58 protein-coding genes and 2 tRNA genes (2 of these 60 running past the window's edge) are annotated in these 55350 nt (G+C 67.7%); 32 read left to right on the top strand and 28 right to left on the bottom strand.

Annotated features, from left to right (window positions below; translation table 11 throughout):
• Both WS61_RS16880 and WS61_RS16875 read left to right on the top strand, forming a co-directional pair.
• Positions 1-567, top strand: partial view of a CoA pyrophosphatase gene (locus WS61_RS16880; RefSeq protein ID WP_059501654.1) — the 3' portion only. It extends 120 nt beyond the left edge of the window; 567 of the gene's 687 nt are visible here — the last part of the coding sequence; its start codon lies beyond the left edge, outside the window; the stop codon is at positions 565-567.
• Between the two features lie 121 nt (positions 568-688).
• Positions 689-1627: a CobD/CbiB family protein gene (locus WS61_RS16875; RefSeq protein WP_059501652.1), complete on the top strand. Its 939-nt coding sequence runs from the start codon at positions 689-691 to the stop codon at positions 1625-1627.
• Between the two features lie 77 nt (positions 1628-1704).
• On the opposite strand, the gene WS61_RS16870 is transcribed toward WS61_RS16875, so the two are convergent.
• From WS61_RS16870 to WS61_RS16860, 3 genes are all read right to left on the bottom strand, one after another.
• Entirely contained in the window at positions 1705-2022 is a 318-nt protein-coding gene (locus WS61_RS16870; protein WP_011351362.1) for a putative signal transducing protein, read from the bottom strand.
• Between the two features lie 64 nt (positions 2023-2086).
• Complete coding sequence (gene rsgA, locus WS61_RS16865) at positions 2087-3028, bottom strand: ribosome small subunit-dependent GTPase A (protein ID WP_034206736.1); 942 nt, start codon at positions 3026-3028, stop codon at positions 2087-2089.
• Entirely contained in the window at positions 3025-4284 is a 1260-nt protein-coding gene (locus WS61_RS16860) for a M48 family metallopeptidase (RefSeq protein ID WP_059501650.1), read from the bottom strand. Before WS61_RS16860 ends, rsgA begins: the two co-directional genes overlap by 4 nt.
• A gap of 125 nt (positions 4285-4409) precedes the next feature.
• Here WS61_RS16860 and orn point away from each other — a divergent pair, with 125 nt between their 5' ends.
• Complete coding sequence (gene orn / locus WS61_RS16855; protein WP_059501648.1) at positions 4410-5030, top strand: oligoribonuclease; 621 nt, start codon at positions 4410-4412, stop codon at positions 5028-5030.
• A 34-nt stretch (positions 5031-5064) separates the two neighbouring features.
• Here orn and mog read toward each other — a convergent pair whose 3' ends face one another.
• Positions 5065-5673, bottom strand: a complete 609-nt coding sequence (gene mog / locus WS61_RS16850) for a molybdopterin adenylyltransferase (RefSeq protein WP_082720383.1) — start codon at positions 5671-5673, stop codon at positions 5065-5067.
• The gene (gene yjgA, locus WS61_RS16845; protein ID WP_306453343.1) at positions 5657-6259 is read right to left on the bottom strand and encodes a ribosome biogenesis factor YjgA; all 603 of its coding nucleotides are present in this window, start codon (positions 6257-6259) and stop codon (positions 5657-5659) included. Before yjgA ends, mog begins: the two co-directional genes overlap by 17 nt.
• A gap of 126 nt (positions 6260-6385) precedes the next feature.
• On the opposite strand from yjgA, the gene pmbA reads away from it, so the two are divergent.
• Positions 6386-7756, top strand: a complete 1371-nt coding sequence (gene pmbA / locus WS61_RS16840; RefSeq protein ID WP_059501644.1) for a metalloprotease PmbA — start codon at positions 6386-6388, stop codon at positions 7754-7756.
• Positions 7757-7841: 85 nt separating this feature from the next.
• On the opposite strand, the gene WS61_RS16835 is transcribed toward pmbA, so the two are convergent.
• A complete protein-coding gene (locus WS61_RS16835; RefSeq protein ID WP_059501642.1) occupies positions 7842-8342 on the bottom strand; it encodes a dihydrofolate reductase in 501 nt (166 codons plus the stop codon).
• 290 nt (positions 8343-8632) lie between these two features.
• On the bottom strand, positions 8633-8959 hold the full coding sequence (locus tag WS61_RS16830) for a hypothetical protein (RefSeq protein ID WP_059501640.1): 327 nt from the start codon (positions 8957-8959) through the stop codon (positions 8633-8635).
• 501 nt (positions 8960-9460) lie between these two features.
• On the opposite strand from WS61_RS16830, the gene WS61_RS16825 reads away from it, so the two are divergent.
• Positions 9461-10858, top strand: a complete 1398-nt coding sequence (locus WS61_RS16825) for a sigma-54 dependent transcriptional regulator (RefSeq protein WP_059501638.1) — start codon at positions 9461-9463, stop codon at positions 10856-10858.
• A gap of 42 nt (positions 10859-10900) precedes the next feature.
• Positions 10901-11872 carry a thymidylate synthase gene (locus tag WS61_RS16820; protein ID WP_059501636.1) on the top strand — a complete coding sequence of 324 codons (972 nt, stop codon included), beginning with the start codon at positions 10901-10903 and terminating at the stop codon, positions 11870-11872.
• A gap of 99 nt (positions 11873-11971) precedes the next feature.
• Here WS61_RS16820 and WS61_RS16815 read toward each other — a convergent pair whose 3' ends face one another.
• Both WS61_RS16815 and WS61_RS16810 read right to left on the bottom strand, forming a co-directional pair.
• Positions 11972-14536: a DUF6600 domain-containing protein gene (locus WS61_RS16815; protein WP_257127281.1), complete on the bottom strand. Its 2565-nt coding sequence runs from the start codon at positions 14534-14536 to the stop codon at positions 11972-11974.
• A gap of 150 nt (positions 14537-14686) precedes the next feature.
• Positions 14687-15394 carry a helix-turn-helix transcriptional regulator gene (locus WS61_RS16810; protein ID WP_059501635.1) on the bottom strand — a complete coding sequence of 236 codons (708 nt, stop codon included), beginning with the start codon at positions 15392-15394 and terminating at the stop codon, positions 14687-14689.
• 187 nt (positions 15395-15581) lie between these two features.
• On the opposite strand from WS61_RS16810, the gene WS61_RS35225 reads away from it, so the two are divergent.
• Both WS61_RS35225 and WS61_RS16805 read left to right on the top strand, forming a co-directional pair.
• Positions 15582-15722, top strand: a complete 141-nt coding sequence (locus WS61_RS35225; protein WP_179949338.1) for a hypothetical protein — start codon at positions 15582-15584, stop codon at positions 15720-15722.
• A gap of 129 nt (positions 15723-15851) precedes the next feature.
• On the top strand, positions 15852-16364 hold the full coding sequence (locus WS61_RS16805; protein WP_023475851.1) for an acyl-CoA thioesterase: 513 nt from the start codon (positions 15852-15854) through the stop codon (positions 16362-16364).
• 46 nt (positions 16365-16410) lie between these two features.
• Here WS61_RS16805 and fumC read toward each other — a convergent pair whose 3' ends face one another.
• The 3 genes from fumC to WS61_RS16790 form a co-directional block, all read right to left on the bottom strand.
• Positions 16411-17805 (bottom strand): class II fumarate hydratase, encoded by a 1395-nt coding sequence (fumC, locus tag WS61_RS16800; RefSeq protein WP_059501633.1) that lies wholly within the window; start codon positions 17803-17805, stop codon positions 16411-16413.
• Positions 17806-17961: 156 nt separating this feature from the next.
• Positions 17962-19350, bottom strand: a complete 1389-nt coding sequence (norM, locus tag WS61_RS16795; protein ID WP_059501630.1) for a multidrug efflux MATE transporter NorM — start codon at positions 19348-19350, stop codon at positions 17962-17964.
• A 138-nt stretch (positions 19351-19488) separates the two neighbouring features.
• The gene (locus WS61_RS16790; protein ID WP_027783904.1) at positions 19489-19707 is read right to left on the bottom strand and encodes an RNA-binding S4 domain-containing protein; all 219 of its coding nucleotides are present in this window, start codon (positions 19705-19707) and stop codon (positions 19489-19491) included.
• A gap of 267 nt (positions 19708-19974) precedes the next feature.
• Here WS61_RS16790 and WS61_RS16785 point away from each other — a divergent pair, with 267 nt between their 5' ends.
• Entirely contained in the window at positions 19975-20376 is a 402-nt protein-coding gene (locus WS61_RS16785) for a hypothetical protein (protein ID WP_059501628.1), read from the top strand.
• Positions 20377-20504: 128 nt separating this feature from the next.
• Here the strand turns inward: WS61_RS16785 and WS61_RS16780 are convergent, their stop codons facing one another.
• The 8 genes from WS61_RS16780 to fdxA all read right to left on the bottom strand — a co-directional run bounded on the left by WS61_RS16780 (position 20505) and on the right by fdxA (position 24911).
• On the bottom strand, positions 20505-21281 hold the full coding sequence (locus WS61_RS16780; protein WP_059501626.1) for a DUF4088 family protein: 777 nt from the start codon (positions 21279-21281) through the stop codon (positions 20505-20507).
• Between the two features lie 162 nt (positions 21282-21443).
• Complete coding sequence (locus WS61_RS16775; RefSeq protein ID WP_043181927.1) at positions 21444-21782, bottom strand: AzlD domain-containing protein; 339 nt, start codon at positions 21780-21782, stop codon at positions 21444-21446.
• A complete protein-coding gene (locus WS61_RS16770) occupies positions 21779-22546 on the bottom strand; it encodes an AzlC family ABC transporter permease (protein ID WP_059501623.1) in 768 nt (255 codons plus the stop codon). The genes WS61_RS16775 and WS61_RS16770 overlap by 4 nt, the downstream gene beginning before the upstream one ends.
• 123 nt (positions 22547-22669) lie before the next feature.
• Positions 22670-23584 (bottom strand): AraC family transcriptional regulator, encoded by a 915-nt coding sequence (locus tag WS61_RS16765; protein WP_059501621.1) that lies wholly within the window; start codon positions 23582-23584, stop codon positions 22670-22672.
• A 61-nt stretch (positions 23585-23645) separates the two neighbouring features.
• Positions 23646-24131, bottom strand: a complete 486-nt coding sequence (locus WS61_RS16760; RefSeq protein WP_059501619.1) for a CreA family protein — start codon at positions 24129-24131, stop codon at positions 23646-23648.
• Positions 24132-24259: 128 nt separating this feature from the next.
• A tRNA-Asn gene (locus WS61_RS16755) sits at positions 24260-24335 on the bottom strand.
• Between the two features lie 72 nt (positions 24336-24407).
• Positions 24408-24483: transfer RNA gene (locus WS61_RS16750), tRNA-Asn, on the bottom strand.
• A gap of 104 nt (positions 24484-24587) precedes the next feature.
• Positions 24588-24911, bottom strand: a complete 324-nt coding sequence (fdxA, locus tag WS61_RS16745; RefSeq protein WP_009688972.1) for a ferredoxin FdxA — start codon at positions 24909-24911, stop codon at positions 24588-24590.
• A gap of 288 nt (positions 24912-25199) precedes the next feature.
• Here fdxA and pncB point away from each other — a divergent pair, with 288 nt between their 5' ends.
• The 5 genes from pncB to rmuC all read left to right on the top strand — a co-directional run bounded on the left by pncB (position 25200) and on the right by rmuC (position 31166).
• Entirely contained in the window at positions 25200-26399 is a 1200-nt protein-coding gene (gene pncB, locus WS61_RS16740; protein WP_034206754.1) for a nicotinate phosphoribosyltransferase, read from the top strand.
• A gap of 86 nt (positions 26400-26485) precedes the next feature.
• A complete protein-coding gene (locus WS61_RS16735; RefSeq protein ID WP_059501618.1) occupies positions 26486-27148 on the top strand; it encodes a lactate utilization protein C in 663 nt (220 codons plus the stop codon).
• 43 nt (positions 27149-27191) lie between these two features.
• A complete protein-coding gene (locus tag WS61_RS16730) occupies positions 27192-28622 on the top strand; it encodes a sodium:proton antiporter (RefSeq protein ID WP_059501616.1) in 1431 nt (476 codons plus the stop codon).
• A 79-nt stretch (positions 28623-28701) separates the two neighbouring features.
• On the top strand, positions 28702-29691 hold the full coding sequence (locus tag WS61_RS16725) for a D-glycerate dehydrogenase (RefSeq protein ID WP_059501719.1): 990 nt from the start codon (positions 28702-28704) through the stop codon (positions 29689-29691).
• On the top strand, positions 29688-31166 hold the full coding sequence (gene rmuC / locus WS61_RS16720; protein ID WP_059501614.1) for a DNA recombination protein RmuC: 1479 nt from the start codon (positions 29688-29690) through the stop codon (positions 31164-31166). Before WS61_RS16725 ends, rmuC begins: the two co-directional genes overlap by 4 nt.
• A 111-nt stretch (positions 31167-31277) precedes the next feature.
• On the opposite strand, the gene WS61_RS16715 is transcribed toward rmuC, so the two are convergent.
• The 6 genes from WS61_RS16715 to WS61_RS16690 all read right to left on the bottom strand — a co-directional run bounded on the left by WS61_RS16715 (position 31278) and on the right by WS61_RS16690 (position 38496).
• Positions 31278-31763: a GNAT family N-acetyltransferase gene (locus WS61_RS16715; protein WP_059501611.1), complete on the bottom strand. Its 486-nt coding sequence runs from the start codon at positions 31761-31763 to the stop codon at positions 31278-31280.
• Positions 31760-32035, bottom strand: coding sequence for a hypothetical protein (locus WS61_RS16710; RefSeq protein WP_006476519.1), 276 nt, complete (start codon positions 32033-32035; stop codon positions 31760-31762). The genes WS61_RS16715 and WS61_RS16710 overlap by 4 nt, the downstream gene beginning before the upstream one ends.
• 37 nt (positions 32036-32072) lie before the next feature.
• Positions 32073-33371 carry a gephyrin-like molybdotransferase Glp gene (gene glp / locus WS61_RS16705; protein WP_059501609.1) on the bottom strand — a complete coding sequence of 433 codons (1299 nt, stop codon included), beginning with the start codon at positions 33369-33371 and terminating at the stop codon, positions 32073-32075.
• Between the two features lie 110 nt (positions 33372-33481).
• Positions 33482-34105, bottom strand: a complete 624-nt coding sequence (gene mobA / locus WS61_RS16700) for a molybdenum cofactor guanylyltransferase MobA (protein ID WP_059501607.1) — start codon at positions 34103-34105, stop codon at positions 33482-33484.
• Between the two features lie 28 nt (positions 34106-34133).
• Complete coding sequence (gene moaA / locus WS61_RS16695) at positions 34134-35246, bottom strand: GTP 3',8-cyclase MoaA (protein WP_059501605.1); 1113 nt, start codon at positions 35244-35246, stop codon at positions 34134-34136.
• A gap of 130 nt (positions 35247-35376) precedes the next feature.
• On the bottom strand, positions 35377-38496 hold the full coding sequence (locus tag WS61_RS16690; protein WP_059501604.1) for an Rne/Rng family ribonuclease: 3120 nt from the start codon (positions 38494-38496) through the stop codon (positions 35377-35379).
• 719 nt (positions 38497-39215) lie between these two features.
• Between WS61_RS16690 and WS61_RS16685 the strand changes: the two genes are divergently transcribed.
• The 4 genes from WS61_RS16685 to WS61_RS16670 are packed head-to-tail and all read left to right on the top strand — an operon-like array spanning position 39216 to position 42288.
• Positions 39216-40220 (top strand): RluA family pseudouridine synthase, encoded by a 1005-nt coding sequence (locus WS61_RS16685; protein ID WP_034206763.1) that lies wholly within the window; start codon positions 39216-39218, stop codon positions 40218-40220.
• A 5-nt stretch (positions 40221-40225) separates the two neighbouring features.
• Positions 40226-40885 (top strand): HAD-IA family hydrolase, encoded by a 660-nt coding sequence (locus WS61_RS16680; RefSeq protein ID WP_059501602.1) that lies wholly within the window; start codon positions 40226-40228, stop codon positions 40883-40885.
• The gene (locus WS61_RS16675) at positions 40882-41283 is read left to right on the top strand and encodes a Rieske 2Fe-2S domain-containing protein (protein WP_059501717.1); all 402 of its coding nucleotides are present in this window, start codon (positions 40882-40884) and stop codon (positions 41281-41283) included. Before WS61_RS16680 ends, WS61_RS16675 begins: the two co-directional genes overlap by 4 nt.
• A 12-nt stretch (positions 41284-41295) precedes the next feature.
• Positions 41296-42288 (top strand): S49 family peptidase, encoded by a 993-nt coding sequence (locus tag WS61_RS16670; RefSeq protein ID WP_059501600.1) that lies wholly within the window; start codon positions 41296-41298, stop codon positions 42286-42288.
• Positions 42289-42357: 69 nt separating this feature from the next.
• Here the strand turns inward: WS61_RS16670 and WS61_RS16665 are convergent, their stop codons facing one another.
• Both WS61_RS16665 and WS61_RS16660 read right to left on the bottom strand, forming a co-directional pair.
• Positions 42358-43080, bottom strand: coding sequence for an SAM-dependent methyltransferase (locus WS61_RS16665; protein WP_059501598.1), 723 nt, complete (start codon positions 43078-43080; stop codon positions 42358-42360).
• Entirely contained in the window at positions 43077-43709 is a 633-nt protein-coding gene (locus WS61_RS16660; protein ID WP_059501596.1) for a Maf-like protein, read from the bottom strand. The genes WS61_RS16665 and WS61_RS16660 overlap by 4 nt, the downstream gene beginning before the upstream one ends.
• A 231-nt stretch (positions 43710-43940) precedes the next feature.
• Between WS61_RS16660 and WS61_RS16655 the strand changes: the two genes are divergently transcribed.
• The 14 genes from WS61_RS16655 to WS61_RS16590 form a co-directional block, all read left to right on the top strand.
• On the top strand, positions 43941-44576 hold the full coding sequence (locus WS61_RS16655; protein WP_034206769.1) for a DUF177 domain-containing protein: 636 nt from the start codon (positions 43941-43943) through the stop codon (positions 44574-44576).
• A 97-nt stretch (positions 44577-44673) separates the two neighbouring features.
• Complete coding sequence (gene rpmF / locus WS61_RS16650; RefSeq protein ID WP_006051932.1) at positions 44674-44853, top strand: 50S ribosomal protein L32; 180 nt, start codon at positions 44674-44676, stop codon at positions 44851-44853.
• A gap of 129 nt (positions 44854-44982) precedes the next feature.
• A complete protein-coding gene (gene plsX, locus WS61_RS16645) occupies positions 44983-46089 on the top strand; it encodes a phosphate acyltransferase PlsX (RefSeq protein ID WP_034206770.1) in 1107 nt (368 codons plus the stop codon).
• Complete coding sequence (locus tag WS61_RS16640; RefSeq protein WP_059501594.1) at positions 46090-47079, top strand: beta-ketoacyl-ACP synthase III; 990 nt, start codon at positions 46090-46092, stop codon at positions 47077-47079.
• An 86-nt stretch (positions 47080-47165) separates the two neighbouring features.
• Positions 47166-48098, top strand: coding sequence for an ACP S-malonyltransferase (gene fabD, locus WS61_RS16635; protein ID WP_059501593.1), 933 nt, complete (start codon positions 47166-47168; stop codon positions 48096-48098).
• Positions 48099-48134: 36 nt separating this feature from the next.
• Positions 48135-48884 (top strand): 3-oxoacyl-ACP reductase FabG, encoded by a 750-nt coding sequence (gene fabG, locus WS61_RS16630; RefSeq protein WP_034206773.1) that lies wholly within the window; start codon positions 48135-48137, stop codon positions 48882-48884.
• Positions 48885-49028: 144 nt separating this feature from the next.
• Positions 49029-49268, top strand: a complete 240-nt coding sequence (gene acpP, locus WS61_RS16625; protein WP_004197638.1) for an acyl carrier protein — start codon at positions 49029-49031, stop codon at positions 49266-49268.
• A 164-nt stretch (positions 49269-49432) separates the two neighbouring features.
• Entirely contained in the window at positions 49433-50665 is a 1233-nt protein-coding gene (gene fabF / locus WS61_RS16620; protein WP_059501592.1) for a beta-ketoacyl-ACP synthase II, read from the top strand.
• A gap of 11 nt (positions 50666-50676) precedes the next feature.
• Positions 50677-51141 carry a protein YgfX gene (locus tag WS61_RS16615; RefSeq protein ID WP_059501591.1) on the top strand — a complete coding sequence of 155 codons (465 nt, stop codon included), beginning with the start codon at positions 50677-50679 and terminating at the stop codon, positions 51139-51141.
• 91 nt (positions 51142-51232) lie between these two features.
• Positions 51233-51832, top strand: a complete 600-nt coding sequence (rpoE, locus tag WS61_RS16610; protein ID WP_006490873.1) for an RNA polymerase sigma factor RpoE — start codon at positions 51233-51235, stop codon at positions 51830-51832.
• A gap of 86 nt (positions 51833-51918) precedes the next feature.
• A complete protein-coding gene (locus WS61_RS16605; RefSeq protein ID WP_059501590.1) occupies positions 51919-52536 on the top strand; it encodes a sigma-E factor negative regulatory protein in 618 nt (205 codons plus the stop codon).
• A 5-nt stretch (positions 52537-52541) separates the two neighbouring features.
• The gene (locus WS61_RS16600; RefSeq protein ID WP_059501589.1) at positions 52542-53594 is read left to right on the top strand and encodes a MucB/RseB C-terminal domain-containing protein; all 1053 of its coding nucleotides are present in this window, start codon (positions 52542-52544) and stop codon (positions 53592-53594) included.
• A 16-nt stretch (positions 53595-53610) separates the two neighbouring features.
• Entirely contained in the window at positions 53611-55107 is a 1497-nt protein-coding gene (locus tag WS61_RS16595; RefSeq protein ID WP_059501587.1) for a DegQ family serine endoprotease, read from the top strand.
• 7 nt (positions 55108-55114) lie between these two features.
• Positions 55115-55350, top strand: partial view of a glutaredoxin family protein gene (locus WS61_RS16590; RefSeq protein WP_006476497.1) — the 5' portion only. Its footprint extends 1 nt past the window's final position; 236 of the gene's 237 nt are visible here — the first part of the coding sequence; it begins with the start codon at positions 55115-55117; its stop codon straddles the right edge of the window (only 2 of its three bases are visible, at positions 55349-55350).

Below are 55350 nucleotides of genomic sequence, written 5' to 3'. Positions count from 1 at the left end.
ACGCTCGAATGGAGCGTCGAGCCTGGCGAAGCGAGGCTGCAGGAAGGCGTCGATCCGCGTAGCGCGGCCGTCCTCGTGCCGCTCGTCGTCCGCGAATCGGGCCTCACCGTATTGCTGACGCAGCGCGCCGATCACCTGAACGACCACGCCGGACAGATCAGCTTTCCCGGCGGTCGTCGCGAGCCGTTCGATCGCGACGCGACCGCCACCGCGTTGCGCGAGGCGAAGGAGGAGATCGGGCTGGCCGCCGAACGCGTCGAGATTCTCGGTGCGCTGCCCGACTACCTGACCGGCACGGGTTTCTGCGTGACGCCGGTGGTCGGCCTCGTGCATCCGCCGTTCACCGTGCAAGCCGACACGTTCGAAGTCGCCGAGATTTTCGAGGTGCCGCTCGCGTTCGTGATGAATCCCGCGAACCATCAGGTGCGTGTGTTCCGGTGGGAAGGCGGCGAGCGTCGTTTTTTTGCCATGCCCTATCCGAATGAGAAACCGGACGGGCATTACTTCATTTGGGGCGCAACTGCCGCCATGTTTCGCAATCTGTATCGCTTCTTGGCTGCCGGCTAGGCGGGCGCGCCGGCCGGCGCGCGCCGCCGGCTGCCTGGCGAGCGCGCCGTGCAGCCATGCGCGGCTGACGCTGTGCTATCGTTATGCAAAAAATGACATAACTCCGAAGACGGCGCCACGCATGACTTTCTTTTCGGTTCTCCTCGCCCTCATCATCGAACAGGTCCGCGCGTTGTCGCCGAGCAATCCGGTGTTCGCGCTGTTCCAGTTTCATGCGGAAACCGTCGCGCATGGCCTCGACGCCGGCAAGCAGAAGCACGGAATCCTTGCATGGCTCGCGGTCGTGCTGCCGTGGGTACTGATCGTCGCGCTGATCTATTTCCTGCTGTACAAGGTGAGCTTCGTGCTCGCGTTTCTGTGGAACGTCGTCGTCGTGTATTTCACGCTCGGCTTCCGCCAGTTCAGCCACTACTTCACCGATATCCATCTCGCGCTCAACAACGACGACGTGCCGCGCGCGCGCGAAATCCTGCACGAGTGGACGGGTATCGACACGGTCGACATGCCGGTCGGCGAAATCGTCCGTCATACGCTGATCCACGCGGTCATCGCGTCGCATCGCCACGTCTTCGGCGTGTTCTTCTGGTACGTGCTGCCGCTCGGCCCGGCGGGCGCCGTGCTGTACCGGATTTCCGAATACCTCGCGCGCAGCTGGTCGATGCCGGGCGACGACCGCACCGCTGCCTTCTCGACGTTCGCGCAGCGCGCGTTCTTCGTGATCGACTGGATTCCGTCCCGGCTGACGGCGCTCGGCTTCGCGATCGTCGGCAATTTCGAGGATGCGATCTACGCGTGGCGCAACCATACGCGCCAGTGGCCCGACCCGAACGACGGCGTGCTGCTGGCCGCCGGCAGCGGGGCGCTCGGCGCGCGTCTTGCCGGGCCGCTCGCGGAGCCGTCGAGCCTCGATGCGCTGGCGGTCGGCGACAGCGGTCCGTTGACGGTCGGTGACGATTGCACGCCGCGCACGCTGCAGTCGGCGGTCGGCCTCGTGTGGCGCGCGGTGATCCTGTGGATGATCCTGTTGCTGATGCTGACGCTGGCGGTCTGGGTATCGTGACGCGCTAGCCCGGCGCCCGACGAAATGAACAGGCCGGCTTGATGCCGGCCTTTTCGCTGTGCGTCGGCGCAATGCGTTCAGTCGTCGAGCGGGTCGCGCACGGCGCCGCATTGCCAGCACGCGGTGAATTGCGCTTCGAGCGCTTCGCCGCACTGCCGGCAGCGCCAGGGTGCGGCGCCGGCAGACGGGCCGTGCGATGCGGCATCGAGGAGCCGGCGGGCGAGCGCGTCGTCGCGTTCGTCGTCGAGCCACAGTTCGGGCGTGCACGCGTCGGCGGGCAGGCCACCGAGCGCGCCGGTCGCGTAGCAGTTGTGCAACTCGCAACCGATGCCGGCCACCTGGAGCACGTTGGCCCAATGCTGCGCGGTCGCGAGGTCGGGTGCCTTGAAACGCATCGCCGCTCCTGTCGATGAAGGCCGGCCCGTCTGGCGCCGGCCGGCCGTCGCACACGTCGCGCGATCAGCGGACGATCTGGCTCGCCTCGTGCACGAGCTGCGCGTACAGCGCGTGCCGGGACGGCGCGATGCGGCCGTCGGCGACGGCTTCGAGGATCGCGCAGCCGGGCTCGTGCAGATGATGACAATTATAGAAACGGCAGTCCGCGAGCAGCGGCCGGAATTCCGGGAACGCGCGCTCGAGGCGGCCTTCGGTCAGGTGGTAGAGGCCGAATTCCTGGAAGCCCGGCGAATCGATCAGCGCACCGCCGCCTTCCAGCGGGTACAGGCGCGTGAACGTCGTCGTGTGACGGCCGCTGTTGAGCGCGGCCGAGATCTCGCGGGTCGCGGCTTCGGCGTCGGGCACGAGCAGGTTCACGAGCGTCGACTTGCCCATCCCGGACTGGCCGAGCAGGATCGTCGAATGGCCGGCGAGGTGCGGCATCAGTTGCGCGCGCGCGTCGTCCGGCGCGCCTTTCACCGACAGCTCGAGCACGTCGTAGCCGAGCGCGCGGTACGGCGCGAGGCGTTCGCGCGCGACCGGCAGCGCGGCCTCCACGTCGATCTTGTTCAGCACGACGAGCGGCTTCAGCTCGTTCGCTTCGGCGGCGATCAGCGCGCGGCCGAGCAGATCCTCGCTGAAATAGGGCTCGGTGGCGAGCACGATCAGCAGTTGGTCGAGGTTGGCCGCGAACAGCTTCGACTTGAACTGGTCGGAGCGGTACAGCAGGTTGCGCCGTTCGCCGATCTCCACGATCACGCCCTGGTCGGCCGACGCGAGTTCGTACGCGACGCGGTCGCCGACCGCGACGTCGCTCTTCTTGCCGCGCGGGAAGCATTGCAGCATCGGGCCGCCGTCGTCGGGGGCGACGATGTAGTGGCGGCCGTGCGCCGCGATCACGCGGCCTTCGGCCCGTTGCGCGCCCGATGCGCGCGGGGCCGGCTTGCGGGAGGTCGGCCGGCTCATGCGTGCTGCAGCAGGCGGTCGATCCGCTGCGACGCAGGCGGATGCGAGTAGTAGAAGGCCGTGTAGACGGGGTCGGGCGTCAGTGTCGACGCGTTGTCTTCATAGAGTTTCACGAGCGCGCTGACGAGATCCTGCGCGTCGGTCTGGCTGGCCGCGAACGCGTCGGCCTCGAATTCGTGCTTGCGCGACGTGAGGCTGCTGAACGGTGTCGCGAAGAACAGGAATACCGGAATCGCGAGGAAGAACAGGATGAGCGCGGCGCCCGCGTTGCTGGTGTCGAGCGACGGCGTGACGCCGAGCCCCGTATAGAACCACGTACGTTGGGCGAGCCAGCCGAGCAGCGCGAGCAGCACGAGGCTCAGCACGAACGACACGAGCATCCGCTTCATCACGTGGCGGCGCTTGAAGTGGCCGAGCTCGTGCGCGAGCACGGCTTCGATCTCCTGGCCGGACAGGCGCGCGAGCAGCGTATCGAAGAACACGATCCGCTTGGATGCGCCGAAGCCCGTGAAGTACGCGTTGCCGTGCGCCGAGCGGCGGCTGCCGTCCATGACGAACAGGCCCTTCGCCGCGAAGCCGCAGCGCTTCATCAGCGACTCGATGCGTGCGCGCAGCGCGTCGTCCTTCAGCGGCTCGAACTTGTTGAAGAGCGGCGCGATGAAGGTCGGGTAGATCAGCAGCACGAGCATCTGGAACGCGACCCACACGATCCAGGTCCACAGCCACCACAGGCTGCCGGCCTGGTTCATCAGCCACAGCACGACGAACAGCAGCGGCAGGCCGAGCACGGCGCCGAGCAGCGAATTTTTCAGCATGTCGGCGAAGAACAGCCGCTTCGTCATCCGGTTGAAGCCGAAACGCTGCTCGATCCCGAACTGGCGGTAATACTCGAACGGGACGTCGATCGCGCTCATGATCACGAGCACCGCGGCGACCAGCGCGACCTGCTGCCCGTAGCCGCGGCCGAGCCAGCCGGTCAGCAGCGAGTCGAGCGCGCCGACGCCGCCGAGCAGCGTGAGGCCGACCAGCACGGCCGCGCTGACGACGATCTCGAGCATCGTCAGCCGGGTGCGCTCGACCGTGTAGTCGGCGGCGCGCTGGTGGGCGGTCAGCGGGATGGTGGCGCTGAATTGCGCGGGCACGCCGTTGCGGTGCGCGGCGACGAAGCGGATCTGCCGCGACGCGAGCCACAGCTTGGTGACGACCATCGCGAGTACGGCGATCGCGAACAGCAGGGTGAACGAAAAGGGTGACATCGAAGGCGCCAAAGGGTTCTATGCGAGAATTATATGTTCTTGCGGACCGGCCCCGCTGATGCGATGCCGGCCGCCCGGGCGGCGCCGCATCGGCGCGCCCGGTCCGCCATTTTCCAGGATGAATCATGACCGATACCGCCGCTTCCGCCAGCCAGCCCGCGCTCGTGCGCAACGAGTTGAACCTCGTCTGGCTCGACATGGAGATGACGGGCCTCGACCCGGAAAACGACCGCATCATCGAGATCGCGGTCGTGGTGACCAATTCCACGCTCGACGTTGCCGTCGAGGGCCCGGTGTTCGCGATTCACCAGAGCGACGAGACGCTCGCGAAGATGGACGACTGGAACAAGTCGACGCATGGCCGCTCGGGGCTGATCGACCGCGTGCGCGCATCGACCGTGACCGAGGCGGAAGCCGCCGCGCAACTGCAGGCGTTCCTCGCGCAGTACGTGTCGCCGGGCAAGTCGCCGATGTGCGGCAACTCGATTTGCCAGGACCGCCGCTTCATGGCGCGCTGGATGCCGGAATTCGAGCGGTTCTTCCATTACCGCAACCTCGACGTCAGCACGCTCAAGGAGCTGTGCCGCCGCTGGCAGCCCGCCATCTACAAGGGTTTCCAGAAGCGGGCGATGCACACCGCGCTCGCCGACATCCACGAGTCGATCGACGAGCTGAAGTACTATCGCGAGCATTTCCTGATTCCGGCCGCATCGGCGCCGGCAGGCGACTCCGTGCCGGCCGCCTGAGCGGGCCGGCACGCGCGCGGCGCTCGAGCCACGTTCAGCGCCGCGCGCTTTTCGGCCGGAACGCCGCGACCACCGCGGCGTCGGTCTCGATATACGGGCCGCCGATCAGGTCGATGCAGTAGGGCACCGCGGCGAAGATGCCGGGCACGGTCGATTTGCCGTCGGCATCGCGCAGCCCTTCCAGCGTCTCGCGGATCGACTTCGGCTGGCCGGGCAGGTTGATGATCAGCGCCGCATGGTCGGCCGTTTCGCGGATCACCGCGACCTGCCGCGACAGGATCGCGGTCGGCACGAAATTCAGGCTGATCTGCCGCATCTGTTCGCCGAATCCCGGCATTTCCTTCGTCGCCACGGCCAGCGTGGCTTCCGGCGTCACGTCGCGGCGCGCGGGACCGGTGCCGCCCGTCGTCAGCACGAGATCGCAGCCGGCGACGTCGACCAGTTCGGTCAGCGTGGCCGAGATCGTCGGCGCGTCGTCCTGGATCAGGCGCGTTTGCGCGCGCCACGGCGAGACGAGCGCGCCGGCGAGCCATTCCTGCAGCGCCGGGATGCCCTTGTCCTCGTAGACGCCCGTACTCGCGCGGTCGCTGATCGACACGAGGCCGACCACGAGCTCGTCCGGATGGTTACGCTTCGTCGTCATGGTCGTCTCCGGTGGCGTCGTCCCCTTCGTCATCGCCGCCGGGCGTGCCGCTCGCGGTCTTGATCCACTGGAACAGCTCGCGGAAATAGCGCGGCGGCTTGCCTTGCTGGGCTTCCTTGCGCGCGTTGCGGATCAGCGTACGGCCTTCCTGGATGTCGGCGTCGGGGTGCTGGCGCAGGAATTCGGTCAGCGCGTCGTCGCTCGCGAGCAGTTGCTCGCGCGTGCGCTCGATCCAGTGCAGGCGGGCCGTCGCGGCCTTGTTCACGCCGCGTTGCGCGTCGAGCGCGGTGCGCAGCGCGGCCGTTTCGTCGTCGGTCAGCGAGCGCATCACGCGGCCGACGTACTGGAGCTGGCGGCGCTTGCCTTCGTGATCGGTGATCCGGCGGGCCTCGCGCACGGCGTCCGCGAGATCTTCGGGCATCGGCATGCGCTTGAGCGCGTCCTTCGGCAGGTCGACGAGTGCCTGGCCGAGTTCCTGCAGCGCGTGCATTTCGCGCTTCAACTGGGATTTGCTGGGGCGATCGTAGCCATTGTCGTCGTCCTCGACGGCATGTTCGATCGGCTGGATTCGGGTTTTGCGTGTCATGGGCCGCATTGTATCGCGGCGCGGATACCCAAGCTTGTCTGTGTCCGGCCCCGGACCTTGCTATGATCGCGGGATACGCAACATTTTGACCATGCGGGCGCCCGCCCGCCACCGGATACCAAGACGATGGCAGCCAATCTCGACGTACAAGCGCGCTATTTCCCGCACACGCAGGACCAGCTCAAAGAAATCGCATCGGACATCCTTCGCCATGCGAAGGCGCTCGGCGCGACGGACGCCGCGACCGAAATCTCCGAGGGCGACGGCCTGTCGGTGTCGGTGCGCCGTGGCGAGGTCGAAACGATCGAGCACAACCGCGACAAGATGGTCGGCGTCACCGTGTTCATCGGCAAGAAACGCGGCAACGCGAGCACGTCGGATTTCTCGCCGGCCGCGATCAAGGATACCGTCGCCGCCGCCTACAACATCGCGCGCTTCACGGCCGAGGACGAAGCGGCCGGTCTCGCCGAAGCCGAGCTGCTCGAAACCGACCCGCAGGACCTCGATCTGTACCACCCGTGGGCGCTGACGGCCGACGACGCGGTCGAGCTTGCCCGCCGCGCGGAAGACGCCGCGTTTGCGGTCAGCCCGCAAATTCGCAATTCGGAAGGTGCGAGCGTGTCGGCGCAGCACTCGCAGTTCGTGCTCGCGACGTCGCGCGGCTTCCTGGCCGGCTATCCGTACTCGCGCCACTACATCGCATGCGCGCCGATCGCGGGCAGCGGCCGCCACATGCAGCGCGACGACTGGTATTCGTCGAAGCGCAGCGCGATCGATCTCGCCGCGCCCGAAGCGGTGGGCCGTTACGCGGCCGAACGTGCGCTCGCGCGGATGGGCGCGCGTCGTCTCGACACGCGCAAGGTGCCCGTGCTGTTCGAGGCGCCGCTCGCGGCCGGCCTGCTCGGCGCATTCGTACAGGCGGTGAGCGGCGGCGCGCTGTATCGCAAGACGTCGTTCCTCGTCGACAGCCTCGGCAAGCCGGTGTTCGCACCGCACATCCAGATCGTCGAGGATCCGCACGTGCCGCGCGCGATGGGCAGCGCGCCGTTCGACGAGGAAGGCGTGCGCACGCGTGCGCGCAGCGTCGTGAAGGACGGTGTCGTCGAAGGCTATTTCCTGTCGACCTATTCGGCACGCAAGCTCGGCACGCAAACCACCGGCAACGCGGGCGGCTCGCACAATCTCGCGCTGCGCAGCGCGAACACGCAGGCGGGCGACGACTTCGACGCGATGCTGAAGAAGCTCGGCACGGGGCTGCTGCTGACCGAGTTGATGGGGCAGGGCGTGAACTACGTGACGGGCGACTATTCGCGCGGTGCGGCGGGTTTCTGGGTGGAGAACGGCGTGATCCAGTATCCGGTCGAGGAAATCACCGTTGCCAGTACGCTGCAGGAGATGTTCCGCCATATCGTCGCGATCGGTGCGGATTCGATCGTGCGCGGTACGAAGGAAACCGGCTCGGTGCTGATCGAGCAGATGACGATTGCAGGGCAGTAAGCCGCACGCGGCGCAGGCCGCCAGAAAACGAAAGCCCGACCGGCGCGAAGCCGGTCGGGCTTTTTTCATCGTGCGGAAGAAGACGTCAGCCGCGCTTGCGTTCGTAGACGACGAACGCATAGCCGAACGTGTTCGGCGCGGCAGCCTGATGCGCGTCGCGCGAGATTTCCTGCCAGTGCGCGGCGTCGGGCGCCGGGAACGACGCGTCGCCGTCGAAGTCGGCGTCGATCTCGGTGACGACCAGCCTGTCGGCGAGCGTGAGACCTTCCGCGTAGAGTTGCGCACCGCCAATCAGGAATACCTCCGGCGCCCCGTCGCGCGCGGCGAGCGCCAGTGCGTCGGCGAGCGACGTGACCGTATCGCAGCCGTCGAAACGGCGCGTGGCGTCGCGCGTGACGACGATATTGCGGCGGCCGGGCAGCGGCCGGCCGATCGATTCGTGGGTCTTGCGGCCCATCACGATCGGCGCGCCCATCGTCGTGCGCTTGAAGAACGCGAGATCCTCGGGAAGTTTCCAGGGCAACTGGTTGTCGCGGCCGATGATGCCGTTGCGGGCACGCGCGACGATCAGGGTCAACGTCGTCATGAAGGTCGGGAAAGAGGGGAACGGAACGGGGCCGATTTTACCGGAACGACGGCGTGCGCCGGATTCCGCCCGCCCGCACGGGGACCGGCGTTTCCGGCGTCGTGCGCCGCGACGCGCGATGCCCCGCGTCGCGGCGGCCCGTCCGAATAAAAAGAGTGCCCGCCGGGGGACGGAGCACCAAAACGTTTTATGTCGCGAGATCGGCGAGGCCGGTTCCGCTCGACGGCATCCCGTTCGACCGGCTCGTCAGTTCAATACGTTATCCTGATCGAATTGAAGAGGCACATGCATCAGGGATGCGTATTGCCTCGCGCATTGCCTTCCATCGCATGCCGGATGTCGCCCGGTTGCGGCGCCGGCAGCGGCATCGGCAACTGGGGCGGTGGCGGGATCTCGTCCCACAGCGTCACGGAGGCGTTGGCGGCCGGCAGCGGTTGCGGTGCCGACACGGTCAGGATGCCGAACCCGTTGCCGTGCTGCATGCTCGACGTGTTTTCGGCAAGCAGCATGGCGCGATCCGGCTGCATGCCGTCGTCCGCGCATGCCGGAGCAGGCGGGCCGGCGGCCGAGAGCGCGAGCGCCATCGGCACGAAAGAAAGTAAACGAAGTTTTCGCATGGCGGATGTCTCCGATCGTGTACGTATTCAGCGAAATACATGCCACCGTACCGGGGCCATTGCCGCCATTGCGACTCGCGCTCGAGCGTTGCGAACGGTGGCCGAAAACGCCTGAAAATGTTTCAGGCCTGAAACGATGGGGCTCGGGAATACTGCTGATTCAATCGACACGCTTCAAGGATGAAAATCGGCGCGTGTGTCGATGACGAAACCGTTCCTGCGCATGTGCTATGTGCAGAGGATTGATCTGCATCGACTCCCGAGCGATTCGGCCGTGTCGCCATTGGCAATGAAACGGATTTGTCGTATTCGGTGCCTATAACCGGGTTGTCTCGATCAAAAAATTACTGGACGCGAGACAAGCGCCATCATGCGAGGCTGTGTCGTTGCCGCGCATCGGCATGGCGAATCGAGCCACCTCTGGCTGACCCGATTCGATCCTTTTGCACGCAATCCGACGTGTGCAGCAATCGTTGGACGGTTGATGAACGGGGTGAGCATATGGGAGCCGATCAGCGGCACGTGGTCTACTATTCGCGCGAACCGAACGACGCGTTGCGCGGCCATTTCGACGAATGCGGCTGGCGCGTCGACTTGGCCGAGACCGTGCGCGATGTGCGGCGCGTCGTGCAGCACGGCGTGGCCACCGCCGGCCTGCTCGATTTCTCGCCGGGCTTCAAGCCGTCGGACCTGCGCGAACTCGAATCCTGCCTGAGCATCCAGCACATCGGCTGGATCGCGGCGACGCGGCGCGGCCAGTTGCAGGACGCGACGCTGCGCCATCTCATTCGCGACTATTGCTTCGACTACGTGACGATGCCGTACGAAACGGCGCGGATCGTCGAGACTGTCGGTCATGCGCACGGCATGGTCGCACTGACCGATCCCGTTTCGCCGCCCGTCGGCGCGGGGCGCAGCGAAGGCGAGATGGTCGGCACCTGCGATGCGATGCTCGGGCTCTTCAGGACGATCCGCCGTGTCGCGGCGACCGACGCACCGGTGTTCATCTCCGGCGAGTCGGGCACGGGCAAGGAATTGACGGCGGTCGCGATTCACGAGCGCTCGGCGCGCGCGCAGGCGCCGTTCATCGCGATCAATTGCGGTGCGATACCGTCGACGCTGCTGCAGGCCGAACTGTTCGGCTATGAACGCGGCGCGTTCACCGGCGCGAACCAGCGCAAGATCGGCCGCGTCGAGGCAGCCAACGGCGGCACGCTGTTTCTCGACGAGATCGGCGATCTGCCGCTCGAAAGCCAGGCCAGCTTGCTGCGCTTCCTGCAGGAAGGCAAGATCGAGCGGCTCGGCGCGCATGCGTCGATGCCGGTCGATGTACGCGTGATCTGCGCGACGCACGTGAACATGGAGGCGGCGCTGCGTGAAGGGCGCTTTCGCGAGGACCTGTTTCACCGGCTGTGCGTGCTGAAGATTGAGGAGCCGCCGCTGCGCGCGCGCGGCAAGGACATCGAGGTGCTCGCGCGCCACATGCTCGAGCGCTTCAAGGGCGATGCGCATCGGCGCCTGCGCGGTTTTTCCCCGGATGCGGTCGCGTCGCTGTACGGCTATTCGTGGCCCGGCAACGTGCGCGAGCTGATCAACCGTGTGCGCCGTGCGATCGTGATGTCCGAAGGCCGGATGATCACCGCCGCCGATCTCGAGCTGAACGACTATGCGACGCTCGCGCCGGTGTCGCTGCTGGAGGCGCGCGAGGCGGCCGAACGGCAGGCGATCGAGCAGGCGCTGCTGCGCCATCGCGGCCGTTTTGCGGATGCCGCGCGCGAGCTCGGCGTGTCGCGCGTCACGCTCTACCGGCTGATGTGTGCGCACGGCATGCGCGATCGTGGCGACACGCTGGCAGGGTTTTCGGCGCCGTTGCCGGAGCTTCCGCGCCACGCTTGTTAAAATCGGCGGGTACGGCCGCCTCTCGCGGCCGAAGGAACCCGCATGAAACAGTATCTCGATCTCGTTCGTACCATTCTCGATACCGGCGCCTGGCAGGAGAACCGCACGGGGATCCGTACCATCAGCATGCCGGGCGCGATGCTGCGCTTCGACCTGCAGCAAGGCTTTCCGGCCGTGACGACCAAGAAGCTGGCGTTCAAGTCGGCGATCGGCGAACTGGTCGGCTTCCTGCGTGCGTCGCGCAGCGCGGCCGATTTCCGCGCGCTCGGCTGCAAGGTGTGGGATGCGAACGCGAACGAGAACGCGCAGTGGCTCGCGAACCCGTATCGCCAGGGCGTCGACGATCTCGGCGACGTATACGGCGTGCAATGGCGCCAGTGGCCTGGCTACAAGGTGCTCGATGCGAGCGCCGACGCGCAGATCGCCGATGCGACACGCCGCGGCTTCCGGATCGTCACGCGTTTCGACGAGGATGGCGCGCCGAAGGTGCTGCTGTACAAGGCGATCGACCAGTTGCGCCAGTGCCTGGACACGATCATGGAGAACCCGTCCGATCGTCGTATCCTGTTTCACGCGTGGAATCCGGCCGTGCTCGACCAGATCGCGCTGCCCGCGTGCCATCTGCTGTACCAGTTCCTGCCGAACGCGACGAAGCGCGAGATCTCGCTGTGCTTGTACATCCGCAGCAACGACGTCGGTCTCGGCACGCCGTTCAACCTGACGGAAGGGGCCGCGCTGCTGTCGCTCGTCGGCCGGCTGACGGGCTACACGCCGCGCTGGTTCACGTATTTCATCGGCGACGCCCACATCTACGAGAACCAGCTCGACATGCTGCAGCAGCAGCTCACGCGCGAGCCGTACGAAAGCCCGCGGCTCGAGATCGCCGAGCGCGTGCCCGAGTACGCGAAAACGGGCGTCTATGCGCCCGAATGGCTGGAGCAGGTCGAGCCGTCCGATTTCTCGCTCGTCGGCTATCGCCACCACGAGCCGCTGACCGCACCGATGGCGGTCTGATCGCGCGGGCGAGCCCGCACGGTTTCATCGATCCGTACCCTGCAAAAAGGCTCGACCGGTATTAGCCGGTCGAGCCTTTTTGTTTCATCTTTGCTGCACTTACTGGCGATGCCGCTCGTCGTGGCCGCCCTGCGGCGGCGGATTGCCCGGATGCGGCGCCTCGACGTGCGGCGCCGGCTGCGGCCGCGGTTCCATCCGGGGAGCAGGCATCGACGGGCGCGGTTCCATGCGGGGCGCCGGCTGCGGTCGCGGCTCCATGTGCGGCGCCTGCGGCTGCGGACGCGGCACGTCGTGCACCGCGGGCGCGGGCGGACGGTACTCGTTCACGCGCGGCGGCGCGACCTCGCGATGCGGCGCCGGTTGAGCGAAGTCCGGGCGTGGTTGCGGCGCGGGGGCGGCCCGTTCCGGTTGCGGCTGCGCATGCCGGGCCGGCGTCTGGAAATCAGGGTGCGGACGCGGTTGCTGAATCTGCGCGGTATTGTCGACCCGCGGTTGCGGCCGCGCGCGCGGCGCTTCGTTGCGGCCGCCGGGCTGTACGCCTTGCGGCGCCGGCACGCCGTTCGGATGCGGCACCGCGGCGCTGCGCACGGGGGGCAGCGCATTCTCTCCTGCCGCATGCAGTGCGGTGGGTGAATCGGGGCGTTGACGCGCCATCGGCGTGTGCGGCTGCATCCACACGGGGGACGGCGCGTTCGCCGCGTGCGCGTTGCCGGTCCCTGCCGGAGCGTTGTTCGCGCCCGGTGGATGCGGGACGCCGTTGCCGGGCGCGAACGCCTGATGCGGCATCGGGTTGCCGGGTGCCGGCAGCGTGCCGCCGTTGGCGAATCGCGGTGCGTTGGGGCTTTCGCCGTTCGGCGGCCGCGCGACATTCGACATGCCCGGCGTCGGCGCGCCAGGCCGCGCGGCCTGCTCGCCGGCCGGCGGGCCTTCGCGCGACGCACGGGGCGGCTGCACGACGGGGCCGTGCGGATTCACGAGCTGCACGTTGTGCATCGCCCATGCGCCGCCGCCCTGCGACTGACCCGGAACGCGGACCGGGCGAGCCGTATAGTCGGCTGGCACGTTCGTCTTCACGACGGGCGCGCCGGCGCCCGGTACGCGCCCGCCTTGCTGCGCGAGGTGGGCGGCGGCCTGGTCGCGATACGCGGGCGGCACGGCCGGATTGCGCGTCGCGACGTACGGGTGCTGCGCGATCGCCGCCGGCGGGCGGTAGCTGGCATTGCGCAGCCCGCCGGTGAAGCTCTGGCGCACCGGCGCGATGCCGGGCGTGCCCGGCGTGACGTGCGCGTTGCGCCATTGCTGCGGATCGACGTGCTGCGAGAAATGCGCGACCGGCTGGCCGTGCACGAACGCGGTGGCCGGCACGGCCGTGATCGCGTGCGGTGCACGGAAGTTCACATATGTCTTGTTGATGTTGGTGATATTGGTGATGTTCGTCACGTTCACGGTCTTGTTCACGTTGACGTTGTTCACCACGATGTTGCGGTTGACGCGGTCGTAGTAGTGCGGGCTCCAGCCGCCCCAGCCCGGATGCCACGGTTCGCCGGGGCCGAGCGCGAACCATGCGCAACCGGCCGCGGCGACGCCGCCGACCGTGAGCGCAACGCTCCAGTCGGAACCGCCGCCGCCACCGCCGCCCACGAACGCGACGAGCGCCGGCGCATAGGCGGGCGGCTGGCTGACGACCATCGGGCCGGGCACCCATGCCCAGTTGTCGTCCACGTACGCCCAGCGGCCGTAGTGATACGGCGCGAAGCCCCACGGCGCGTCGTCGACCCAGGTCCAGCCCCACGGCGCCTGCCAGATCCAGTGGCCGTCGTGATACGGCGCCCAATCGGCCGGCGTGTCGTTCGGCACCCATACCGCGCCGTAATTCGGGGTTTCGCGCCACGTGCCGTTCGCGTCGAGATCCTGGTAGCCGGGAATGTCGCGGGACACGTAGCGGGCGGACACCGAGCGCGTTTCGGCCGCGTCGCGGCTGGCGGCCCACTGGTCGAGCGCGTCGGGGCCGGGTGCACCCGATTGCTGCGCGACCTGCAGGTCGGTGCCGGTGAACACCACCTGCTGCCCCGGCGACAGCGGATACTGCCCGTTGCTGCCGTACACGGTTGCGCTCCCGCTACGTACCGTCACCGTCGTGCTCGCGCCGTTCGGCGCCACATCGACGCGATAGTCGCCGGGGCCGGCGATGCCGAGCGCGAGGTTCGGCGTGTCGATTTCGTACGATCCGCCGGCCGGCAAGTCGCGCACGTGTGTCGACACGGTGCCGAGCCCTACCTTCAATTGCGTCGTCGTGTCGTCGAGGTTCAGCACCGACAGGCTCGTCGATTCGCCGAGCCGCACCGCGGTCGAGCCGATGTGCAGTTCCGAGCGCGCGCCGGCATCGTTCCAGAGCTGATCGCCGGTCGTCAGCGGCCGGTTCACCGCCGCATACGACCACGTATCGGTGCCGGCCGGTTCGGTCGTCACGGCACCCGACAGGTAATTGAGCCGCGCGACGCGGCCGGGCGGATCGCCGGCCGGTTGCCGTGCCGCGGCGACATTCGGCGGCGCATCGGCCGATTGCGCGAAGGCGGGCGGCAGCGTCGCCAGCGCGACGAACGCGAGCAGCGTGTAGCGGGCGGTGCGCTTGAGCGTGAAGAGGGAGGCCATGGTGAGCGTCATCGTTGTGATCGCGGCGCGTCGATTCGTGCCGTCCAGTTCACGATATCCGCTTGGCCTGTTTCAAGGCACGGTGTTTTGTAAGTCGAATGGCACGCGATGTAACAAAACCTGTCCATCGCGCGCTGTTGTCGTGCGGCTGCAATGCCGGCGTCAAGCGGACGTAAGCCACGCGTCGAAAACCTGCTGTCCGGGAACCGTGACGCGCAGCACGCGCGGTCGGGCAGCGCGCTCGATCCAGCCGTGCGCGCAGAAGCTTTCGAGCAGTGCCGCGCCGAGCGCGCCGCCGAGATGCGAGCGCCGCTCGCTCCAGTCGAGGCAGCCGCACGCGAAGCGTCGCCGGCGCGTGCGTTGCTGCGCGACGTCGATGCCCCATTGCGCGAGCGCCTGCGTGCCGAGCTCGGTGGTCTCGATCGCGTCGCCGTTCGCGAACAGCCAGCGGCGCGCGGTGAGGCCGTCGAAGATCCGTACCGCGAGCTCGCCGGCCATGTGGTCGTAGCAGGTGCGTGCATAGCGCAGTTCGGCCGGGACCGTGCGCGACGGCGGCGGGACCGGGCGATGCGGCGCGGCCGCGCGGGCGACGTTCGCCAGCGCTTCGAGCGAGGCCGCGATGTCGGCCGACGCAATGCGGTAGTAACGATGCCGGCCGCGCACGTCGAGGGCCAGCAGGCCGCCCTCGGTCAAGCGCGCGAGGTGCGCGCTGGCCGCGGACGGCGACAGCCCCGCGATCATCGTCAGTTCGCCGGCCGGTCGCGCGCTGCCGTCCATCAGCACCCATAGCATCGCGGCGCGGCCGGGATCGGCGATCAGCGCGCCGATGCGGCTCAGGCCCGGAAAATGGTGGTCGTCTTGATCGGTCATCGTCGTGTCTCGTCGAGCGGGATGAAGGCAGTGTAGTCCGTGCGCGCATTCGACGTTTCGCTTTCGGATGAAATGTCGGATGCAGCGACGGTGCCGCTGCGCGGCCCGGCCTGCAGCCCGTTGCAGGGCACGCGTAGAATGGCCGGACGCGGCGGCAGCGGGCCGCCGCATGAGACGCGATGCAACGATGAAGACGATTTTCTGTGTGTTGGCGGCGGCGCTCGTGTGCGCCGCCTGTGCACCCGGCGGCACCGGCGCGACCGGCGAGCGCGGCGGCAGTATCGAGATGTACGGAACGATCGACCAGGGCGTCACGGTACGCCGCTGAGCGGCGCTGGTCCGGCACGAGCCGGCATGGTCGCCGCAGCCCCGCCACGCGGGGCTTGCCGCGCCGCGTTGCCGCAGTGCAACGTATAATGGCCCGATGACGGCGCCCCTGCCGCCTGGAGCCAGAACAATGCCTCAACCGTCCCCCGTGCCGGCTGCCCTCGACCGCACCGAAACCGTATTCCGCTTCCTTGCCGAGCCTTCGTCCGTGAACTTCGGCGGCAAGGTGCACGGCGGCGCGCTGATGAAGTGGATCGACGAAGTCGCGTATGCGTGCGCGGCCGTCTGGTCGAGCCGCTATTGCGTGACGGTCAGCGTCGGCAACATCCGTTTCCAGCGTCCGATCCTGGTCGGCAATCTGGTCGAGCTGAAGGCGCGCGTCGTCGCGACGGGCCGTACCAGCATGCACATCCATGTGTCGGTGCACGCCGGCGATCCGAAGGGCGGCGTGCTGCGTCAGACGACCGATTGCCTCGTCGTGTTCGTCGCGGTCGACGAGAACGGCAACCCGGTGCCGGTGCCGCCGTTCGTGCCCGAAACCGACGAGCAGCGGGTGCTGGCGAAATACGCGGCCGACGTGCGGGCCGCGCTCGACAAGATCGTCGAGATGAAGCCGGAAGAAGTCGCGAAGGGCACCGTCTGAGTGCCGCGGGCGCCGCACCTTCCGCGCCGCGCCCGCCGTCCTGCCGTTACCGCGTGCCGATCATCTGCTCGGGGCGCACCCATGCATCGAATTCCGCCTCGGTCAGGTAGCCGAGCGCGAGCGCGGCCGCCTTCAGCGTCGTGCCTTCCTTGTGCGCCTTCTTCGCGATCTGTGCGGACTTGTCGTAGCCGATGTGCGGATTGAGCGCCGTCACGAGCATCAGCGATTCGTTCAGCAACAGGTCGATCCGCGCGCGGTTCGGCTCGATGCCCACCGCACAGTGATCGTTGAAGCTCTGCGCGCCGTCGGCGAGGAGCCGCACCGACTGCAGCACGTTGTGCGCGATCATCGGCCGGAACACGTTCAACTCGAAATTGCCGCTCGCGCCGCCGACGTTGACCGCGACGTCGTTGCCGAACACCTGGCAGCACAGCATCGTCACGGCTTCCGACTGCGTCGGGTTCACCTTGCCCGGCATGATCGAACTGCCCGGCTCGTTTTCCGGAATCGACAGCTCGCCGAGCCCGCAGCGCGGGCCGCTCGCGAGCCAGCGCACGTCGTTCGCGATCTTCATCAGGCTGGCTGCCACCGTCTTCAGCGCGCCGTGCGCGAAGACCAGCGCGTCGGCGGCGGCCATCACCTCGAACTTGCTCGGCGCGGTCACGAACGGCAGCTTCGTCAGCCGGCCGATCTCGTCGGCCACGCGCACCGCGAACTCCGGATGCGCGTTCAGCCCCGTGCCGACCGCGGTGCCGCCGAGCGCGAGCTCGTACAGGTGCGGCAGCGACGATTCGACGTGACGGATGCCGTGGTCGAGCTGCGCGACATAACCGGAGAACTCCTGGCCGAGCGTGAGCGGCGTGGCGTCCTGCAGGTGCGTGCGGCCGATCTTCACGATGTCGGCGAACGCCTTCGACTTCGCGTCGAGCGTCGCGCGCAGCGTGCGCAGCGCCGGCAGCAGGTGATTGACGATCGCGTACGCTGCCGCGACGTGCATCGCGGTCGGGAACACGTCGTTCGACGACTGGCCGCGGTTCACGTCGTCGTTCGGATGAACCTTGCGCGCTTCGCCGCGCTCGCCGCCCATCAGCTCGCTCGCGCGGTTCGCGATCACCTCGTTGAGGTTCATGTTGGTCTGCGTGCCGGAGCCCGTCTGCCACACCGCGAGCGGGAACTCGCGCGGATGCCGGCCGGCGATGATCTCGTCGGCGGCTTCGATGATCGCGCGCGCCTTGTCGTCGGCGAGTACGCCGAGCGACTGGTTGACGGCCGCCGCGGCACGCTTGACGATCGCGAGCGCGTGGATCAGCTCGGGCGACTGCTTCTCCGTCGAAATCCGGAAATTCTGCAGCGAGCGCTCGGTCTGCGCGCCCCAGAGCCGGTCGGCGGGCACGGCGATCTCGCCGAACGTGTCGCGTTCCATCCGAACTGCTTCGTTCATGATGCACTCCTCCAGGAAAGGGGAAAGGCCGCGCGTCGTCGCGCGGCGTCAGGCGTAATCAGACGTATCGTGAGGCAGTCGCGCCGCTGGCGCGGCGTCTCGAGGGGTTCCGATCGACAAGCATAGCGCCGGCTGCGATTTTGCGTCGTGTCGCGCCTAGCGGGCCGTCACGATGAGCGACGTGGTCTTGCGGTGAAAGCGCCATGCCATCAGCGCGGCGACACTCGCGAGCCCGGCCGCGAGCCCCCACCACAGGCCGCGCGCGCCCATGCCCGCGTGGAATGCGAACCAGTAGCCGGTCGGGAAGCCGATGCCCCAGTAGCCGAAGGTCGCGGCGAGCATCGGGATGCGCGTGTCCTTCAGGCCGCGCAGCGCCCCCGATGCGACGGTCTGCATGCCGTCGACGATCTGGAATACCGCGGCGATGCCGAGCAGCGACGCGGCGAGCGACACCGTGGCCGCGTTGGCCGGGTCGTCGAGGTGCAGGTACAGGCCGACGATCGTATGCGGCGCGACGATCATCACGAGGCCCGACAGCGACATGAAGCCGACGCCGAGCGCGAGCGCGACGAAGCCCGCGTGCCGTGCGGCGACGGGCGAGCCCGCGCCGATCCAGTAGCCGACGCGGACGTTGGCCGCCTGGCCGATCGCGAGCGGCACCATGAACGACACCGACGCGACATTCAGCGCGATCTGGTGCGCGGCGAGCGACGTCGCGCCCAGCACGCCGACCGTGAGGCCGGTGGCGAGGAACAGCATCGATTCGACCCCGTACGTGATCGCGACCGGCCAGCCGATGCCGATCAACTCGCCCATCACGGGCAGCTTCGGGCGCGCCGCGGTCACGAAATGGCGGAAGCGCTGCCGGCCGTGCAGCAGCCAGATCAGCGCGAGCGCGGTGAGCCAGATCGTGATCGTCGTCGCGACGGCCGAACCGAGAAAGCCGAGGCGCGGCAACCCGAAGGCGCCGTGGATCAGCCCGTAGTTCAGCACGCCGTTGACGCCGACGCCGCCGATCGACACCCACAAGAGCCGCCGCGCGGCACCGATCGCCGGCAGGAACGCGCGCATCAGCCCGACGCCGATCAGGCTGCCGAGCGCCGCGAAGCGCAGGATGCCCGTGTATTCGCCGACATGATGCGCGAGCAGCGGCGGCTCGTGGAACATCAGCAGGATCGGTTCGGCAAGCGACAGCGCGACGATGGCCGGAATCGCGAGCAGCACGGACAGCGCGAAGCCTGTCCAGTAGATGTGCGGCACGCGATCCTCGGCCTGGGCGCCGCGCGCATGCGCGACGCTCACGCTGACCGACGACAGCACGCCTTGCAGGATCGTCACGATGACGAAGAAGAAGTTCGCGCCGAGCCCGCCCGCCGCGAGCGAATCGGGGCCGAGCGAACCGAGCAGCACCGTGTCGGTGACGCTCATCGCCATCTGGGAAAGTTGCGCGATCGCGAGCGGCGCGGCGAGGCGCGCGGTATCGGCGGCATGACTGGACAGGGACGGCGGCGCGGCGGCCGTCCTCGTAAGACCGGAATGCGACATGGAATGGGCGCTCGCGCGGGTGCGGGCCCGCGCTATATGTATTTATTTTGAGAGACGGCTAGCTTACGGCTTTATTCGTACCGTGTCGAACGCGCGCGCCGATGGCCATGTCGCGGGCAGGGGGAACCCGCGCGGGCGCTAGGCCTCGCGCACCGCGATGCGCGTGTCGCCGAGCAGCACGACCTGGCCCGCGCGGATCTTGCAGGTCTTGCGAAGCTCGATCGCGCCGTCGACTTTCACGGCGCCGGACGCGACGATCAGCTTCGCGGTGCCGCCGCTGTCCGCGAGGCCGGTGATCTTGAGAAGGTTGTGCAGCTCGACGTATTCGCCGGTCAGCGTGAAATCCAGATTGGGCATGACGAGGAAGGTGCGCGACGCGCGGGAGGAAACGCTCCGCATCATACGGCACCGCGCGCCCGCACGCGAGCGCGGGCGGCCGCCGGCGGATGTAAAGGACTGTGAGCGATTCGTCAGCAAATGAAACGGTGGGTAACAGTCTGAGAGATTCGCGAACCGGCCGCGCGGGCGGCCGGTCTTCTGTCGTACCTGCTGCGCGTTGCGGCGGGGAACGCGCCGGACCGCTTCGCTGCGGCCCGGGCGCACAACTTCTTGAGGAGAATTGCCATGTCCAAGATTCGTACGATGCTGATCGGTGCCGCGCTGACGGCGTTCGCCACTTCGGCCGCATTCGCCCAGACGGGCACGACGGCGCAAGGCGCGGCCGGTGCCGGCGTGCAGGCGCAGACGCCGGCGGCAGGTGTCGGTGCGGGCGCGCAGGGCGGTGCCGGCGCGAACATGTCGGGCAATGCGACGGGCGGTGCGACCGATGCAGTCGGCGCGGCGGCCGATGGCGCGAAGGATACGACGTCGTCGGCCGTCCATTCGGCCAAGAAGCACACGAAGCATGCGGCGAAGTCGGCCAAGGGCCATGCGGGCTCGGCCAAGGCGAAGGCCGACGAGGCGACCGAAGGCGGCGCATCGGTCGGCGCGCAGGGCGGTGCATCGGCCCAGGGCGCCACGCAGTAAGCGTGCGCGACGCCGTCGCGACGCTTGCCTGGAACGGCGCGGCGCGACGGCAATCGTCAGGCGGCCCGGTTCGCTTCGCGCGACCGGGCCGTTTTCGTGGGGTGATGCGTTGCGCGGGACGAGCGCGCTCAGGGCCGGCGCTGGCCTTGCCCCTGTCCCTGGGCCGGCCGTACGGCGGCCGGCGTGAACACGCTGCGAAGCCACGCGGCCAGGCGCGCGAAGACGTCGTACGGTTCCTCGACGAAGATCTCCGGCTTCAGCAGCCGCAGGTATTCCATGATCTGCTGCGCTTCCTGCTTCTGGAACGAGCCGTGCGCGAGCCCGAGCCGCAGCAGCCCGCGCAGTTCGCCGAGCTTGTCGCGCGCGGTGCTGCCGACGCTCATCTCGCACGCGAGCTTGGCCTCGTAGATCCGCTGCCGCAGCGATTCCGCGAGCCGCCACGCAGGCGTCTGCATCTGTTCCTCGAGCGTCTGGATGTCCTGCGCCGCGCTCTTGATCTGCGACGCGAGCGGGTCGATCAGCGACGCGTCGCCCTGCGCTTCGGCGACGATCGCCTTCGCCCAGTCGCGGCATGCCTTCGCGAGTTCGTCGGGCGTCCATTCGGAGCGCGACGCGAAGCCGAAGCCGAATTCGCTTGCCTGCCGCATCAGGATCGCGACGACGTCCGGAAATTCCTTGTCGAGCGTGCGCTTGGCCCACGCGTACTGGCCGCCCTGCAGCATCCGCTGCACGGCGTGCTCGGTCAGCGGCACCATGTTGTCGAGCAGCTTGGCGCGCAGGAAATCCTCGAACGACGGCGTCGCGAATTGCGGGTCGAGTTTCAGCGACACGCGGACGAACGCATCGTAGTCCTTGCGCAGGGACTCGAGCGTGTCGTCCTTGAGGGAAAGGGTGATCTGGCCCATGAATCGTCTCGATGGCGGCCCGCGCAAGCCGGCGCCGGCGCGGTGCACCGGGGAAGGGGCACGGCGTCGACTGACCGATGCGCGCCGGGGCCGGTGGCGGGTCTTCATCTCCTATATCGGCGCACCGGGCGGAAACTTGAGCGTGCGCGACGGAGCCTGCGCTCAGGCGGGCAGCCAGTGCGGCAGTACGACCCCTTGCCACAGGAAGAACACCGCGAGCCCGGCGGCGATCGTCACGAGCGGGCGGCGGGTCGCGGCCGATACGAGCACGGCCGCGAGCGCGCCGACGAGCTGCGGGTTTCGCCAGGTCAGCTCGGCCGTGCCGCCGTGCGGCGAGACGGTCATCGGCACGATGATCGCGGTCAGTACGGTGACCGGCACGAAGCCGAGCGCGGTCCGCACGAGCGGCGGGAACGTCAGCCGCTCGCCGAACAGGAACAGCGTCGAACGGATCGCATACGTGATGACGGCCATCCCGAGGATCAGCAGCGCGTAACTCACGACGCAGCCTCCGGGCGGGAGCCGGCGCGCGTGCGATCGTGCAGCAGCGTGAGCACGACGCCGATCGCGACGCCGGCGGCGACCGCGCCGAGCAGCCCGAGCTTGTACGGCCAGCCCTGCCAGAAGTACGCGAGCGTGCCGGCCGTGGCGGCCGCCGCGAAGTAGCGCAGCGTGCCGAGCTGCGGGACGACGATCGCGATGAAGGTCGCCGCCATCGCGAAATCGAGGCCGAGCGACTGCAGGCCCGGGAATGCCGTGCCGAAGCCGATGCCCGCGAGCGTCCAGACCTGCCAGTTCAGGTACATCGCGAGCCCGGAGCCGAAAAAGTAGTGGGGGCCGATCGTACCGGGCGGGTAGTGCCGGTAGTGTCCGTAGGCGACCGCGAACACCTCGTCGGTCATCAACGCGCCAAGCGTCGCGCGCCAGCGCAGCGGCAGGTGTGCGACATAGGGCGCGAGCGTCGCGCTGTACAGCAGGTGGCGCAGGTTCACGATCAGCGTCGTGGCGAGCACGACGGCGAAACCCGCGCTGCCGGCGATCAGGCCGAGCGCGATGAACTGCGCGGAGCCCGCGAACACTGCGAGCGACATCAGCGCGCCGTGCCATGCGGCGAGCGGGCCGCCGCCGACGAGCGTGCCGAAAATCACGCCGAACGGTGCCGCGCCGATCATCATCGGAATCGTGTCGCGTGCGCCGTCGAGCCATTCGTTGAGCGGGCGGCGCGGGGGCGATACGGGTGTCTTGTTCAAGAAGCGCTCCTCCATGAGGGGGAGGATAGCGTGCCGGTGGCGAGCCGGCTTGTATGTTCTTGCGCTCGCCGGAGCGGTGCCGGTTCGCGTGCCGGCCGGCGCGGGTCGCGGCGCGGCCGACGGCTGCGGGAAGCCGCGTCAGCTTGCCTGCCAGCGCCCGGGCGGCACGCCGAACATCCGTTTGAAATGCCGCGTGAAATGGCTTTGGTCGACGAAGCCGCTGGCCGCCGCGACATCGGCGACGGGGATGCCCGCGCGCAGCGGCGCCAGCGCCCGCTGCAGCCGCAGCTGATTGCGCCACGCATGCGGCGGCATGCCGACCGTACGGGTGAACAGGCGCGCCGCGTGAAACGGCGACAGGCCGGCCGCCTGCGCGACATCGTCGAGCGTCACCGTGCACGTCAGATCGGCGGCGAGCCGCTCGCGCATCGCGTCGACGCGCGGTTCGTCGGCCGCGAGCGGCGCCGGCTGCGGCCGCACGACGGCGTGGCGCGCGATCAGCGTCGACAGCGCGTCGAGCATCGCGGTTTCGGCGGCGAGCGGATCGTAGATGCGCGGCGCGCCGGTGGCCGGACCGCCGGCCGCCGGCGCGTCGGCCGACTGCACGGGCGCATGCGACGACAGCGCTTGCTCGCTACCGGCTTCCAGCATCCGGTGCGCGAGCGTGAGCCGGGCCGCGAGATCGGCGTCGCGGATCACGTCGGGCGCAAACCACGGCGCATCTTGCGGGCGGCCCGCGATCGAACTGGCGAGTTCGCGGATGAATTCGACCGGCATGTAGCTGACGCGATAGCACCAGCCCTCGTCGGCGGCACGCGACCCCGTATGGACTTCGCCGGGATTGATCACGGGCACGGTGCCCGTTTCGGCGACATGGCCGGTGCCGCGATAGGTGAAGCGTTCCGCGCCTTCGAGAATCACGGGGATCGTGTATGCGTCGTGCCAGTGAGGCGCGAACGCGTGATCGCGATAGGTGGCCGTGAGGAGATCCGCGTCCGGCACGAGCGGCGTGCGCCAGTAGCGTGCGGAATCGGGAAGGCGGGTGGCGGACATGAGCGGGCGCGGGAGCGGTCGAACCGACAGTGTATCGCTCGCGCGCCCGGCGGGAGCGGGCTTACTTGACCGGAATCGTCGTGCCGGCCGGCATCGGCACCGCGGTGACGGCGTTCTTCGGGCTGCCGCTGACGATGCGGTCGCTGTAGGTCAGGTAGACGATCGTGTTGCGTTTCTTGTCGACCACGCGCACGACGTGCAGCGTCTTGAAGATGAACGACATGCGTTCGCTGAACACGTCGGTCTGCTGCTTGAGCGGTTCCTTGAAGCTGATCGGGCCGACCTGCCGGCACGCGATCGATGCCTCGCTCGGATCCTCGGCCACGCCGAGCGTGCCCTTGATCCCGCCGGTGCGGGCGCGCGACACGTAGCAGGTCACGCCGTTCACGACCGGATCGTCATAGGCCTCGACGACCACGCGATCGGAGCCCGTGACGCGGAAATGGGTATTGACGCTGCCGACTTCCTCCGCCTGCGCGAACGGCGCTGCAGCGAACGCGGAGAGCAGGAGGGCGAGAGGGGCGGAGAGCAGTAGGCGATGCTTCATCGACGGAACCGGATGCGAATGCGGGACAGAGACTCTAGCATGCGCGTGATCGGGCCACGAAAAGCGGAAGGGCGGAACGGCGGCCGGAAAAAACAAAAGGCCCGTCGAATGACGGGCCTTTCGCTATTTGGCTCCCCGACCTGGGCTCGAACCAGGGACCTACGGATTAACAGTCCGGCGCTCTACCGACTGAGCTATCGGGGAATAAATCGGTACATCTGCGTGTTGCTTCGTTCAACAAAAAACCCGTCCACTTTCAACGGGCCTTTCGCTATTTGGCTCCCCGACCTGGGCTCGAACCAGGGACCTACGGATTAACAGTCCGGCGCTCTACCGACTGAGCTATCGGGGAACAAACAACAACAGCAGAGAAACGAGATTGTATGGAGTGTTCGCTAACCTGTCAATACTTTGGAGCCGCAGCGAATAAAATTTTTTTCAGTCGCCGTCGTGCGATCAGCGTTCGAGCAGGTGCAGCTTGTCCTGCACGTCCTTCCACTCGTCCGCATCGGCGGGCGCCGGCTTGGTCTTCGTGATCGACGGCCAGTTCTTCGCCAGCTCCGCGTTCAGCGCGGTGAACTGCTGCTGGTCGCCCGGAACGTCTTCTTCGGCATAGATCGCATTGGTCGGGCATTCTGCGACGCACACGGCGCAGTCGATGCACTCGTCCGGATCGATGGCGAGAAAGTTGGGACCTTCACGGAAGCAATCCACCGGGCACACATCCACGCAATCCGTGTATTTGCACTTGATGCAGCCTTCGGTCACAACGTGAGTCATTAAAACGCTCCTGCTTGGCGGTATATATGGGGTGGCGTTTGCGCCAAAAGCGGCATTGTAACTGAAGCGCAAAACCCGCATGGCGTGGTCGGCTATCCGGCTTATATCGTTTCGTGATTAGTTTATGGTGGGCGCAAGACGGACACAACCGCGCGCCGGGCACGAGCGCGATGCGGCGTGGCGGGGGCGGTTTCGCGATGGTCCGGCACGCATTCGGGTAACATGGTCGACAGACCGGGCGGCGCGCGGTGCGTCGGGGCCGGTCACGCTATTGGCGCTGCCGTCATCATGATCATCACTTCGCTGCTCGACACGGATCTCTACAAGTTCACGATGATGCAGGTCGTCCTGCATCACTTTCCCGCTGCAAACGTCGAATACCGTTTCCGGTGCCGTACGCCCGGCGTCGATCTCGTGCCGTACATCGACGAGATTCGCGACGAGGTGCGCGGCCTGTGCTCGCTGCGCTTTTCCGACGTCGAACTCGACTATCTGCGGCGGATGCGCTTCATCAAGAGCGACTTCGTCGACTTCCTCGCGCTGTTCCACCTGAACGAGAAGTACATCTCGATCACGCCGTCGCCGAAAGGCAACGGCGAGATCGACATCGTGATCGAGGGGCCGTGGCTGCATACGATCCTGTTCGAGATCCCGGTGCTCGCGATCGTCAACGAAGTCTATTTCCGCAACACGCAGCGCGAGCCCGACTATCGCGAAGGCCGCGAACGGCTGCGCGAGAAGATCAAGCTGCTCGGCGCGAAGCCCGAATTCGCCGACTGCAAGATCGCCGACTACGGCACGCGCCGGCGCTTCTCGAAGGTCTGGCACGAGGAAGTCGCGCTCACGCTGCGCGACGGGCTCGGCCCGCAGTTCGCGGGCACCAGCAACGTGCTGTACGCGATGAAGCACGGCATCACGCCGCTCGGCACGATGGCGCACGAATACCTGCAGGCGTGCCAGGCGCTCGGCCCGCGGTTGCGCGATTCGCAGATCTACGGCTTCGAGATGTGGGCGAAGGAGTATCGCGGCGACCTCGGGATCGCGCTGTCGGACGTCTACGGCATGGACGCGTTCCTGAACGACTTCGACATGTACTTCTGCAAGCTGTTCGACGGCGCGCGCCACGATTCGGGCGATCCGTTCGACTGGGGCGAGCGGATGCTGCGTCATTACGAGGCGAACCGGTGCGACCCGCGCACCAAGGTGCTCGTGTTCTCGGACGCGCTCGACATTCCGAAGGTCATGCAGCTGTACGAACGGTTCCGCGGCCGCTGCAAGCTTGCGTTCGGCGTCGGCACCAACCTCACCAACGATCTCGGCTACGTGCCGCTGCAGATCGTGATCAAGATGGTTCGCTGCAACGGCCAGCCGGTCGCGAAGCTGTCGGATTCGCCGGGCAAGAGCATGTGCGACGACAAGGCGTATCTCGCGTACCTGCGCCAGGTGTTCGGCATCGCGCAGCCGGTCGAGGAAGACGCGTCGAAGTAGGCGCCGGCCGTTCGGCCGAAGGTGTGTCGCAGCAGGGGTGGCCGGTATAATCCGACGTATTGCACGCAACGTCACGAGGACCGTTCATGGACACTTCCGCTGCCCGTCGCCAGATCCTCGCGCGCATCCGCGCGGCGCAGGGGCGCGCGGCCGAACCCGATGCAGCGGAGCGCGACGGCGTCGCCGACTACCTTGCCCGTCATCCGCAAGGCCCGCGCCCGCCGGTGCCGGCCGACCTCGTCGCCGCTTTCGTCGACGAAGCGCAGCGCCTGTCGACCACGGTCGACGAAGTCGCGACGCTGGCCGACGTGCCTGCCGCCGCCGCCCGCTATCTTGCCGCTCACGGCCTGCCGGCTCAGGCCATCGCATGGCGCACGCTGGCCGATCTCGACTGGGCCGCCGCCGGCCTGTCGGTCGAGTGCCGCAAGCCGCGTGACGGCGATCTCGTCGGCCTGACAGGCTGCTTTTGCGCGACCGCCGAAACGGGGTCGCTGGTATTGCTGTCCGGCCCCGACACTTACGCATCGGCTGGCCTGCTGCCGGAAACCCACATCGCGATCGTGCCGGCGTCGCGCATCGTCGCCGGTCATGAAGACGCGTTCGCGCTGATTCGCGCGGAGCGCGGCGAACTGCCGCGCGCGGTCAATTTCGTGTCGGGCCCGTCGCGCACCGGCGACATCGAGCAAACAATCATTCTGGGTGCACACGGTCCGTACCGCGTGCACGCGATCGTCGTACGGGGCGCATGACGCGCCCGCTGCCTTCACCCTTACTCGAACAAGGAAGTTTCGCATGAAACGACATGCCGCCTGGGCGGGCATGGCGTCGGGAATCGCGCTTGGCGCCGCTCCCGCGCTCGCATCGGCCGCCACGCTCGACGGTTCCACGCTGTCGGCGCTCTGGGGGATCCCATTCGCCGGGATCCTGCTGTCCATCGCGCTGTTTCCGCTCGTCGCCCCCGTGTTCTGGCATCACCACTTCGGCAAGATCGCCGCCGGCTGGGCGATCGTGTTCCTCGCGCCGTTCGCGGTCGCGTTCGGCGCCGGCACCGCGTTCGGCACGCTCGTGCATGCGCTGCTCGAGGAATACATTCCGTTCATCGTGCTGCTCACCGCGCTCTATACGGTCGCGGGCGGCATCTGCGTGAACGGCAATCTGCATGGTTCGCCGAAGCTGAATACCGCGATCCTCGCGCTCGGCACGCTGCTCGCGAGCGTGATGGGCACGACGGGCGCCGCGATGCTGCTGATCCGGCCGCTCCTGCGCGCCAACGACAACCGCAAGCATGTCGTGCACGTCGTGATCTTCTTCATCTTCCTCGTCGCGAACGCGGGCGGCTCGCTGTCGCCGCTCGGCGATCCGCCGCTGTTCCTCGGCTTCCTGAACGGCGTGAGCTTCTTCTGGACGACCACGCATCTCGCGCTGCCGATGCTGTTCATCTGCGTGGTGCTGCTGACGCTGTTCTTCGCGCTCGATACGTACTTCTACCGGAAGGGCGGCGAGGAGCGGCCGGCCGCGCTCGATCCGACGCCCGACGGTGCGGCGCTGTCGATCGACGGCAAGATCAACTTCGTGCTGCTGGCGGCCGTGATCGCGCTCGTGCTGATGAGCGGCGTGTGGAAGCCGGGCATCTCGTTCGACGTGTGGGGCACGCACGTCGCGTTGCAGAATCTCGTACGCGACGTCGCGCTCGTGGCGGTGACGCTCGTGTCGCTCGCGCTGACGCCGCGTTCCGCGCGCGCGGGCAACGCGTTCAACTGGGCGCCGATCGAGGAGGTCGCGAAGCTGTTCGCCGGCATCTTCGTGACGATCGCGCCGGTGATCGTGATCCTGCGCGCGGGGGCGGACGGCGCGTTCGCGCAGATCGTCCATCTCGTCACGGGGCCCGACGGCAAGCCGATCGATGCGATGTACTTCTGGGCGACGGGCATCCTGTCGTCGTTCCTCGACAATGCGCCGACCTATCTCGTGTTCTTCAACCTCGCGGGCGGCGATGCGCAGACGCTGATGACGACCGGCGCATCGACGCTCGCTGCGATTTCCGCCGGCGCGGTGTTCATGGGCGCGAACAGCTATATCGGCAACGCGCCGAACTTCATGGTGAAGGCGATCGCCGAATCGCGCGGCGTGAAGATGCCGAGTTTCTTTGCGTACCTCGGCTGGGCGCTCGTCGTGCTGATACCGGTATTCCTGCTGACGTCGTGGCTTTTCTTCCCGGCGTAAGCTGACGATTTTCAACCCCGAGCGGGCGGTCCCGGCGGCGCACGGCGCTACGACCCGTCCGCGGCATGCGGAGATGGCGATGCAGAAGATCCTGGTCGCGCGTCCGATCTTTCCGGACGTGATCGAACGGCTCGAGCAGTATTTCGAAGTCGACTGGAACGACGGCGACGTGCTCACGCCCGACGCGCTCGCCGCGCGTCTGGCCGACAAGGACGGCGCGCTGACGGCCGGCGACCCGGTCGGCGCGGCGACGCTCGCGGCCGCGCCGCGCCTGCGCGTCGTGGCGAACATGGCGGTCGGCTACAACAACTTCGACATGGCCGCGTTCAACGCCGCGAACGTGCTCGGCACCAACACGCCCGACGTGCTGAACGAGTCGACCGCCGATTTCGGCTGGGCGCTGATGATGGCCGCCGCGCGTCGGATCGCCGAATCCGAACACTGGCTGCGCGCCGGTCACTGGCAGAAGTGGGCGTACGACGGCTTCCTGGGTGCCGACATCTACGGCTCGACGCTCGGCGTCATCGGGATGGGCCGCATCGGCCAGGCGCTCGCGCGCCGCGCGCGCGGCTTCGGGATGCAGGTGATCTATCACAACCGGTCGCGGGTCGCGCCCGAGATCGAAGCCGAGCTCGATGCCGAATACGTGTCGAAGGATGCGCTGCTCGCGCGCGCCGATCATGTCGTGCTCGTGCTGCCGTACACGAAAGAGAACCATCACACGATCGGTGCGGCCGAGCTCGCGAAGATGAAACCCACGGCGACGCTGACCAACATCGCGCGCGGCGGGATCGTCGACGATGCGGCGCTGGCCGCCGCGTTGCGCGACGGGACGATCGCCGCGGCCGGCCTCGACGTGTACGAGGGCGAGCCGAGCGTGCATCCGGCGCTGCTCGAAGTGCCGAACGTCGTGCTGACGCCGCATATCGCGAGCGCGACCGAAAAGACACGCCGCGCGATGGCGAATCTCGCCGCCGACAACCTGATCGCCGCGCTGGGCGAGGGGCCGCGTGCGGGGCAGCCGCCGAATCCGATCAACCCTGACGTGATCGGGAAGCCGCGCGCATGACGATGACGTTGTTGCTTGCGGCGGTCGTCGTGCTGGCCGTCGCGCTCGCGGTGGCGATCGTCGCGCTCGTGCGCGGCGGCGGCCGCCACGACGACGCGGCCGTGCTCGGCGACCGGATCGAGGATGCCGCGCATGCGCAGGCGCGCGCAGTCGAGCGACTCGAACGCGAATTACGCGGCGAGATCGTCGAAAATGCGCGCGGGTCGCGTACCGAGCTGGCTGGCAGCTTTGCCCAGTTGCAGCAGACGCTCGCCGCGCAACTGACGAGCGTGGCGACCGTGCAGAACAGCCAGATCGAGGGGTTCGCGCAGCAGCTCGGCAAGCTCGTCGCCGGCAATGCACAGCAGTTCGATGCGATGCGCGAGAGCGTGCAGCGCCAGGCCCAGCAGGCGCGCGACGAACAGACGGGCGCGCTGCGGCTGTTCGGCGACACGTTGAACCGGCAGCTCACGCAACTGACCGAGGCGAACGACCGCCGGATCGGCGAAGTGCGTGCGACGCTCGAACAGCGGCTGAAGGAAATCGAGACGAACAACGCGGCGAAGCTCGAGGAGATGCGCCGCACCGTCGACGAGAAGCTGCACGCGACGCTCGAGCAGCGGCTCGGCGAATCGTTCAAGCTCGTGTCGGACCGGCTCGAACAGGTGCATCGCGGGCTCGGCGAGATGCAGACGCTCGCGGCCGGCGTCGGCGACCTGAAGAAGGTACTGACCAACGTGAAGACGCGCGGCACCTGGGGCGAAGTGCAGCTCGAGGCGCTGCTGGAACAGATGCTGACGCCCGACCAGTACGCGAAGAACGTCGCGACGGTGCCGAAGAGTACCGAGCGCGTGGAATTCGCGATCCGGCTGCCGGGCCGCGCTGCCGGCACGCGCGACGCGCCGCCGGTGTGGCTGCCGATCGACGCGAAATTCCCGCGCGAAGACTACGAGCGGTTGATCGACGCGCAGGAGCGCGCCGATGCGGTGGCCGTCGAGGAGGCGGCGCGTGCGCTCGAGGCGCGGGTGCGGATGGAAGCGCGCACGATCGCCGAGAAGTACGTCGCGCCGCCGCACACGACCGATTTCGCGCTGCTGTTCCTGCCGACCGAGGGGCTCTATGCGGAGATCCTGCGCCGCCCGGGGCTGACCGACCTGCTGCAGCGCGACTATCGTGTGACGGTCGCCGGGCCGACCACGCTCACCGCCCTGTTGAACAGCCTGCAGATGGGGTTCCGCACGCTCGCGATCGAGCAGCGCTCGAGCGAGGTGTGGCAGGTGCTCGGTGCGGTCAAGACGGAGTTCGGCAAGTTCGGCGACGTGCTCGCGCGCACGAAGGCGCAGCTCGAAACGGTCACGCGTTCGATCGAGTCTGCCGAGCAGCGCACGCGTGTGATGAGCCGCAAGCTGAAGCAGGTCGAGGCGCTGCCGGGCGATGCGGCGGCCGGCCTGCTCGGCGCGGAAGGGGCCGAAGGCGCCGATGCGGACGACGCGTGACGCGCGTTGGCGGCAACTGCCCTAGCATTCCTGAACCGTCCAACTTCTGGGGTTCAGTTCACGCGGCGCCCGTTTTCGTTGGCGGCGGTCGCCGGCGCGGCCGGCTCGCGCTCAATGCGCGGCGAGGGTGCCCAGCGCGTCGCCCGTCACGCGCACGATGCGCCACTCCGGCAGCACGGTTGCCCCCATTTTTTCGTAGAAATCGATCGCCGGCTGGTTCCAGTCGAGGACCGACCATTCGAAGCGCGCGCAACGGCGCTCGACGGCGAGTGCCGCGAGATGACGCAGCATCGCGGTGCCGAGGCCCGTGCCGCGCTGCGACGGCTGCACGTACAGATCCTCGAGATAGAGCCCGCGGCGGCCGAGGAACGTCGAATAGTTATGGAAGAACAGCGCATACGCGACGATCGCGCCGTCGCGCTCGGCCACCAGCGCTTCGGCAGCGGGGCGCTCGCCGAACAGCGCGTCGGCGAGATCGGCTTCGGCCGCGACGAACAGATGCGAGAGCTTCTCGAACTCGGCCAGCTCGCGCATCAGCGCGAGGATCGCGCCGATGTCGCGCGGGTCGGCCGCGCGGATCAGCGGCGTGCCGCTCACGCTTCCTCCGGCGGATCGGACAGCACGATCTCGATGCCGCCGAAGCGCGACGCGACCCAGTTGTACGCATGGCACGCGATCCACAGCAGCACGAAACCGAGGATCGCGTTCAGCAGCAGTGCGCTCAGGATCGTGCTCAACTCGACCATCCCGTAACGGATATACGCGACGAGAATGCCGAGCAGCACGATCGGCACGCTGAACGTCAGGTAGACGAGGATCAGCGCCTTTGCGGTCTGCCCCGCGGCGATCGACGAGATTTGTTTCTTCATGTGCGGATTGCCCCCGTAGTGATATACCGATTGGAATTCAGACCAGGCCGTCGAGCGGCAGGATGTCGACCGGGGCGCCCGCGTCGACTGCCGCGGTATCGTGGCCCAGGACGATGAAACAGTTGGCGGCCGCGAGACCGCTCAGCGACGCGGAGCTTTGCGATCCGGCCGGTGCGACGTGCCATTGGCCGTCGGCGGCGCGCGTCGCGATGCCGCGCAGGTATTCGGTGCGGCCGGGACGCGTCTTCAACGGCTGCGTACTGAGCGCCGTGTACATGGCCGGCGGCGGCGTCTGTGCGCCGGCCAGCGTCAGCAGTGCGGGGCGCACGATCGCGTAAAACGTCACGGCGGATGCGACCGGATTGCCGGGCAGCCCGAAGAACAGCGCGTGGCCGGCGCTGTCGCCCTCGCGTGCGAGCGTGCCGCACGCGAGCGGCCGGCCGGGCCGCAGCGCGAGACTGGCGAACGTCACGTCGCCGAGCCGCGCCATCACGTCGCGCGTGAAGTCGGCTTCGCCGACCGACACGCCGCCCGACGTGATGACCGCATCGGCCTGCGCGGCGATGGCGTCGCGCAATGCGGCCTCGAGCGCGGCCGGGTCGTCGCGGACGATTCCGAGATCGATCGCATCCACGTGCAGCCGTTCGAGCATCGCGATCAGCATCCCGCGATTGCTGTCGTACAGCGCGCCGCGGCCGAGCGGTTCGCCGGGCTCGCGCAGCTCGTCGCCGGTCGAGAACACGGCGACGCGCACACGCCGGCGCACCGTGACGTCGGTGACGCCGAACGACGCGAGCAGGCCGAGATCCGATGGCCGCAGGATACGGCCGGCGGCCAGCGCGCAGGCGCCGCGTGCGAGATCCTCGCCGGCCTTGCGGCAGTTCGCGCCGCGCGCGACGTCGCGCGCGGCGAAGCGAATCGTGTCGCCATCGACGCGTACGCGTTCCTGCGGAATCACCGTGTCGCATCCGGCCGGCATCGGCGCGCCCGTCATGATCCGCACGCAGGCATGGGCCGCCACGCCGCCGTCGAACGGATGGCCGGCGAACGCGGTGCCGGCGACCGTCATCGCGACCTCGCCCTGCGCCGATGCGAATGCTGCGCTGCTGCCGTCGAACGCATAGCCGTCCATTGCCGAGTTGTCGTACGCGGGAATGTCGAACGGTGCGCTCACGTCGGCCGCGAGCACGCGGTCGAGCGCATCGCGCAGCGTCACCGTGTCGTATGCGTCGACCGGCGCCGCGAAGCGGCACGCGAGCGCCTGTGCGTCGGCGAGCGACAGCGGGGCATCGGGGCCGGGTGCGGTTCGGGAAGTGGGCGAGGATTGCGTGATCATCAGTCGGACTGCGCCGCAAGGCGTATCGGGTTCGTGGCCGGTGGCGCGAGGAGGGTGCCTGGGCGCGGGTTTCGCGTGCGGCGGGCGCCGGGCGGGAACGGCGCGAGCCGTCAGCGGCGGGCTAGCGCGGCGAGTTCCTGCCAGGAGTTGGCATTGTAAAACGCACGCTCGTCGCGAAACTCGACTTCGACCGTCTTGTGGCGTGCGTACCACGCACGCACCTTGCGGTCGCCGGCCGCGAGCCGGGCGGCCAGGTCGTCGGCCAGCGACGTGCGCAGCAGTGCGAACGTCGGCTGCGGCGAGCGCATCTGCTGCGCGTCGACGGTAACCGCCATCGCGATGTCGGCCTGCTGCGCGTCGAGTGCCGCATGCAGCCGCGCGACGAGGTCGGCGGGCAGATAGGGCGTATCGCATGGCGAGCACGCGAGCAGCGGCGCGCGCGCCGCGCGCATGCCGGCAAGCAGGCCCGCGAGCGGCCCGGGGAAGTCGGAGGTTTCGTCGGCGACGATGCGCGCGTCGAACGGCGCACCGAGTTCGGCATAGCGATCGGCATGGCGATTCGCGCTGATCAGCGTCTCGTCGACCTGCGGCGACAGCCGGCGCAGCACGTGCAGCGCGAGCGGCGTACCGTCGAGCAGTTGCAGGCCCTTGTCGACGCCGTCCATGCGGGTCGCGCGCCCGCCTGCGAGCAGCAGGCCGGCGATCGACGGAGAGGCGGACGCGGGAGCGGACATCGGGCGCGGGCGGAAAGAGCGGCGTGCGTCAGCCGCCGATATACGACATTTCGACGCGCTTGCCGGCGCCTTCGGGCGCGGCGTCTGACGAGGCGCTGCCGCGCAGCTGCGAATAGCGGTCGGTGCGCGCCTGCCAGATGCGGGCGATCGCGGTCGCGATCTCGGCATCGCTTGCGCCGCCGCGCACGAGCGCACGCAGGTCGTGGCCGGTCGACGCGAACAGGCACAGGTACAACTTGCCTTCGGTCGACAGTCGCGCGCGCGTGCAGTCGCCGCAGAAGGCTTGCGTGACGCTCGAGATCACGCCGATCTCGCCGCTGCCGTCCGCATAGCCCCAGCGCTGCGCGGTTTCGGCCGCCGTGTGCGGCTCGAGCGGCACGAGCGGGAAGTGTTCGGCGATACGCGCGACGACGTCCGCCGACGGCAGCACTTCGGTCATGTTCCAGCCGTTCGACGTGCCGACGTCCATGTATTCGATGAAACGCAGGATCACGCCGGTGCCGCGGAACCGCTCGGCCATCGGCAGGATCTCGCCGTCGTTGGTGCCGCGCTTCACGACCATGTTGACCTTGACCGGCGCGAGGCCCGCGGCCTGCGCGGCGAAGATGCCGTCGAGCACGTCGGCGCTCGCGAACTCGGCATCGTTCATGCGCTTGAACAGCGTATCGTCGAGCGCATCGAGGCTGACCGTGACGCGTGTGAGCCCCGCGTCCTTCAGCGCGCGCGCCTTGCGGGCGAGCAGCGAGCCGTTGGTCGTCAGCGTCAGGTCGAGCGGGCGGCCGGCGTGCGTCGTCAGACGCGCGAGCCGCTCGATCAGGAATTCGAGGTTCTTGCGCAGCAGCGGCTCGCCGCCCGTGATGCGGATCTTCTCGACACCGTGTGCGACGAAGAGCCGCGCCACGCGCTCGATTTCCTCGTGCGTGAGCAGCGCGCTGTGCGGCAGGAACGGGTAGTCCTTGTCGAAGACCGCGCGCGGCATGCAGTACACGCAGCGGAAATTGCAGCGATCCGTCACCGAAATGCGCAGGTCGCGCAGCGGCCTGGCGAACGTGTCGGCCACCGTGCCGTCGGGGGCATGCGCGACGCCGGAGACGTCCGGCATCCCGCTGACGTTGGCGAGAGGAATGATGCGTCGGGACATGTTGGAAGAAGTGCAGACCAGACTGCTATTTTAGCCGCAACCGGCCGGCGGGTCCGGTGGGCGGAAACCCGCAGCGCGGACATGAAAAAGCCCGCCGAGGCGGGCTTTTCCTGGTCGTGCGATGCGCCGTTCAGTGGTGCGTCGTTTCGACCTGCTGCATCGGGGCCGTATCGACCGGCGGCAGCGCCTTGCGCTCGCGCGGCACGCGGGCCGGGCGCGGGAGTCGCGACGCGGCTTCCTGCGCGGCCGCGAACTTGTCGGCGTCCGTGTTCACCCAGACGAGACCGGCCTGCTCCAGCACGGCATCCAGGCTCGCCGAAGCGGGCGCGGCTGCCGGTTGCGCGGGAGCGGCAGCCGGTGTCGGGGCGGGAGCCGGTGCCGGTGCAGCGACGGCCTCGGCCGGTGCTGCCTCGACCGGCGCCTCGACCGCCACCGGAGCGGCTTCGGTCGCGACGGCCGGTGCGGCTGGCTCGATGGGCGCGGCTTGCGGCGCTTCGACAGCGGCCGGTGCGGCTGCCGGCACTTCGAACGCATCGGTCGGCGACACCGCGACCGGCGCCGGGCCGGCTTCCGGGACCGCCGGTGCGACCGGTGCCGGTTCGGCTGCCTCGACGGCGACGACAGGCTCGGCCGGCGCGGCCGGTGCCGCTTCGGCTGCCGGTGCCGGCTGCGCTTCGACGGCGGCCGGAGCGGCATGCTGCTCGGCGACGGCTTCCGCGGCGACCGCACTTGCAACGGCCGCGGCGACTGCCGGTGCGGCCGTGTGGGCCGGCTCGGCTGCGACCGGTGCGTTCGGCGTCACGGCTTGCGCTGCGACTTCGCCTTCGGCGCCTTGCTCGGCCTGGTCGACTGCGCCATCTTCCTCGCGCTCGCGACGACCGCCGCGGCGGCCGCGACGGCGACGGCGGCGTTCTTCGCCGTCACGTGCGCCAGCTTCCGCATCGGCTGCCGGTTCCGCGCCGGGCAGGGCTTCTGCGACGGCCTTGTCGGTTTCCGGTTCCGGGTGGTTTTCGCCGCGGGTGACGGTTTCGAGCGTGGCCGCATGCTGGGTCGGCTTACGGCGTTCGCCGCGCTCGCGACGCTCGCCGCGTTCCTGTCGCTCGCCACGGCCGGCTGCTTCGACGCCTTCCGGCTGTTCGACACGCTCGCGCGGTTCGCGGTTTTCACGCGGTTCGCGCGGTTCACGGCCTTCGCGCGGCTCGCGACCTTCGCGCGGGCCACGGCCCTCGCGACCCTCGCGGTTTTCCCGGCCTTCGCGCAGTTCACGACCCTCGCGCGGCTCACGGCCTTCACGCGGTTCGCGCACTTCCTTGCCTTCGCGTTCCTGGCGTTGCGGCTGGCCACGGCCCGCCGCTGCCTGATCGCGGCCGCCCTGCGCCTGCTGGGCGCCGCCGCGACGGTTGCGATTGCGATCGCCGCCGCGCTGCTCGGTCTTTTCGGTGCGCTCGCGAGCCGGACGGGCTGCCTGCTCCTTCGCCGGTGCCGGCGCGACCGGTGCGGGTGCCGGTGCCGGCGACACGCCGAACAGCCCTTTCAGCCAGCCGATGAAGCCACCGCTTGCCGCGGCGACGGGCGCCGCCGGGGCCGCAACGGGCTCGACCGGACGCTGCGGGGCCGGGCTCGGCGCCGGACGCTCGGGCGTGATGCCCTTCACCGCGGCTTCCTGCTTCGGCTTCACTTCGGCCGCACGCTTGCTGTAGCCGGTTTCCGACTCGAGCTCGCGGGCCGCTTCCTCGGCCATCTTCCAGGACGCGCGCGGATCGTCGAGGCGCGCGTCGTCGTGACGCAGGCGCTCGAGCTTGTAGTGCGGCGTATCGAGGTGCTTGTTCGGAATCAGCACGATGCCGACCTTGAAGCGCGACTCGATCTTGTTGATTTCCTGACGCTTTTCGTTCAGCAGGAAGGCGGTTACCTCGACCGGCACCTGGCAGTGGATCGCCGCGGTGTTTTCCTTCATCGCTTCTTCCTGAATGATCCGCAGGACCTGCAGCGCGGACGATTCGGTGTCGCGGATGTGGCCGGTGCCGTTGCAGCGCGGGCATGTGACGTGACTGCCTTCCGACAGCGCCGGACGCAGACGCTGGCGCGACAGTTCCATCAGGCCGAAGCGGGAGATCTTGCCCATCTGGACGCGCGCGCGGTCGTGCTTGAGCGCGTCCTTCAGGCGTTGCTCGACTTCACGCTGGCTCTTCGCCGATTCCATGTCGATGAAATCGATCACGATCAGGCCGCCGAGGTCGCGCAGGCGCAGCTGGCGGGCGACTTCGTCGGCCGCTTCGAGGTTCGTGCGGGTGGCCGTTTCCTCGATGTCCGCGCCCTTGGTCGCGCGCGCCGAGTTCACGTCGATCGCGACGAGCGCTTCGGTGTGGTCGATCACGATCGCGCCGCCGGACGGCAGCGGGACCGTGCGCGAGTACGCGGTTTCGATCTGGTGCTCGATCTGGAAGCGGGAGAACAGCGGCACGTCGTCGTGGTAGCGCTTCACTTTCGCGACGTTGTCCGGCATCACGATGTCCATGAATGCCCGGGCCTGATCGTGGATTTCATTCGTATCGATCAGGATTTCGCCGATATCCGGCTGGAAATAGTCGCGGATCGCGCGGATCACGAGGCTCGATTCCAGATAGATCAGCATCGGCTGGCCGGCGTTGCCGCTTTGCGATGCAGCCTCGATCGCGCGCCACAGTTGCAGCAGGTAGTTCAGGTCCCACTGCAGTTCCTCGGCGCTGCGGCCGATGCCCGCGGTACGGGCGATCATGCTCATGCCGTCCGGAATCTGCAGTTGCGCCATCGTTTCGCGCAGTTCCTGGCGCTCGTCGCCTTCGATCCGGCGCGACACGCCACCGCCGCGCGGGTTGTTCGGCATCAGCACGAGGTAACGGCCGGCGAGCGAGATGAAGGTGGTGAGGGCGGCGCCCTTGTTGCCACGCTCTTCCTTCTCGACCTGGACGATCAGTTCCTGGCCTTCGCGCAGGGCATCCTGAATGCGCGCGGAGCGCATGTCGATGCCGTCCTTGAAGTACTGGCGGGCGACTTCCTTGAACGGCAGGAAGCCGTGGCGGTCTTCGCCGTAGTTGACGAAGCACGCTTCGAGCGACGGCTCGATACGGGTGATGACACCTTTGTAGATATTGCCTTTGCGCTGTTCGCGCCCGGCGGTTTCGATGTCGATGTCGATGAGCTTTTGCCCATCGACGATGGCGACGCGCAGCTCCTCCTGCTGCGTCGCATTGAACAGCATGCGTTTCATGAACGGCTCCAGGCGGCTCCGCTGCCGGCGCCTCGCGGTTGTCAGGCGCGAGGGCGGGAACGACGGCAGGCCGCACCTTGTTGTGTTGTCACGAGCACGCTGGAGCGGGAACGCTGGCGGGGAGAATTGCCTGAAGAGGCGCTTGGGCCCGAAAGACGGGGCCGGCGGCCATAGGGCACCTGCGAATACGGCTTCAAAGCACGGCGTTCACACACCGCACGCTGCAAAAGCGCGCTAAGCCTGTCCGGGCATTGCCACGGGCGCGCACAATGCGTCGCGCGCGCCGACGGGCGGCAGATGCTGCGGCTTTGGCCGCAGCGGGGAGTATCGAATCCAGCCCGACTTTCCCGCTTGGGTGTACTTCCCTGGTTTGACGTCGCCAAGCCCCGCACGCTTCGCGGGGCCAAATCGGGCGCAACGCCGTAATTTTCGCAACCGGCAGCCTGCGGACGTACTTCGCGCCGCCGGGCTGCCGATCAAATTCTTTTCAACCAACTTTCCGTTACCGCGGCGCCTTGCCGACCGAATCCGCCTGTGGGCGCGATCCTTGCCGACGGGCGGCGCCGTGCGTGCAACTTGCTGCTTCTCTTTGATTGGGGGCGAGCAGCGGACCCCCGGCGCAAGTAAAATAGCAGTTTGCGCTTGCGCCTTGCCCAATTCAGCCGGGGCCGGCCGATCAGGCCACCCACAACGTCAGGCTGGGCAAAATTATATTCAGTATGAATGAGTTAGGCAAAATATCCCAGAATTCGGTCGCAAGCGGCCAGGTATCGACGATCGAGATCGACGAAAACTCGGCCGGTCAGCGGATCGACAATTTCCTGTTGCGCGTCTGTAAAGGCGTGCCGAAAAGCCATATTTACCGGATCCTGCGCAGCGGCGAAGTGCGCGTCAACAAGGGCCGGATCGACGCCCAGTACCGCCTGGCGCTCGGCGACCTCGTCCGCGTGCCGCCGGTGCGCGTGGCCGCGGCCGACCTCGCGCGCGCCGACACGCCCGTCGTGCCGCCCGCGAATTTCGACGTGCTGTACGAGGACGACGCGATGCTCGTCATCGACAAACCGGCCGGCGTCGCGGTCCACGGCGGCAGCGGCGTCGCGTTCGGCGTGATCGAGCAGATGCGTCAGGCGCGCCCGCGTGCGAAATTCCTCGAACTGGTGCACCGGCTCGACCGCGAGACGTCCGGGATCCTGATGCTCGCGAAGAAGCGCACGGCGCTCGTGGGCCTGCACGAGCAGATCCGCGAGAACCGGATGGACAAGCGCTACTTCGCGTGCGCGCACGGCGAATGGCAGCCCGACTGGGGCCGGCGCCGCGCAGTGAAGGCGCCGCTGTTCAAGTATTCGACCCCGGAAGGGGAGCGCCGCGTGCGCGTGCAGGACGACGGGCTGCCGTCGCATACGGTGTTCAACCTCGTCGACCGCTGGTCCGACTATGTGCTCGTCGAAGCGGAACTCAAAACGGGTCGGACCCATCAGATCCGGGTGCACCTCGCGCATCTCGGCCTGCCGATCGCCGGCGACGCCAAGTATGGCGATTTCGCACTGAACAAGGCGCTGGCGCGCGCGAATGCGCAGCCGTCGTTGAAACGGATGTTCCTGCATGCGCACCGGCTGCGGCTTGCTCATCCGCTGACCGGCGAGGCGCTGCAGTTCGACGCGCCGCTGCCGGCCGAATGCCGGCGCTTTCTCGACCAACTCAGCGCATTGCGCGATACCGCCTGAACCGCATGGCCCGACAGCAATTTGACCTGATCGTCTTCGACTGGGACGGTACGCTGATGGATTCGACTGCGCACATCGCGCACAGCATCCAGGCCGCGTGCCGCGATCTCGGCCTGCCCACGCCGTCCGACGAGGCTTCCCGCTACGTGATCGGCCTTGGCCTGCGCGATGCGCTGCGGATCGCGGCTCCGACCCTCGATCCGTCCGACTACGCGCGGCTGGCCGAGCGCTACCGCTACCACTATCTGCTCGACGACCAGCGCATCGAACTGTTCGCCGGCGTGCGCGAGCTGCTCGCCGAACTGCGCGACATGGGCTATCTGCTCGCCGTCGCGACCGGCAAGGGGCGGGTAGGGCTGAACCGCGTGCTCGACCAGTCGAAGCTGACGAGCTGGTTCGACGCGACGCGCTGCGCGGACGAGACGTTCTCGAAACCGCATCCGGCGATGCTGCACGAGTTGTCGCGGGAATTGGGGCAGGACCTGTCGCGCACCGTGATGATCGGCGACACCACGCACGACCTGCAAATGGCCGCCAGCGCCGGCGCGGCAGGCGTCGGGGTGTCGTACGGCGCGCACACGGCCGACGCGCTGGCGGCGCTCGCGCCGCGCTTCGTCGCGCCGGACGTCGGCGCGCTGGCCGCATGGCTGCGGGAGCACGCATGAGCGCGGCGCCGGACGCCGTGCGCGTGTGCGCATCGGACGCGCTGATCGACGGCGGCGCCGGCGTGCGCGTCGACGCGACGCTGCGCGGCGAGCCGGCCGTCGTGTTCTTCGTGCGCTACGACGGCCGCGCCTACGGCTACCTGAACCGCTGCGCGCATGTGCCGATGGAGCTCGACTGGGCCGAAGGGCAGTTCTTCGAGTCGTCGGGCCTCTATCTGATGTGCGCGACGCACGGCGCGATCTATGCGCCGGATACCGGCAAGTGCGTCGGCGGCCCGTGCCGCGGCGGCCGCCTGCGGCCGGTCGAGGTCGACGAGCGCGACACGCCCGACGGGCGTGCGGTATTCTGGGTGCCCGATGCCGATCTGCATCCTGCCACTCCCGCCACGACCGACTGACGACACCATTGCATGGCCGACCAACCAAATTCCCCGGATTCTTCCTCCCGTCCCGACGACCGTGAACCAGGCTGGGAGCGCGCGGCGCTCGAGCGGATCGCGCTCGCGGCCGTCAAGGAGCAGCGCGCGGCACGGCGCTGGAAGATCTTCTTCCGCTTCGCGTTTCTCGGCGTGTTCGTGCTGCTCGCGTTCGCGCTGATCGATTTCTCGAGCGATTCGAAGTTTTCGTCGAGCGGGCGGCATACGGCGCTCGTGACGATCGACGGCGAAATCGCGGCCGGCGTCAACGCGAACGCCGACGACATCAACACGGCGCTCGACGCCGCGTTCGACGACGACGGCACGGTCGGCGTCGTGCTGCGGATCAACAGCCCGGGCGGCAGCCCGGTGCAGGCCGGCATGGTCTACGACGAGATCCGGCGGTTGCGCGGCAAGTATCCGAGCAAGCCGCTGTACGTCGTCGTGACCGACATGTGCGCATCGGGCGGCTATTACATCGCGTCCGCGGCTGACAAGATCTTCGTCGACAAGGCGAGCATCGTCGGGTCGATCGGCGTGCTGATGGACGGGTTCGGCTTCACCGGGCTGATGGGCAAGCTCGGGGTCGAACGGCGCCTGCATACGTCGGGAGAAAACAAGGGCTTCTACGATCCGTTCTCGCCGGAAACGCCGAAGATGGATGCGCACGCGCAGGCGCTGCTCGATCAGGTGCATGCGCAGTTCATCAAGGCCGTGAAGGATGGCCGCGGCAAGCGGCTGCACGAGACGCCCGACATGTTCTCGGGCCTGTTCTGGACCGGCGAGAAGAGCGTCGAGCTCGGGCTCGCCGACGGCTACGGCACGACCGACACGGTCGCGCGCGACGTGCTGAAGGCGCCGGATCTGGTCGACTATACGGTGAAGGAAAGCCTGACGAATCGTGTCGCGCGCAAGTTCGGCGCGGCCGTCGGGGGCGCCGCGATGAAGGCGCTGACGGCCGGCGGCGCGTCGGTCAACCTGCGCTGACGGCCGCCGGCCGACGGCAGCAATCGGCGGGCCGCGATGGCCCGCCTTTCATTTTCATCGGTCGCGGCATCAGTTCGCGAGCAGCAGGAAGATCGCGGGGCGCTTGTGCAGATTCGGCGCGGGCGCCTTTTTCCAGTCCGCCACCGTGCGGCTCGCGATCGTCTCGGTCGCAAGGGTCAGATCGGCCGCCACGCAAATCTGCGTCGACGGCGCGCAGGTCGCGACCAGCGTGTCGAGCATCGCGTGATTGCGGTACGGCGTTTCGATGAAGATCTGCGTCTGGCGCGCCTTGCGCGACAGTTGCTCGAGTTCGCGCAGGCGCTTCGCGCGCGCGGCCGCATCGACCGGCAGGTAGCCGTTGAACGCGAAACTCTGGCCGTTCAGGCCCGACGCCATCAGTGCGAGCAGGATCGAACTCGGCCCGACGAGCGGCACGACCTTCACGCCGCGCTCGTGCGCGCGGCGCACCAGCAGCGCGCCGGGGTCGGCGACTGCCGGGCAGCCGGCCTCCGACACGAGGCCGGCGTCCGCGCCGGCCAGCACGGGCGCGAGCAGCCGGTCGACGGCGCCTGCCGGCGTATTCACGTTCAGCTCGCTGATCTCGATTTCCTGGATCGGGCGCGTCGTGCCGATCTTCTTCAGGAACGCGCGGGTCGTTTTCGCGTTTTCGCCGATGTAATAGCCGAGCGTGCCGGCGCGCGCCTGCACGGCCGCGGGCAGCACGGCGGCGAGCATCGATTCGTCGCCTTCGCCGAGCGTGTTGGGGACAAGATAAAGCGTGCCGGCGGTCATGCGCGGTCTCCTCGGGTGATGGCAAACAGCGGGTAGTCGGCGGCGCGCAGCATCCGCGTGAGGGCGATCAGCGGCAGGCCGACGAGCGCGGTCGGGTCGTCCGAGTCGATCGCGTCGAGCAGTGCGATGCCAAGCCCTTCGGATTTCGCGCTGCCGGCCACGTCGTACGGCGTTTCCGCGCGCAGGTAGGCGTCGAGTTCGGCTTCGGGCAGCGAACGGAAGCGCACGTGCGTGACGATGTCCTCGATCTGCGCGTCGTCCGTACGGCTGTCGTACAGGCAGAGCGCGCTGTGGAATTCGACTTCGCGGCCCTGCATCGACACGAGTTGCGCGAGCGCGCGCTCATGCGTGCCGGGCTTGCCGATCTGGAGCCCGTCGAAGGTCGCGACCTGGTCCGACCCGATCACGAGCACGCCGTCCGGCGCGTCGATCGTCGCGGCCACGGCGCGCGCCTTCGCGCCGGCGAGACGCAGCGCGGTCGCGGCCGGCGTTTCGCCGGCGAGCGGGGTTTCGTCGAGGTCGGGCGACACGACGTCGAACGGTACGCCGAGGCGCTCGAGGAGCGCGCGGCGGTAGCGGGAACTGGAGGCAAGAATCAGCCGCGGCGGGCGGCAAACGGTATCCGGCATGGTCGGTTGGATCGGTGAGTCGTCAGGTGTGGCGCGGCGTTGCGCGGACGCAAGCTTAAGTGATTGACCGCAAAAGGTAAAACAGGTATGCTTTCCCGCTTTTCGTCGGCAGGCTTTCGCTGTGGGGGCGCCTGCCGGGTCTTCGGAAGTAAAGTACGGCATCCCTCGATGAGCCGTACGCGAGCGGTGCCAAGCCGGATCCCGCAAGTCAGCCTGTAGGCAGGAGCGCACATGAACACTTCTTCTGGCAAACCTGCAGCGGCCCTCGATCCGCATGCGGTCGACCTGTTCGAGTTCGCCCGCAGCGGGCGGCAGGCGGCCGGGGCAGTGCGCCTCTCGCAACTGCCGCGCATGTTAAACGAAGTGCCGACGGACGCGCCGGATCGCGACACGGTCTTCACGTGGCAGGCGGAAGGGTTCACGCAGAAAGAGTTGCAGGACGACGGCGCCGACGGGCAGCAGCCGTATCTGCGCCTCGCGGTGCACGGCCATGCATGGCTCACGTGCCAGCGCTGCATGACGCCGTACGATCAGGCGTTCGACGTCGACATGACGTACCGGATCGTCGCGACCGAAGAAGAAGCCGAGGAATTTCCGCTCGACGACGATGAAGCCGATGTGATCGTGGGCTCACGCCAGTTCGATCTCGTCGACTTGATCGAAGAGGAATTGCTGCTTTCGTTGCCGCTCGTGCCCAAGCACGAGGTTTGCCCGGCAGTTCACGAAAGCCTCGTGTCGGGCGCGAGCGGTCCCGCGGAAGAGTCGGACGAGGAGTCCGACGAAGCCGGGGACGAAGGCAAACGGCCGAATCCGTTCGCAGCGCTGCAAGCGTTGAAGAAGGACGGTGACGGCACCAAGAAACACTGAGCAGTTGTGGCGCGGGAAGGCGTAGGGCTTTGGGCCAGGGTAGTTAAGCGCCGGATCGGGCTGTGTTAGAATCCGGAAAATTATTTAGGAGTTAGTCATGGCAGTCCAGCAAAACAAGAAGTCGCCGTCGAAGCGCGGCATGCATCGTTCGCACGATTTCCTGACGGCAGCGCCGCTGGCAGTCGAGCCGAGCACGGGTGAAGTGCACCTGCGTCACCACGTCAGCCCGAACGGCTACTATCGCGGCAAGAAAGTCGTCAAGACGAAGAACGACTAAGCGTCAAGTCACGCGTTGCGCGCTACGCTCGCCGTTCGCGTGACAACTGGTTCGCTTGACACTTTCCTGGCTCAACAAAAAGGCGGCATTCAACTGCCGCTTTTTTGTGCCTGAAATTCGTCGCATTCCATGACCGTAAAGCTCACAATCGATTGCATGGGAGGCGACCACGGCCCGTCCGTGACCGTTCCCGCGGCAGTCAAGTTCGTCCGCGCGCATCCCGATGCGCACCTGATGCTCGTCGGCATCGAAAGCGCGATTCGCGCTCAGTTGAAGAAGCTGAAAGCCCTCGACGATCCCGCGTTGACCATCGTGCCCGCCACCGAAGTCGTGGCGATGGACGACCCTGTCGAAGTGGCGCTGCGCAAGAAGAAGGATTCTTCGATGCGCGTCGCGCTCAACCACGTCAAGGAAGGCGCGGCGCAGGCCTGCATTTCCGCCGGCAATACCGGCGCGTTGATGGCCGTTTCCCGTTACGTACTCAAGACGCTGCCCGGCATCGAGCGGCCCGCGATCGCGTTCGCGCTGCCGAACCCGACCGGCTACACGATGATGCTGGACCTCGGCGCGAACGTCGACTGCGAACCGCAGCATCTGCTGCAGTTCGCGGAGATGGGGCACGCGCTGGTGGCCGCGCTCGAAGGCAAGGAGCGCCCGACGATCGGCCTGCTGAACATCGGCGAAGAGGTCATCAAGGGCAACGAGACGATCAAGCGCGCAGGCGAGCTGCTGCGGGCCAGCACGCTCAATTTCCGCGGCAACGTGGAAGGCAACGACATCTACAAGGGCACCGTCGACGTGATCGTCTGCGACGGCTTCGTCGGCAACGTCGCGCTGAAGACGTCGGAAGGGCTCGCGCAGATGCTGTCGGACATCATCCGCGAGGAGTTCGGCCGTTCGCTGATGTCGAAGCTGATGGCGCTGCTCGCGCTGCCCGTGCTGATGCGTTTCAAGAAGCGCGTCGACCACCGCCAGTACAACGGCGCGGCGCTGCTGGGGCTGAAGAGCCTCGTGATCAAGAGCCACGGCTCGGCCGACGCCTACGCGTTTGAGTGGGCGATCAAACGCGGGTATGATGCCGTCAAAAACGGGGTGCTGGAGCGCCTCGCGCGCGCGATGGCGGATAATTCGGCGTCGCTCGGCGACGGCGAGCACGACGCGGGCGGCGCGGGCCATGCAAGCCCTGCCGCAGGCCATCACGCCGAACCTTCCGCTGCGCAATCCTCTAAAGCATAAATGGCCCAATCGACTCTCTATTCCCGCGTGCTCGGCACGGGCAGCTACCTGCCGCCCGACCGCGTCACGAACCAGCAGTTGACCGATCGTCTTGCGAAGGAAGGCATCGAGACGAGCGATGAATGGATCGTGGCGCGTACGGGCATCCATGCGCGCCATTTCGCCGCACCCGACGTCACGACGAGCGATCTCGCGCTCGAGGCATCGCGTCGTGCGATCGAAGCGGCCGGTGTCGATCCGCAGTCGATCGACCTGATCATCGTCGCGACTTCGACCCCCGATTTCGTGTTCCCGAGCACCGCGTGCCTGCTGCAGAACAAGCTCGGCATCAAGAACGGCGGCGCGGCATTCGACGTGCAGGCCGTGTGTTCGGGCTTCGCATACGCGATGGCGACGGCCGACAGCTTCATCCGCAGCGGCCAGCACCGTACGGCGCTCGTGGTCGGCGCGGAGACGTTCTCGCGCATTCTCGACTTCAAGGACCGCACGACCTGCGTGCTGTTCGGCGACGGCGCGGGCGCTGTGATCCTGTCCGCATCGGAAGAGCCGGGCGTGCTCGGCAGCGCGCTGCACGCGGACGGCAGCTACTCGAACATCCTGTGCACGCCGGGCAACGTCAATCGCGGCGTGATCGACGGCAGCGCGTTCCTGCACATGGACGGCCAGGCCGTGTTCAAGCTCGCGGTCAACGTGCTCGAAAAAGTCGCGATCGAAGCGCTCGCGAAGGCGAATCTCGCGCCCGAGCAAATCGACTGGCTGATTCCGCACCAGGCCAACATCCGCATCATGACCAGCACCTGCCGCAAGCTCGGCCTGCCGCAGGAGCGCATGGTCGTGACGGTCGACCAGCACGGCAACACGTCGGCCGCGTCGATCCCGCTGGCGCTCGACGTCGCGGTGCGCGACGGCCGCATCCAGCGCGGTCAGCACGTGCTGATCGAAGGCGTCGGCGGCGGCTTCACCTGGGGCGCGTCGGTCTTCCGCTTCTGATCCGCGGCGCGCGACAAGCCGCGCGCGGATCTCAAACCGGTGCGCCGCTCGCGCGCGCCGTTCGAATCGATTCAATTGGGGACGATATGAAATTCGCATTCGTTTTTCCGGGGCAGGGCTCGCAGGCGATCGGCATGCTCAACGCATTCGCCGATCTGGCCGTCGTGCGCGAGACGCTCCAGGAAGCGTCCGACGCGCTCGATCAGGATCTCGGCAAGCTGATCGCCGAAGGTCCGGCCGAAGAGCTGAACCTGACCACCAACACGCAGCCCGTGATGCTGACCGCAGCGTACGCGTGCTACCGCGCGTGGCAGCAGGCAGGGGGCCCGGCGCCGTCGATCGTTGCTGGCCACAGCCTCGGTGAATACACGGCGCTCGTCGCGGCCGGCGCGATCGCGTTCAAGGACGCGGTGCCGCTCGTACGCTTTCGCGCGCAGGCGATGCAGACGGCCGTGCCGGTCGGCCAGGGCGGCATGGCCGCGATCCTGGGCCTCGACGACGACGCGGTGCGTGCGGTATGCGCCGAAGCCGCGGAAGCGGGCGTCGTCGAAGCGGTGAACTTCAATGCGCCCGCGCAGGTCGTGATCGCAGGCAGCAAGGCTGCGGTCGAAAAGGCATGCGAAATCGCGAAAGCGAAGGGCGCGAAGCGCGCGCTGCCGCTGCCGGTGTCGGCGCCGTTCCATTCGTCGCTGCTCAAGCCGGCGTCGGATCAGTTGCGCGACTATCTCGCGAACGTCGACGTGAAGGCGCCGCAGATTCCAGTCGTCAACAACATCGACGTCGCGGTGACGAGCGATCCGGCTGCGATCAAGGATGCGCTGGTGCGCCAGGCCGCAGGCCCGGTGCGCTGGGTCGAGTGCGTGCGGCACATCGCGGGCACGGGCATCACGCACGTGATCGAATGCGGTCCGGGCAAGGTGCTCGCCGGCCTGACGAGGCGCATCGACGGCAATCTGACGGGGGCATCGGTGTTCGATCCGGCTTCGCTCGACGAAGCGCTCAAGCTGGTGACCGCCTGACGCGGCGCCTTTTCCCAAGCAACGGATATTCGATCCATGGACAAGACTCTCGATAAACAGGTTGCGATCGTGACCGGCGCGTCGCGTGGCATCGGCCGTTCGATCGCGCTCGAACTCGCGCGTCTGGGCGCGACGGTGATCGGCACGGCGACGAGCGAATCGGGCGCCGCCGCGATCACCGCGGCGTTCGCGGAAGCAGGTGTCGCGGGCCGCGGCGCGGTGCTGAACGTCAACGACGCGGCGGCTGCCGAAGCGCTGATCGACGCGACCGTGAAGGAATTCGGTGCACTGAACGTGCTCGTCAACAACGCGGGCATCACGCAGGACCAGCTCGCGATGCGGATGAAGGACGAGGACTGGGATGCGGTGATCGACACCAACCTGAAGTCGGTGTTCCGTCTGTCGCGTGCGGTGCTGCGCCCGATGATGAAGGCGCGCGGCGGTCGTATCATCAACATCACGTCGGTGGTCGGCTCGGCCGGCAATCCGGGTCAGGTCAACTATGCGGCCGCGAAGGCCGGCGTCGCGGGCATGACGCGCGCCCTCGCGCGCGAAATCGGCAGCCGCGGCATCACCGTGAACTGCGTGGCGCCGGGCTTCATCGACACCGACATGACGAAGACGCTGCCGGAAGAACAGCAGGCCGCGCTCAAGACCCAGATTCCGCTCGGCCGCCTCGGCAGCCCGGAGGACATCGCCCATGCCGTCGCGTTTCTCGCATCGCCGCAGGCCGGTTACATCACCGGCACGACGCTGCACGTGAACGGCGGCATGTACATGTCGTAACGGTTTTCGTTTACCATCCGCGCCGTATCCCGTTTTTCAGGCGGATCGGCGCTTGATCGACCATCAAGCCAACGCGCGTTTTGGCGTCAGCAAACCTGATAAAATGCGCGCACTTGTAAATCTGAACTTTCCCTCGGAGGGGTAATGGACAACATCGAACAACGTGTCAAGAAGATCGTCGCTGAACAACTGGGCGTCGCCGAAGCCGAGATCAAGAACGAAGCTTCGTTCGTGAACGACCTGGGCGCCGACTCGCTCGACACGGTCGAACTGGTGATGGCGCTCGAAGACGAGTTCGGCATGGAAATCCCGGACGAAGAAGCAGAGAAGATCACGACCGTTCAGCAAGCGATCGACTACGCTCGCGCAAACGTCAAGGCGTAAGCGCCTTTCGCGCTTGTCCGCCACGTCGCCGCGATCTTCGCGATTGACGCGCCATCCTGCCGGCTTCGCGCCGGACGGACTAACAGCCACAGGGCTCGCAGGGCTGATTCCTGTGGCCACTGTGGCTTTTGTTTTTGTCATCCAATAATGGAAAAGAGGTTACCGTGAGCCGCCGTCGTGTTGTCGTTACAGGCCTGGGGCTGATTTCGCCTGTTGGCAATAATGTTGCCGACGGCTGGGCCAATCTCGTCGCCGGCAAGTCCGGTATCGCCACCGTCACGAAGTTCGATGCGTCGAACCTCGCGTGCCATTTCGCGGGCGAAGTGAAGGGTTTCAGCGCCGAGGAATACATCCCGGCGAAGGAAGCCCGGAACATGGATACGTTCATCCATTACGGCATCGCCGCCGGCGTCCAGGCCATCCGCGACAGCGGGCTGGAAGTGACCGAAGCCAATGCGGAACGCATCGGTGTGCTGGTCGGTTCCGGCATCGGCGGCCTGCCGATGATCGAAGACACGCACCAGACCTACGTCGATCGCGGCGCGCGCCGCATTTCGCCGTTCTTCGTGCCGGGTTCGATCATCAACATGATCTCCGGTCACCTGAGCATCATGTTCGGCCTGAAGGGCCCGAACCTCGCGGCCGTGACGGCCTGCACGACCGGCCTGCACAGCATCGGCCTCGCCGCGCGCCTGATCCAGGCCGGCGACGCCGACGTGATGGTCGCGGGCGGCGCCGAATCGACGGTGTCGCCGCTCGGCATCGGCGGTTTCGCGGCAGCGCGCGCGCTGTCGACCCGCAACGACGATCCGGCTACCGCGTCGCGTCCGTGGGACAAGGACCGCGACGGCTTCGTGCTGGGCGAGGGCTCGGGCGTGATGGTGCTCGAAGAGTACGAGGCGGCGAAGGCGCGCGGCGCGAAGATCTACGCGGAAGTCGCGGGCTTCGGCATGACGGGCGACGCGTACCACATGACCGCGCCGAACATGGACGGCCCGCGCCGCTGCATGGTCGCGGCGCTGCGCGACGCCGGCATGAACCCGGACGAGGTCCAGTACCTGAACGCGCATGGCACGTCGACGCCGCTGGGCGACAAGAACGAGTCCGACGCGGTGAAGGCGGCCTTCGGCGAGCACGCGTACAAGATGGTGGTCAACTCGACGAAGTCGATGACGGGCCACCTGCTGGGTGGCGCGGGCGGCCTCGAATCGGTGTTCACGGTGCTGGCGCTGCACAACAACGTGTCGCCGCCGACCATCAACATTTTCAACCAGGACCCCGAGTGCGATCTCGATTACTGCGCGAACACCGCGCGTGACATGAAGATCGACGTGGCCGTGAAGAACAACTTCGGCTTCGGCGGTACCAACGGCACGCTGGTGTTCAAGCGCGTCTGACGTCGAATCGCTTGACGAGTCCATTCGATGCTCCGGCCGGGCGTCCGCAGCGCTTTGCGTTGCGGGCCTCGGCCGTGTCGTATCTCGTGCTGGCCGTATTCGTCGCGTCGGCTGCCGCGTCGGCGTACCTGTTCTGGGCGCCGCGCGCGGGCGTTGCCGCCGGCGCGGGCGTGTCGGCCGCGACGGCGGCCCTGCTGGCCGTATGGGCGGTGCGGGCCTGCGCCCGCCGGCTGCCGGCCGAGCTGCGGATCGATGCCTTCGGGGAGATTGCGGCGTTTGGCCGCACCGGGCAGTTGTTGGCCCGCGGCCGCGTGACGGGCCACGCGCACTGGAGCAGCCTGCTGCTGGTGCTGTCGGTCGGGCAGGGTGCCCGGCGGGCCCGGCCGCTGCTGATTCCGGCCGACGCGCTCGACGCCGCATCGTTCAGCGCGCTGTCGGTGCTGGCGAGGACGGCCGGGGCGGCGGGGCGGGCATGACGGCGGCGCGGTTACCGGCCGTAACCAGCGCCCGGCGCCGGAACGCTACAATAACGCTCCGCGTTGCATCCCTAGTTAACGGATTTGTCAGGTGAGTGAAAAAGAAATCGATCAGGCTCTGGTCGAGCGCGTACAGAAGGGCGACAAGGCGGCGTTCGAACTCCTGGTCTCCAAATACCACCGCAAGATCATTCGGCTGATCTCGCGCCTCGTGCGGGATCCCGCCGAGGTCGAAGATGTGGCTCAGGACGCGTTCATCAAGGCGTATCGTGCGTTGCCGCAATTCCGCGGCGAATCGGCGTTCTATACGTGGTTGTACCGAATTGCCGTCAACACGGCGAAGAACTACCTTGCGACGCAAGGCCGCCGGGCGCCGACCTCGACCGAGGCCGATGCGGAGGAAGCGGAAACTTTCTCCGACGCAGACCAACTAAGGGATATCAACACGCCTGAGTCGATGTTGATGAGCAAGCAGATTGCCGAGACGGTCAACGCTGCAATGGCTCTGCTGCCCGAAGAACTGCGCCAGGCAATCACGCTGCGCGAGATCGAGGGCCTGAGCTACGAAGAGATCGCGGAAATGATGGGCTGTCCGATTGGGACGGTCCGATCGCGGATCTTCCGCGCGCGCGAAGCAATCGCTGCCAAATTGCGTCCGCTGCTCGATACGCCCGAAGGCAAGCGCTGGTAAGCGCGACGGGCGGAACGACGCGGGTCGGGGTCTAGTAACGGATAGAGTCGTGAAGTCACGACGGGGTGTGCAAGATGGGGAGCATCATGGGGTCGGTCAATACGCAATCGCAGGCGTGCTCGCGCGGCGAGCGCATTTCCGCGCTGGTCGACGGCGAAATGTTCGACGGCCCGGATCACGGGCAGTTTCTGGCTGAACTCGACCGCGCGGATCGCGCCGTATGGGCCCAGTACCACTTGATCGGCGATGCGCTGCGCTCGGACGAGCTCGCGCTGTCGCCCGCGCTGAGCGTCGCGTTCACCGCGCGCATGTCGGCTGCGCTCGAAAGCGAGCCGCACCTGCTGGCGCCGGCGGCCGCGCCGGTCGCACGCAAGCTGCTGTCGCTGCGCCGCCGCGTCGTGCCCGCGTTCGCGGTGGCCGCCGCGGCCGCCACGCTGACGTGGATCGTCGTCCCGCAGATGCAGACGGCCGGCGCCCCGGGCGCCGTCCAGGTCGCATCGGCAGGCGCGCCGCAGAACGGCAACCTGCAGCGCGTGACGGTTGCGCAGGCATCGACCCAGCCGGGCCTGCAGGACGTCAACATCATTCGCGACGCCAGCCTCGACCAATACCTTGAAGCGCACCAGCAATTCGCGCAGCAGCCCGTCGTCACGGGTTCGATGCCGCTGATCCGCGCTGCCGTGACCACCACGCCAGGCCAATAACCCCGATGCGGACATTGCAGTTGAATCACGCCATCTCCGGATGGAAGCGGCTGCCGGCCCTTTTGCTTTGCGCAGCCGCCCTGTTGTCCGTTCAATCCCTTCCCGCCAGCGCCCAGCAACCGGACGATCCCGTCGCGACCCGCAAGGGCGCCGCTGACTGGCTCGACCGCGTCCAGCAGGCGGCGCAGCAGCAGAGCTACGAAGGTACGTTCGTCTACCAGCGCGGTGGGTACGTGCAGTCGTCGCGCATCGCGCACGTCTCGTCCCGCGACGGCGAGTTCGAGCGGATCGAGACGCTCGACGGCAAGCCGCGCAAGCTGCTGCGGCACAACGACGAGCTATATACGTTCGTGCCCGAGCGCAAGCTGTGCGTGGTCGAACGCCGCCAGACGCGCGACTCGTTCCCCGCGCTGCTCGGCGCGAGCGGCGAGCACGTGATGTCCGTCTACGATGCGAAGTCGCTCGGCAAGGACCGTGTGGCCGGGATCGACGCGCAGGTCGTCGAGCTCGTGCCGAAAGATGCGTATCGTTTCACGTACAAGCTGTGGGCCGACGCGCGCACCGGGCTGCTACTGCGTTCGCAGACGCTCGACGCGAACGATCACGTGCTCGAACAGATCGCGTTCTCGCAACTGCAGACGGGCGGCGCAAGCGGCGACAAGGGCGCGATTGCAGCCGGCATGCGCAATCTGAGCGGCTGGACGGTCGTGCGCCCGCCGGTCGCGGCGGTCGACATGGAGGCGCAGGGCTGGCAGCTTGCGCCGAGCGTCGCCGGCTTCCAGAAGATTCGTGAAGTGCGCCGGCCGATGGCCGCGCGCGATGCGGGCGATCCGCCGATCCCGGTCGATCAGGCCGTCTTCACCGACGGCCTCGCGACGATCTCGGTTTTCATCGAGCCGGCCGAAAAGAATACGCGCAAGGAAGGCGCGGGCAGCACCGGTGCGACGCACGTTCTCGTGAAGCGCCGCGGCGACTACTGGATCACCGTGCTCGGCGAAGTGCCGCCGGCCACGTTGCAGCAGTTCGCGTCTGCCATAGAATACAAGGCTTCCAAGTAACGCTACGGCTTCCGACATGATGAAACTCACGCTGCGCAAATGGCTCGCGGCGGCGGCGCTGTCTGCCTGCCTGCCGCTCGTGCCGCATACCGCGTTCGCTGTGACGGCTCCCGCTGCCAGCCTGCCCGACTTTGCCGATCTGGTCGAGAAGGTCGGCCCGGCCGTCGTGAACATCCGGACCACCGCCAACGTGCCGACGAGCGGCCCGCGCGGGATGCTCCCGCCCGGCTTCGACAACGGCGACATGTCCGAATTCTTCCGGCGCTTCTTCGGCATTCCGCTGCCGCAGGCGCCCGGTAACGGCGGCGGCAACGGCGGCAACCCGAAGAACGCGCCGGCGCCGGACAATCCGCCCGACACCGAGCAGAACCGCGGCGTCGGCTCGGGCTTCATCGTGTCGGCCGACGGTTACGTGATGACCAATGCGCACGTCGTCGACGATGCGGACACCATTTACGTGACGCTGACCGACAAGCGCGAATTCAAGGCGAAGCTGATCGGCGTCGACGACCGTACGGACGTCGCGGTCGTCAAGATCCAGGCGTCGAACCTGCCGGTCGTCGCGATCGGCGATTCGAACAAGGTGCGCGTCGGCGAATGGGTCGTCGCGATCGGGTCGCCGTTCGGCCTCGACAACACGGTCACGGCCGGCATCGTCAGCTCGAAGAGCCGCAACACGGGCGACTACCTGCCGTTCATCCAGACCGACGTCGCCGTGAACCCCGGCAACTCGGGCGGCCCGCTGATCAACATGCAGGGCGAGGTGATCGGCATCAACTCGCAGATCTACAGCCGGACCGGCGGCTTCATGGGCATTTCGTTCGCGATTCCGATCGACGAGGCGATGCGCGTGGCCGACCAGCTGAAGGCGACGGGCAAGGTCACGCGCGGCCGCATCGCAGTGGCGATCGGCGAGGTGACGAAGGACGTGGCCGATTCGATCGGGCTGCCGAAGGCCGAAGGCGCGCTCGTCAGCAGCGTCGAGCCGGGCGGCCCCGCCGACAAGGCCGGCATCCAGCCGGGCGACATTATCCTGAAGTTCAACGGCCGTCCGGTCGATGCGGCGTCGGATCTGCCGCGCATGGTCGGCGACACGAAGCCTGGCACGAAGGCGACGGTCAGCGTGTGGCGCAAGGGCCAGGCGCGCGATCTGCCGATCACGATCGCCGAGACGCCGGCCGAGTCGACGGCGAAGGCCGAGCAGCGCAAGAATGCACCGCAGAAGCCGCGCCAGACCAATTCGCTCGGCCTGACGGTCAGCGACCTGACGGCGGAGCAGATGAAGACGCTGAAGTTGAAGAACGGCGTGCAGATCGACGGCGTCGACGGCCCGGCCGCCCGTGCGGGCCTGCAGCGCGGCGACATCGTGCTGCGGGTGGGCGACACCGACATCACGAGCGCGAAGCAGTTCGCGGACGTGACCGCGCAGCTCGATCCGCAGAAGGCGGTCGCGGTGCTCGTGCGGCGTGGCGACAACACGCAGTTCGTGCCCGTGCGGCCGCGCCAGAAGTAACGCGCCGATGTTCACGCTCTACGGCCGCGGCTGGTGCCACCTGTGCGACGACATGCGCGACGCACTGGCGCCGGTGGCGGCCGAATTCGGCGTCGCGGTCGACTACATCGACATCGACACCGATGCTGCGCTCGTCGCGCGTTACGACGAGGACGTGCCCGTGCTGCTGCTGGACGGCGCGGAAGTGTGCCGCCACCGGTTCGACGACGCGCGGGTGCGCGACGCGCTGGCGGCCCGGCGCTG

This window comes from Burkholderia sp. ABCPW 11, from assembly GCF_001523445.1.
In the GTDB taxonomy this organism is placed as follows: Bacteria; Pseudomonadota; Gammaproteobacteria; order Burkholderiales; family Burkholderiaceae; genus Burkholderia.
This window is presented reverse-complemented; position numbering and strand designations above follow the sequence as displayed.

Excerpts from the sequence above, each read along its gene's own strand:
- WS61_RS16875 (WP_059501652.1), top strand. The coding sequence starts at position 689 with ATGACTTTCTTTTCGGTTCTCCTCGCCCTCATCATCGAACAGGTCCGC.
- WS61_RS16870 (WP_011351362.1), bottom strand. The coding sequence starts at position 2,022 with ATGCGTTTCAAGGCACCCGACCTCGCGACCGCGCAGCATTGGGCCAAC.
- rsgA (WP_034206736.1), bottom strand. The coding sequence starts at position 3,028 with ATGAGCCGGCCGACCTCCCGCAAGCCGGCCCCGCGCGCATCGGGCGCG.
- WS61_RS16860 (WP_059501650.1), bottom strand. The coding sequence starts at position 4,284 with ATGTCACCCTTTTCGTTCACCCTGCTGTTCGCGATCGCCGTACTCGCG.
- orn (WP_059501648.1), top strand. The coding sequence starts at position 4,410 with ATGACCGATACCGCCGCTTCCGCCAGCCAGCCCGCGCTCGTGCGCAAC.
- mog (WP_082720383.1), bottom strand. The coding sequence starts at position 5,673 with ATGACGACGAAGCGTAACCATCCGGACGAGCTCGTGGTCGGCCTCGTG.
- yjgA (WP_306453343.1), bottom strand. The coding sequence starts at position 6,259 with ATGACACGCAAAACCCGAATCCAGCCGATCGAACATGCCGTCGAGGAC.
- pmbA (WP_059501644.1), top strand. The coding sequence starts at position 6,386 with ATGGCAGCCAATCTCGACGTACAAGCGCGCTATTTCCCGCACACGCAG.
- WS61_RS16835 (WP_059501642.1), bottom strand. The coding sequence starts at position 8,342 with ATGACGACGTTGACCCTGATCGTCGCGCGTGCCCGCAACGGCATCATC.
- WS61_RS16830 (WP_059501640.1), bottom strand. The coding sequence starts at position 8,959 with ATGCGAAAACTTCGTTTACTTTCTTTCGTGCCGATGGCGCTCGCGCTC.
- WS61_RS16825 (WP_059501638.1), top strand. The coding sequence starts at position 9,461 with ATGGGAGCCGATCAGCGGCACGTGGTCTACTATTCGCGCGAACCGAAC.
- WS61_RS16820 (WP_059501636.1), top strand. The coding sequence starts at position 10,901 with ATGAAACAGTATCTCGATCTCGTTCGTACCATTCTCGATACCGGCGCC.
- WS61_RS16815 (WP_257127281.1), bottom strand. The coding sequence starts at position 14,536 with ATGACGCTCACCATGGCCTCCCTCTTCACGCTCAAGCGCACCGCCCGC.
- WS61_RS16810 (WP_059501635.1), bottom strand. The coding sequence starts at position 15,394 with ATGACCGATCAAGACGACCACCATTTTCCGGGCCTGAGCCGCATCGGC.
- WS61_RS35225 (WP_179949338.1), top strand. The coding sequence starts at position 15,582 with ATGAAGACGATTTTCTGTGTGTTGGCGGCGGCGCTCGTGTGCGCCGCC.
- WS61_RS16805 (WP_023475851.1), top strand. The coding sequence starts at position 15,852 with ATGCCTCAACCGTCCCCCGTGCCGGCTGCCCTCGACCGCACCGAAACC.
- fumC (WP_059501633.1), bottom strand. The coding sequence starts at position 17,805 with ATGAACGAAGCAGTTCGGATGGAACGCGACACGTTCGGCGAGATCGCC.
- norM (WP_059501630.1), bottom strand. The coding sequence starts at position 19,350 with ATGTCGCATTCCGGTCTTACGAGGACGGCCGCCGCGCCGCCGTCCCTG.
- WS61_RS16790 (WP_027783904.1), bottom strand. The coding sequence starts at position 19,707 with ATGCCCAATCTGGATTTCACGCTGACCGGCGAATACGTCGAGCTGCAC.
- WS61_RS16785 (WP_059501628.1), top strand. The coding sequence starts at position 19,975 with ATGTCCAAGATTCGTACGATGCTGATCGGTGCCGCGCTGACGGCGTTC.
- WS61_RS16780 (WP_059501626.1), bottom strand. The coding sequence starts at position 21,281 with ATGGGCCAGATCACCCTTTCCCTCAAGGACGACACGCTCGAGTCCCTG.
- WS61_RS16770 (WP_059501623.1), bottom strand. The coding sequence starts at position 22,546 with ATGGAGGAGCGCTTCTTGAACAAGACACCCGTATCGCCCCCGCGCCGC.
- WS61_RS16765 (WP_059501621.1), bottom strand. The coding sequence starts at position 23,584 with ATGTCCGCCACCCGCCTTCCCGATTCCGCACGCTACTGGCGCACGCCG.
- WS61_RS16760 (WP_059501619.1), bottom strand. The coding sequence starts at position 24,131 with ATGAAGCATCGCCTACTGCTCTCCGCCCCTCTCGCCCTCCTGCTCTCC.
- fdxA (WP_009688972.1), bottom strand. The coding sequence starts at position 24,911 with ATGACTCACGTTGTGACCGAAGGCTGCATCAAGTGCAAATACACGGAT.
- pncB (WP_034206754.1), top strand. The coding sequence starts at position 25,200 with ATGATCATCACTTCGCTGCTCGACACGGATCTCTACAAGTTCACGATG.
- WS61_RS16735 (WP_059501618.1), top strand. The coding sequence starts at position 26,486 with ATGGACACTTCCGCTGCCCGTCGCCAGATCCTCGCGCGCATCCGCGCG.
- WS61_RS16730 (WP_059501616.1), top strand. The coding sequence starts at position 27,192 with ATGAAACGACATGCCGCCTGGGCGGGCATGGCGTCGGGAATCGCGCTT.
- WS61_RS16725 (WP_059501719.1), top strand. The coding sequence starts at position 28,702 with ATGCAGAAGATCCTGGTCGCGCGTCCGATCTTTCCGGACGTGATCGAA.
- rmuC (WP_059501614.1), top strand. The coding sequence starts at position 29,688 with ATGACGATGACGTTGTTGCTTGCGGCGGTCGTCGTGCTGGCCGTCGCG.
- WS61_RS16710 (WP_006476519.1), bottom strand. The coding sequence starts at position 32,035 with ATGAAGAAACAAATCTCGTCGATCGCCGCGGGGCAGACCGCAAAGGCG.
- glp (WP_059501609.1), bottom strand. The coding sequence starts at position 33,371 with ATGATCACGCAATCCTCGCCCACTTCCCGAACCGCACCCGGCCCCGAT.
- mobA (WP_059501607.1), bottom strand. The coding sequence starts at position 34,105 with ATGTCCGCTCCCGCGTCCGCCTCTCCGTCGATCGCCGGCCTGCTGCTC.
- moaA (WP_059501605.1), bottom strand. The coding sequence starts at position 35,246 with ATGTCCCGACGCATCATTCCTCTCGCCAACGTCAGCGGGATGCCGGAC.
- WS61_RS16690 (WP_059501604.1), bottom strand. The coding sequence starts at position 38,496 with ATGAAACGCATGCTGTTCAATGCGACGCAGCAGGAGGAGCTGCGCGTC.
- WS61_RS16685 (WP_034206763.1), top strand. The coding sequence starts at position 39,216 with ATGAATGAGTTAGGCAAAATATCCCAGAATTCGGTCGCAAGCGGCCAG.
- WS61_RS16680 (WP_059501602.1), top strand. The coding sequence starts at position 40,226 with ATGGCCCGACAGCAATTTGACCTGATCGTCTTCGACTGGGACGGTACG.
- WS61_RS16675 (WP_059501717.1), top strand. The coding sequence starts at position 40,882 with ATGAGCGCGGCGCCGGACGCCGTGCGCGTGTGCGCATCGGACGCGCTG.
- WS61_RS16670 (WP_059501600.1), top strand. The coding sequence starts at position 41,296 with ATGGCCGACCAACCAAATTCCCCGGATTCTTCCTCCCGTCCCGACGAC.
- WS61_RS16665 (WP_059501598.1), bottom strand. The coding sequence starts at position 43,080 with ATGACCGCCGGCACGCTTTATCTTGTCCCCAACACGCTCGGCGAAGGC.
- WS61_RS16660 (WP_059501596.1), bottom strand. The coding sequence starts at position 43,709 with ATGCCGGATACCGTTTGCCGCCCGCCGCGGCTGATTCTTGCCTCCAGT.
- WS61_RS16655 (WP_034206769.1), top strand. The coding sequence starts at position 43,941 with ATGAACACTTCTTCTGGCAAACCTGCAGCGGCCCTCGATCCGCATGCG.
- rpmF (WP_006051932.1), top strand. The coding sequence starts at position 44,674 with ATGGCAGTCCAGCAAAACAAGAAGTCGCCGTCGAAGCGCGGCATGCAT.
- plsX (WP_034206770.1), top strand. The coding sequence starts at position 44,983 with ATGACCGTAAAGCTCACAATCGATTGCATGGGAGGCGACCACGGCCCG.
- WS61_RS16640 (WP_059501594.1), top strand. The coding sequence starts at position 46,090 with ATGGCCCAATCGACTCTCTATTCCCGCGTGCTCGGCACGGGCAGCTAC.
- fabD (WP_059501593.1), top strand. The coding sequence starts at position 47,166 with ATGAAATTCGCATTCGTTTTTCCGGGGCAGGGCTCGCAGGCGATCGGC.
- fabG (WP_034206773.1), top strand. The coding sequence starts at position 48,135 with ATGGACAAGACTCTCGATAAACAGGTTGCGATCGTGACCGGCGCGTCG.
- acpP (WP_004197638.1), top strand. The coding sequence starts at position 49,029 with ATGGACAACATCGAACAACGTGTCAAGAAGATCGTCGCTGAACAACTG.
- WS61_RS16605 (WP_059501590.1), top strand. The coding sequence starts at position 51,919 with ATGGGGTCGGTCAATACGCAATCGCAGGCGTGCTCGCGCGGCGAGCGC.
- WS61_RS16600 (WP_059501589.1), top strand. The coding sequence starts at position 52,542 with ATGCGGACATTGCAGTTGAATCACGCCATCTCCGGATGGAAGCGGCTG.
- WS61_RS16595 (WP_059501587.1), top strand. The coding sequence starts at position 53,611 with ATGATGAAACTCACGCTGCGCAAATGGCTCGCGGCGGCGGCGCTGTCT.